The sequence below is a fragment of the Paenibacillus soyae genome (genome assembly GCF_024623455.1).
GTDB classification, from domain to species: Bacteria; Bacillota; Bacilli; order Paenibacillales; family Paenibacillaceae; genus Pristimantibacillus; species Pristimantibacillus soyae.
Genome location: NZ_JANIPJ010000009.1, coordinates 57,540 through 112,374 on the forward strand (window position 1 = coordinate 57,540; position 54,835 = coordinate 112,374).

62 protein-coding genes, 1 pseudogene and 1 riboswitch (2 of these 64 only partly in view) are annotated in these 54,835 nt (G+C 57.2%); of the genes and pseudogenes, 48 read left to right on the forward strand and 15 right to left on the reverse strand.

All coding sequences use genetic code 11. From position 1 onward, the window contains the following. The 5 genes from pknB to spoVM form a co-directional block, all read left to right on the forward strand. On the forward strand, window positions 1-232 hold the 3' portion of the coding sequence (pknB, locus tag NQZ67_RS13630) for a Stk1 family PASTA domain-containing Ser/Thr kinase (protein WP_257446519.1). Its footprint begins 1,916 nt before the window's first position; only the last 232 of its 2,148 coding nucleotides appear in the window; its start codon lies beyond the left edge, outside the window; it ends in the stop codon at window positions 230-232. Window positions 233-245: 13 nt separating this feature from the next. Continuing rightward, complete coding sequence (rsgA, locus tag NQZ67_RS13635; protein WP_257446965.1) at window positions 246-1,154, forward strand: ribosome small subunit-dependent GTPase A; 909 nt, start codon at window positions 246-248, stop codon at window positions 1,152-1,154. Between the two features lie 5 nt (window positions 1,155-1,159). Next, a complete protein-coding gene (gene rpe / locus NQZ67_RS13640) occupies window positions 1,160-1,804 on the forward strand; it encodes a ribulose-phosphate 3-epimerase (protein ID WP_257446521.1) in 645 nt (214 codons plus the stop codon). An 11-nt stretch (window positions 1,805-1,815) separates the two neighbouring features. Next, complete coding sequence (locus NQZ67_RS13645) at window positions 1,816-2,088, forward strand: hypothetical protein (protein WP_257446524.1); 273 nt, start codon at window positions 1,816-1,818, stop codon at window positions 2,086-2,088. Between the two features lie 132 nt (window positions 2,089-2,220). Beyond that, a complete protein-coding gene (gene spoVM / locus NQZ67_RS13650; protein WP_010345573.1) occupies window positions 2,221-2,301 on the forward strand; it encodes a stage V sporulation protein SpoVM in 81 nt (26 codons plus the stop codon). A 100-nt stretch (window positions 2,302-2,401) separates the two neighbouring features. On the opposite strand, the gene rpmB is transcribed toward spoVM, so the two are convergent. Continuing rightward, window positions 2,402-2,590, reverse strand: coding sequence for a 50S ribosomal protein L28 (gene rpmB, locus NQZ67_RS13655; protein WP_068683988.1), 189 nt, complete (start codon window positions 2,588-2,590; stop codon window positions 2,402-2,404). A gap of 224 nt (window positions 2,591-2,814) precedes the next feature. Between rpmB and NQZ67_RS13660 the strand changes: the two genes are divergently transcribed. The 5 genes from NQZ67_RS13660 to NQZ67_RS13680 all read left to right on the forward strand — a co-directional run bounded on the left by NQZ67_RS13660 (window position 2,815) and on the right by NQZ67_RS13680 (window position 8,280). After that, window positions 2,815-3,174: an Asp23/Gls24 family envelope stress response protein gene (locus NQZ67_RS13660; RefSeq protein ID WP_257446528.1), complete on the forward strand. Its 360-nt coding sequence runs from the start codon at window positions 2,815-2,817 to the stop codon at window positions 3,172-3,174. An 18-nt stretch (window positions 3,175-3,192) separates the two neighbouring features. Next, entirely contained in the window at window positions 3,193-4,971 is a 1,779-nt protein-coding gene (locus tag NQZ67_RS13665) for a DAK2 domain-containing protein (RefSeq protein ID WP_257446530.1), read from the forward strand. Between the two features lie 36 nt (window positions 4,972-5,007). Further along, complete coding sequence (locus tag NQZ67_RS13670; protein WP_257446533.1) at window positions 5,008-5,862, forward strand: DegV family protein; 855 nt, start codon at window positions 5,008-5,010, stop codon at window positions 5,860-5,862. A gap of 7 nt (window positions 5,863-5,869) precedes the next feature. Beyond that, window positions 5,870-7,924, forward strand: coding sequence for an ATP-dependent DNA helicase RecG (gene recG, locus NQZ67_RS13675; RefSeq protein WP_257446536.1), 2,055 nt, complete (start codon window positions 5,870-5,872; stop codon window positions 7,922-7,924). Window positions 7,925-7,992: 68 nt separating this feature from the next. Next, window positions 7,993-8,280, forward strand: a complete 288-nt coding sequence (locus NQZ67_RS13680) for a stage VI sporulation protein F (RefSeq protein WP_257446539.1) — start codon at window positions 7,993-7,995, stop codon at window positions 8,278-8,280. Window positions 8,281-8,320: 40 nt separating this feature from the next. Here NQZ67_RS13680 and NQZ67_RS13685 read toward each other — a convergent pair whose 3' ends face one another. Further along, a complete protein-coding gene (locus tag NQZ67_RS13685) occupies window positions 8,321-9,025 on the reverse strand; it encodes an SOS response-associated peptidase (protein WP_257446542.1) in 705 nt (234 codons plus the stop codon). Window positions 9,026-9,241: 216 nt separating this feature from the next. Here NQZ67_RS13685 and NQZ67_RS13690 point away from each other — a divergent pair, with 216 nt between their 5' ends. Continuing rightward, window positions 9,242-10,615 carry a DUF2515 domain-containing protein gene (locus tag NQZ67_RS13690; protein WP_257446545.1) on the forward strand — a complete coding sequence of 458 codons (1,374 nt, stop codon included), beginning with the start codon at window positions 9,242-9,244 and terminating at the stop codon, window positions 10,613-10,615. 107 nt (window positions 10,616-10,722) lie between these two features. Here NQZ67_RS13690 and NQZ67_RS13695 read toward each other — a convergent pair. Further along, window positions 10,723-10,845: pseudogene (locus NQZ67_RS13695) on the reverse strand (carbonic anhydrase); the annotation flags it as partial. A 203-nt stretch (window positions 10,846-11,048) separates the two neighbouring features. Here NQZ67_RS13695 and NQZ67_RS13700 point away from each other — a divergent pair. From NQZ67_RS13700 to NQZ67_RS13715, 4 genes are all read left to right on the forward strand, one after another. After that, a complete protein-coding gene (locus NQZ67_RS13700; protein ID WP_257446547.1) occupies window positions 11,049-12,644 on the forward strand; it encodes a plastocyanin/azurin family copper-binding protein in 1,596 nt (531 codons plus the stop codon). 13 nt (window positions 12,645-12,657) lie between these two features. Further along, on the forward strand, window positions 12,658-13,362 hold the full coding sequence (locus tag NQZ67_RS13705) for a cupredoxin domain-containing protein (RefSeq protein ID WP_257446550.1): 705 nt from the start codon (window positions 12,658-12,660) through the stop codon (window positions 13,360-13,362). A gap of 86 nt (window positions 13,363-13,448) precedes the next feature. Then, complete coding sequence (locus tag NQZ67_RS13710) at window positions 13,449-14,021, forward strand: RNA polymerase sigma factor (protein ID WP_257446552.1); 573 nt, start codon at window positions 13,449-13,451, stop codon at window positions 14,019-14,021. After that, a complete protein-coding gene (locus NQZ67_RS13715; protein WP_257446556.1) occupies window positions 14,018-14,764 on the forward strand; it encodes an anti-sigma factor in 747 nt (248 codons plus the stop codon). Before NQZ67_RS13710 ends, NQZ67_RS13715 begins: the two co-directional genes overlap by 4 nt. A 99-nt stretch (window positions 14,765-14,863) precedes the next feature. On the opposite strand, the gene NQZ67_RS13720 is transcribed toward NQZ67_RS13715, so the two are convergent. From NQZ67_RS13720 to NQZ67_RS13730, 3 genes are all read right to left on the reverse strand, one after another. Then, the gene (locus tag NQZ67_RS13720; protein ID WP_257446558.1) at window positions 14,864-15,196 is read right to left on the reverse strand and encodes a YolD-like family protein; all 333 of its coding nucleotides are present in this window, start codon (window positions 15,194-15,196) and stop codon (window positions 14,864-14,866) included. Continuing rightward, the gene (locus tag NQZ67_RS13725) at window positions 15,193-16,464 is read right to left on the reverse strand and encodes a DNA polymerase IV (protein ID WP_257446563.1); all 1,272 of its coding nucleotides are present in this window, start codon (window positions 16,462-16,464) and stop codon (window positions 15,193-15,195) included. The genes NQZ67_RS13720 and NQZ67_RS13725 overlap by 4 nt, the downstream gene beginning before the upstream one ends. Window positions 16,465-16,700: 236 nt before the next feature. Continuing rightward, window positions 16,701-17,768, reverse strand: coding sequence for a tetratricopeptide repeat-containing glycosyltransferase family 2 protein (locus NQZ67_RS13730; RefSeq protein WP_257446570.1), 1,068 nt, complete (start codon window positions 17,766-17,768; stop codon window positions 16,701-16,703). Window positions 17,769-17,901: 133 nt separating this feature from the next. Between NQZ67_RS13730 and NQZ67_RS13735 the strand changes: the two genes are divergently transcribed. The 16 genes from NQZ67_RS13735 (at window position 17,902) to NQZ67_RS13810 (ending at window position 30,733) form a co-directional block, all read left to right on the forward strand. Next, window positions 17,902-19,446 (forward strand): spore germination protein, encoded by a 1,545-nt coding sequence (locus NQZ67_RS13735; RefSeq protein ID WP_257446575.1) that lies wholly within the window; start codon window positions 17,902-17,904, stop codon window positions 19,444-19,446. Between the two features lie 17 nt (window positions 19,447-19,463). Then, window positions 19,464-20,675, forward strand: a complete 1,212-nt coding sequence (locus tag NQZ67_RS13740; RefSeq protein WP_257446578.1) for a Ger(x)C family spore germination protein — start codon at window positions 19,464-19,466, stop codon at window positions 20,673-20,675. Between the two features lie 31 nt (window positions 20,676-20,706). Continuing rightward, a complete protein-coding gene (locus NQZ67_RS13745; RefSeq protein ID WP_257446580.1) occupies window positions 20,707-21,822 on the forward strand; it encodes a GerAB/ArcD/ProY family transporter in 1,116 nt (371 codons plus the stop codon). A gap of 53 nt (window positions 21,823-21,875) precedes the next feature. Beyond that, a riboswitch (TPP riboswitch) is annotated at window positions 21,876-21,985 on the forward strand. Window positions 21,986-22,188: 203 nt separating this feature from the next. Continuing rightward, window positions 22,189-23,226, forward strand: a complete 1,038-nt coding sequence (locus tag NQZ67_RS13750) for an ABC transporter substrate-binding protein (RefSeq protein WP_257446581.1) — start codon at window positions 22,189-22,191, stop codon at window positions 23,224-23,226. Between the two features lie 21 nt (window positions 23,227-23,247). Continuing rightward, the gene (locus NQZ67_RS13755; protein WP_257446582.1) at window positions 23,248-23,550 is read left to right on the forward strand and encodes a thiamine-binding protein; all 303 of its coding nucleotides are present in this window, start codon (window positions 23,248-23,250) and stop codon (window positions 23,548-23,550) included. Next, on the forward strand, window positions 23,540-24,331 hold the full coding sequence (locus tag NQZ67_RS13760; protein WP_257446583.1) for an ABC transporter permease: 792 nt from the start codon (window positions 23,540-23,542) through the stop codon (window positions 24,329-24,331). Before NQZ67_RS13755 ends, NQZ67_RS13760 begins: the two co-directional genes overlap by 11 nt. Continuing rightward, window positions 24,324-25,097 carry an ABC transporter ATP-binding protein gene (locus tag NQZ67_RS13765; RefSeq protein WP_257446584.1) on the forward strand — a complete coding sequence of 258 codons (774 nt, stop codon included), beginning with the start codon at window positions 24,324-24,326 and terminating at the stop codon, window positions 25,095-25,097. Before NQZ67_RS13760 ends, NQZ67_RS13765 begins: the two co-directional genes overlap by 8 nt. After that, entirely contained in the window at window positions 25,090-25,902 is an 813-nt protein-coding gene (locus tag NQZ67_RS13770) for a TatD family hydrolase (protein ID WP_257446585.1), read from the forward strand. The genes NQZ67_RS13765 and NQZ67_RS13770 overlap by 8 nt, the downstream gene beginning before the upstream one ends. Before the next feature lie 123 nt (window positions 25,903-26,025). After that, entirely contained in the window at window positions 26,026-26,796 is a 771-nt protein-coding gene (locus NQZ67_RS13775; RefSeq protein WP_257446586.1) for a glucosaminidase domain-containing protein, read from the forward strand. 70 nt (window positions 26,797-26,866) lie between these two features. Further along, window positions 26,867-27,559: a peptidoglycan recognition protein family protein gene (locus NQZ67_RS13780; protein ID WP_257446587.1), complete on the forward strand. Its 693-nt coding sequence runs from the start codon at window positions 26,867-26,869 to the stop codon at window positions 27,557-27,559. Between the two features lie 165 nt (window positions 27,560-27,724). Then, window positions 27,725-28,168, forward strand: coding sequence for a DUF1259 domain-containing protein (locus tag NQZ67_RS13785; protein ID WP_257446589.1), 444 nt, complete (start codon window positions 27,725-27,727; stop codon window positions 28,166-28,168). A 14-nt stretch (window positions 28,169-28,182) separates the two neighbouring features. Then, complete coding sequence (locus NQZ67_RS13790; RefSeq protein ID WP_257446592.1) at window positions 28,183-28,602, forward strand: DUF1259 domain-containing protein; 420 nt, start codon at window positions 28,183-28,185, stop codon at window positions 28,600-28,602. 169 nt (window positions 28,603-28,771) lie between these two features. Continuing rightward, window positions 28,772-28,972, forward strand: coding sequence for a hypothetical protein (locus tag NQZ67_RS13795; RefSeq protein WP_257446594.1), 201 nt, complete (start codon window positions 28,772-28,774; stop codon window positions 28,970-28,972). A 174-nt stretch (window positions 28,973-29,146) separates the two neighbouring features. Further along, entirely contained in the window at window positions 29,147-29,560 is a 414-nt protein-coding gene (locus tag NQZ67_RS30365; protein WP_306812860.1) for a zinc ribbon domain-containing protein, read from the forward strand. Window positions 29,561-29,664: 104 nt separating this feature from the next. Beyond that, window positions 29,665-30,108: a GNAT family N-acetyltransferase gene (locus NQZ67_RS13805; RefSeq protein ID WP_257446595.1), complete on the forward strand. Its 444-nt coding sequence runs from the start codon at window positions 29,665-29,667 to the stop codon at window positions 30,106-30,108. A gap of 16 nt (window positions 30,109-30,124) precedes the next feature. After that, window positions 30,125-30,733 carry a hypothetical protein gene (locus NQZ67_RS13810; RefSeq protein WP_257446596.1) on the forward strand — a complete coding sequence of 203 codons (609 nt, stop codon included), beginning with the start codon at window positions 30,125-30,127 and terminating at the stop codon, window positions 30,731-30,733. Between the two features lie 536 nt (window positions 30,734-31,269). Here the strand turns inward: NQZ67_RS13810 and NQZ67_RS13815 are convergent. The 4 genes from NQZ67_RS13815 to NQZ67_RS13830 all read right to left on the reverse strand — a co-directional run bounded on the left by NQZ67_RS13815 (window position 31,270) and on the right by NQZ67_RS13830 (window position 33,469). Beyond that, on the reverse strand, window positions 31,270-31,839 hold the full coding sequence (locus NQZ67_RS13815) for a manganese catalase family protein (protein ID WP_257446597.1): 570 nt from the start codon (window positions 31,837-31,839) through the stop codon (window positions 31,270-31,272). A 77-nt stretch (window positions 31,840-31,916) separates the two neighbouring features. Then, window positions 31,917-32,180, reverse strand: coding sequence for a spore coat protein CotJB (locus NQZ67_RS13820; protein ID WP_257446599.1), 264 nt, complete (start codon window positions 32,178-32,180; stop codon window positions 31,917-31,919). 2 nt (window positions 32,181-32,182) lie between these two features. Continuing rightward, a complete protein-coding gene (locus NQZ67_RS13825; protein WP_257446600.1) occupies window positions 32,183-32,410 on the reverse strand; it encodes a spore coat associated protein CotJA in 228 nt (75 codons plus the stop codon). Window positions 32,411-32,515: 105 nt separating this feature from the next. Then, on the reverse strand, window positions 32,516-33,469 hold the full coding sequence (locus NQZ67_RS13830) for an ATP-dependent DNA ligase (RefSeq protein ID WP_257446984.1): 954 nt from the start codon (window positions 33,467-33,469) through the stop codon (window positions 32,516-32,518). Window positions 33,470-33,603: 134 nt separating this feature from the next. Between NQZ67_RS13830 and NQZ67_RS13835 the strand changes: the two genes are divergently transcribed. After that, a complete protein-coding gene (locus NQZ67_RS13835; RefSeq protein ID WP_257446601.1) occupies window positions 33,604-34,440 on the forward strand; it encodes a deoxyribonuclease IV in 837 nt (278 codons plus the stop codon). Window positions 34,441-34,466: 26 nt separating this feature from the next. Here the strand turns inward: NQZ67_RS13835 and mutM are convergent, their stop codons facing one another. Next, entirely contained in the window at window positions 34,467-35,279 is an 813-nt protein-coding gene (gene mutM, locus NQZ67_RS13840; RefSeq protein ID WP_257446602.1) for a bifunctional DNA-formamidopyrimidine glycosylase/DNA-(apurinic or apyrimidinic site) lyase, read from the reverse strand. Window positions 35,280-35,347: 68 nt separating this feature from the next. Beyond that, window positions 35,348-36,235, reverse strand: coding sequence for a non-homologous end joining protein Ku (gene ku / locus NQZ67_RS13845; protein WP_257446604.1), 888 nt, complete (start codon window positions 36,233-36,235; stop codon window positions 35,348-35,350). Between the two features lie 196 nt (window positions 36,236-36,431). Here ku and NQZ67_RS13850 point away from each other — a divergent pair, with 196 nt between their 5' ends. Beyond that, a complete protein-coding gene (locus NQZ67_RS13850) occupies window positions 36,432-37,037 on the forward strand; it encodes a pentapeptide repeat-containing protein (protein WP_257446605.1) in 606 nt (201 codons plus the stop codon). 43 nt (window positions 37,038-37,080) lie between these two features. Here NQZ67_RS13850 and NQZ67_RS13855 read toward each other — a convergent pair whose 3' ends face one another. Then, complete coding sequence (locus NQZ67_RS13855; RefSeq protein WP_257446608.1) at window positions 37,081-37,449, reverse strand: hypothetical protein; 369 nt, start codon at window positions 37,447-37,449, stop codon at window positions 37,081-37,083. Window positions 37,450-37,922: 473 nt separating this feature from the next. Here NQZ67_RS13855 and NQZ67_RS13860 point away from each other — a divergent pair, with 473 nt between their 5' ends. From NQZ67_RS13860 to coaD, 3 genes are read left to right on the forward strand one after another with little or no spacing between them, the layout of a single operon-like run. Further along, complete coding sequence (locus tag NQZ67_RS13860; RefSeq protein ID WP_257446610.1) at window positions 37,923-38,594, forward strand: aspartate/glutamate racemase family protein; 672 nt, start codon at window positions 37,923-37,925, stop codon at window positions 38,592-38,594. Window positions 38,595-38,643: 49 nt separating this feature from the next. Then, window positions 38,644-39,240, forward strand: coding sequence for a 16S rRNA (guanine(966)-N(2))-methyltransferase RsmD (gene rsmD, locus NQZ67_RS13865; protein ID WP_257446612.1), 597 nt, complete (start codon window positions 38,644-38,646; stop codon window positions 39,238-39,240). Beyond that, window positions 39,224-39,748: a pantetheine-phosphate adenylyltransferase gene (gene coaD, locus NQZ67_RS13870; protein ID WP_257446614.1), complete on the forward strand. Its 525-nt coding sequence runs from the start codon at window positions 39,224-39,226 to the stop codon at window positions 39,746-39,748. The genes rsmD and coaD overlap by 17 nt, the downstream gene beginning before the upstream one ends. 11 nt (window positions 39,749-39,759) lie before the next feature. Here coaD and NQZ67_RS13875 read toward each other — a convergent pair whose 3' ends face one another. After that, on the reverse strand, window positions 39,760-40,992 hold the full coding sequence (locus NQZ67_RS13875) for a nucleoside recognition domain-containing protein (protein ID WP_257446615.1): 1,233 nt from the start codon (window positions 40,990-40,992) through the stop codon (window positions 39,760-39,762). Window positions 40,993-41,094: 102 nt separating this feature from the next. Here NQZ67_RS13875 and NQZ67_RS13880 point away from each other — a divergent pair, with 102 nt between their 5' ends. Further along, entirely contained in the window at window positions 41,095-42,171 is a 1,077-nt protein-coding gene (locus NQZ67_RS13880; protein ID WP_257446617.1) for a S16 family serine protease, read from the forward strand. Here the strand turns inward: NQZ67_RS13880 and NQZ67_RS13885 are convergent. Beyond that, on the reverse strand, window positions 42,168-43,412 hold the full coding sequence (locus tag NQZ67_RS13885) for a nucleotidyltransferase (RefSeq protein ID WP_257446619.1): 1,245 nt from the start codon (window positions 43,410-43,412) through the stop codon (window positions 42,168-42,170). The genes NQZ67_RS13880 and NQZ67_RS13885 overlap by 4 nt on opposite strands. Window positions 43,413-43,577: 165 nt before the next feature. On the opposite strand from NQZ67_RS13885, the gene NQZ67_RS13890 reads away from it, so the two are divergent. From NQZ67_RS13890 to smc, 11 genes are all read left to right on the forward strand, one after another. Next, window positions 43,578-44,102 (forward strand): YceD family protein, encoded by a 525-nt coding sequence (locus tag NQZ67_RS13890; RefSeq protein ID WP_257446621.1) that lies wholly within the window; start codon window positions 43,578-43,580, stop codon window positions 44,100-44,102. Between the two features lie 36 nt (window positions 44,103-44,138). Then, window positions 44,139-44,312, forward strand: coding sequence for a 50S ribosomal protein L32 (rpmF, locus tag NQZ67_RS13895; protein WP_116043433.1), 174 nt, complete (start codon window positions 44,139-44,141; stop codon window positions 44,310-44,312). 218 nt (window positions 44,313-44,530) lie between these two features. Continuing rightward, window positions 44,531-45,109 (forward strand): transcription factor FapR, encoded by a 579-nt coding sequence (gene fapR, locus NQZ67_RS13900; RefSeq protein WP_257446987.1) that lies wholly within the window; start codon window positions 44,531-44,533, stop codon window positions 45,107-45,109. Between the two features lies 1 nt (window position 45,110). Further along, window positions 45,111-46,100, forward strand: a complete 990-nt coding sequence (gene plsX / locus NQZ67_RS13905; protein ID WP_257446623.1) for a phosphate acyltransferase PlsX — start codon at window positions 45,111-45,113, stop codon at window positions 46,098-46,100. A 9-nt stretch (window positions 46,101-46,109) separates the two neighbouring features. Continuing rightward, on the forward strand, window positions 46,110-47,096 hold the full coding sequence (locus tag NQZ67_RS13910; protein WP_257446625.1) for a beta-ketoacyl-ACP synthase III: 987 nt from the start codon (window positions 46,110-46,112) through the stop codon (window positions 47,094-47,096). Between the two features lie 69 nt (window positions 47,097-47,165). After that, window positions 47,166-48,095: an ACP S-malonyltransferase gene (fabD, locus tag NQZ67_RS13915; protein ID WP_257446629.1), complete on the forward strand. Its 930-nt coding sequence runs from the start codon at window positions 47,166-47,168 to the stop codon at window positions 48,093-48,095. 28 nt (window positions 48,096-48,123) lie between these two features. Then, window positions 48,124-48,873, forward strand: coding sequence for a 3-oxoacyl-[acyl-carrier-protein] reductase (fabG, locus tag NQZ67_RS13920; protein ID WP_257446632.1), 750 nt, complete (start codon window positions 48,124-48,126; stop codon window positions 48,871-48,873). An 89-nt stretch (window positions 48,874-48,962) separates the two neighbouring features. Beyond that, a complete protein-coding gene (gene acpP / locus NQZ67_RS13925) occupies window positions 48,963-49,196 on the forward strand; it encodes an acyl carrier protein (RefSeq protein ID WP_257446635.1) in 234 nt (77 codons plus the stop codon). 187 nt (window positions 49,197-49,383) lie between these two features. Then, window positions 49,384-50,625: a beta-ketoacyl-ACP synthase II gene (fabF, locus tag NQZ67_RS13930; protein WP_257446636.1), complete on the forward strand. Its 1,242-nt coding sequence runs from the start codon at window positions 49,384-49,386 to the stop codon at window positions 50,623-50,625. Further along, window positions 50,615-51,316, forward strand: a complete 702-nt coding sequence (rnc, locus tag NQZ67_RS13935; RefSeq protein WP_257446639.1) for a ribonuclease III — start codon at window positions 50,615-50,617, stop codon at window positions 51,314-51,316. The genes fabF and rnc overlap by 11 nt, the downstream gene beginning before the upstream one ends. Before the next feature lie 182 nt (window positions 51,317-51,498). Then, window positions 51,499-54,835: the 5' portion of a chromosome segregation protein SMC gene (gene smc, locus NQZ67_RS13940; protein ID WP_257446641.1), read on the forward strand. It continues 239 nt past the right edge of the window; 3,337 of the gene's 3,576 nt are visible here — the first part of the coding sequence; the start codon lies at window positions 51,499-51,501; its stop codon lies beyond the right edge, outside the window.

A 54,835-nucleotide genomic window follows, 5' to 3' on the forward strand; every position in this document is an offset into this window, starting at 1 on the left:
CGTAACGGTATACCGGGATAATCAGTTCATGGATACAAGGGAAATCAGGTACGAGGATCTGAACGGCTCCGGCGGACCGGGGCTGACGATTCCCGGAGAAGAAACGCAGCCTCCGGCAGACAGCAACGAAGGCAACGGCGAAGGACAAGAAGGACAAGAAACGGCGCAAGCGGGGGTAAACGACGGCAATGGCGAGACTGAAGGCGAAGGCGAAGGAAACGGCGGACAATAAAGACGTAAACCAAATGACCGGCATGATTGTCAAGGCGCTCAGCGGGTACTATTACGTGAGGGCGGAAGGAGAGGCGAGCGATTCGGAGCCCGTGCAGTGCAGGGCGCGCGGCGTGTTCAAGAAACGCGGGGAGTCGCCGCTGGTTGGCGACAAGGTGCATTTCAGCTTGACGGAGAACGGGGAGGGGACGGTCACGGAGCTGTTCCCCCGTTCCTCGGAGCTGATCCGTCCGCCGGTCGCGAACGTCGATCTGGCGATTCTGGTGTTCTCGGTAACCGAGCCCACGCTGAATCTGCAGCTGCTGGACAAGTTCCTTGTCCACATCGAGCATGCCGGCATTCCCGCCGTATTGGCCCTAAGCAAGCAGGATCTCGAGAGCGAAGGCGAATTTACGGAAGAGGCGGCTCTCGCGGCTTCTTCCGTCAACCGTATCTACCGCAAGCTCGGATATGAAGTGTATGGGACAAGCTCCCGCAAGAGCGCGGGCATCCGCGAGCTGAAGGAGCGGCTCGAAGGCCATCTTGCCGTATTCGCGGGACAGTCCGGCGTAGGGAAATCCTCGCTGCTCAACGCGCTCGTCCCGGGCCTGACGCTGGAGACGAACGAAATCAGCAACCGGCTGGGCCGCGGCAAGCATACGACGAGGCACGTGGAGCTCATCGATATCGGAGGCGGCTACGTCGCCGATACGCCGGGCTTCAGCCAGCTCGACTTCGGCGAGCTGGGCGTCGAGGACCTTAGCTACTGCTTCGTCGAGATGAGGAAGCTGTCGCCGGACTGCAAATTCCGCGGCTGTACCCATGTGCACGAGCCGGGCTGCGCGGTGCTCGCCGCCGTCGAGGCCGGCGAGATCGAACGAAGCCGCTACGACCATTACGTGTTGTTCCTGGAAGAAATGAAAGATTTGAAACGGAGGTATTGAACCCGATGACCATCATTGCGCCATCCATCCTCTCGGCGGATTTCTCAAGACTGGGAGAGGAAATTCAAGCGGCGGAGCGCGCGGGAGCGGATTGGATCCATGTCGATGTCATGGATGGGCATTTCGTGCCGAACCTGACATTCGGCCCTCCCGTCATCGCAGCGGTTAGACCCGCGACGAAGCTGCCGTTCGACGTCCATCTGATGATCGAGCGGCCGGAGCTGTCGCTGAACGATTACATATCGGCCGGCGCCGACCGCATAACGTTGCACGCCGAGGCATGCAAGCATCTTCACCGAACGGTTCACGCCATCAAGGAGAAGGGACTTCCGGCCGGCGTCGCGATTAATCCCGCAACGCCCGTATCGGTTCTCGAGCCGATCCTTCACGATCTCGATCTGGTGTTGATCATGACGGTCAACCCCGGCTTCGGGGGCCAATCGTTTATCCCGTATTCGCTGGTGAAGCTGCGCCAGGTTCGGGCGATGCTGGAGGAACGCGGGCTTTCGGACGTTCACGTGCAAGTGGACGGAGGCGTGAACCGCGACACCGTGAGAGCCATCGTGGAAGCGGGCGCGAACGTGCTCGTGGCGGGCAACGCGGTATTCGCGGAGAAGGACCGCGCGGCCGCCATCGCGGCGCTGCGATAAGGGGGGGCAGGATGAACGAGAAGGTTGCCAACGCTTTTTGGGTCATGCTCTACAGCTTTTTGGCCGGTCTCAGCCTGTCTTTATTTACGCAGATCACCGGATTCACGAAGTATATTTTTTCGCTTCTTGCCATTTATATCGCGATTCGTTTCTTTCGCCGTTTCGAGACGGTCGGCAAACGCGTATTGTTCGTCGTCCTCTCCCTGATTTTCTGTTTTATCGGCATATTGAGCATAACGGCTTATCTGTTCATGCGGAACCCGGAGCTGTTTAACGGAATGTAGACATACGCCCCATCTTGGACCTTGGAGCGCTTGCAATGGAATAGGACAATGATCCTTCGCATAGGATGGTTACATGAGCGCGGGATGTGGTGACGGAACTATTTCATGAGCGTGTCTGAGGAGGGATGGGGCATGAAATTTTATACAATCAAACTGCCGAAGTTTCTGGGCGGGTTTGTCAAAGCGATTTTGAACACGTTCCAAAAAAATTAATCCCGATTCTGCCTGCGCCTCCGCAGGCATGCAAGTGGGGCAGGAAAAAATAAAAGCACCTGAGCTTCAGGTGCTTTTGTCTATGGCGTGAAAGCCATTCTTATACGCGGGTCACTTTACCGGATTTCAGAGCGCGCGCGCTCACGTATACGCGTTTTGGTTTGCCGTCGACCAGGATGCGAACCTTCTGCACGTTAACGCCCCAAGAGCGACGTGTTTTGTTGTTGGCGTGGGAAACGTTGTTGCCTTGACGCGGCGACTTGCCAGTCAGATAACATTTGCGGGACATGACTACACCTCCTATAAAGAATTGGTGGTAAACGTACGCATCTACATACATTTAAAATACACATGTATCATTAAACACACTCGAATATCGTATCATAAACCGCGCTTCGGTTCAACCTTATTATACGGATTGTACCGTATTTTTCATGAACGCACTTCAATAACGTGTCGGTTTATAGTACAATGGTACATAGTCCATAATATACAGTAAGGGAGTGTATTGCCATGTCACTGCAGCTAAACACCGAACTAGGCGCTATTCACGTTACCGACCATTGCATCGCCGTACTGGCGGGCTCCGCAGCTATGGATTGTTATGGACTCGTCGGCATGGCTTCGCGCAAAGGCCTGAAGGACGGGATCGCGGAGCTGCTTGGAAGAGAGAATATGTCCCGCGGCGTAGAAGTTCGGCGGGAACACGACCAGCTGCATATCGACCTCCACATCATTGTAAGCTACGGCACGAAAATTTCCGAGGTTGCACACAACATTCAATCCAAAGTGAAATACGTGCTGAACAACGTCATCGGCTTACAGGTGGATGAAGTCCATATATTTGTACAAGACGTAAGGGTATCCAGGTAGCAGGAAGGGGAATTTTCATTGGGTAAGCGCTCAATTAACGGATCGGATTTTGCCGCAATGGCGCTGCTGGGAGCAGAGCTGTTGCAGCATAACGCGGAACGCGTGAATGCACTTAACGTGTTCCCGGTGCCGGACGGCGATACAGGCACGAACATGAACTTAACGATGAGCTCTGGCATAAGGGAGCTTCGCAGCAAGCCCTCGGAGCATATCGGCAAATCAGCCGAAGCGCTGTCGAAAGGTCTGCTCATGGGCGCCAGAGGCAATTCCGGCGTTATTCTGTCACAATTATTCCGCGGTTTCTCGAAATCGCTTTCCGCGCTGTCCGAGGCCTCGCCCGTCGACGTGGCGGCGGCGCTGCAGAACGGCGTCGATATGGCTTATAAGGCCGTTGTTAAACCTGTCGAAGGCACGATCTTGACCGTCGCAAGAGAAGCGGCCAAGCATGCCGTTCAGTACGCGCGCCGCGCGGCCGACGTAGCGGACTTGATGGCGGAGGTGCACCGCAAAGCGAACGAAGCGCTTCAGCGCACTCCCGACCAGCTGCCTGTTCTGAAGCAGGTCGGCGTCGTCGACTCCGGCGGACAAGGCTTGGTCTTCATTTATGAAGGCTTCGTTCGCAGCTTAACGGAGAGCGAGTCCGGCGGAGGCTACCAGGAGCTGTTCCAACAGCCGTCGGAAGCCGCATTGCCGGAAGAGGTCGCGGTGCCGTCCGCTCCGAGAGCGGAACGACGGAACGAACCAAACTCCGCGCAAGCCCGATTGAATACGGAAGATATCGAATTCCTGTACGATATGGAATTTTTTATTAATCGCAAGCTTGCAGGCGCAACTGCAGTGTATTTTGATGAATCCGCTTACAAACGTATCCTGGAGAAGGACGGGGACTCGATCCTGGTCATCGTCGACGATGACATCATCAAGGTCCATGTTCATTCCCGCAAGCCGGGCGACGTGCTGAATGCGTCCCTGCCTTACGGCGAGCTGACGGATATTCATATCTTGAACATGAGGGAGCAGCATCGCGATATCGTGGAGCATGACGATCAGGCAGTCCTCAGCCGGACGGATCTCGCCGCGGCCGAGCTGCTGGCGGGACAGGCGCTCAGCGGCGTAGCTCCTGGCCAAGTGTTCGAGCAAGCGCCGTATGGCATCATCGCGGTCGCGATGGGAGAAGGAATCGCGGACATGTTCCTCTCGAGCGACGTGGATACGGTGCTGTCGGGCGGGCAGACCATGAACCCGAGCACCGAGGATTTCCTGAAAGCGATCGACGCTCTGTCGGCGGATCATATCTTCCTGCTTCCGAACAACAGCAATATCATTCTCGCGGCGGAGCAAGCCGCGGAGCTCAGCGATCGGAATATTACCGTCATTCCGACCCGCACCATTCCTCAAGGTCTCGCGGCGGTGCTTGCGTTCAAGGAAGACGAGTCTCCGGAGCGAAACACGGAGTGGATGAAGAACGCGGCGGCGAGCGTGATCTCCGGCCAAGTGACCAAAGCGGTTCGCGACACGTCCATCGACGGCGTCAACATCTCGGAAGGCGATTATATCGGCATCAAAGAGAAGGCGATCGTCGTATCGCATGCGGGTCTCTTCGAAGCCTGCCAAGGGTTGATCTCCAGCATGATGGAGAACGGCGGAGACTTGCTGACGCTCTTGACGGGCGATGAATCGGACGCGGACTTGACCGCTACGATCTGCGACTGGGCCGCGGAGCAATACCCTGATCTGGAGATCGAGGTGCAGCCAGGCGGACAGCCTCTGTATCCTTATTTGTTCGCCGTGGAATAGATCGGCTATCTATTAAGCATTCCTGGAGGGGATGAAATGGGCAAGGTGCGCATTGTGGCGGACAGCACGTCGGATATACCGGCTGACGTCCGCGAGCGTCTGGGCATTACCATGGTACCGCTTAAGGTGCTTTTCGGCGAAGAGACGTATATGGATTCGGTCACGATATCGGCGGAGCAATTTTACGAACGGTTGAAGGCTTCGCCGGTTCTTCCGACGACTTCGCAGCCGTCGCCTCTCGAATTCTCAGACGTGTACGAGCGGCTGCTGGATGAGGATCCCGACGGTCCGATCATTTCGATTCATCTGGCTGCGGTTCTGAGCGGCACGCATCAGTCCGCGGTTATCGCGGAGTCGATGCTGGAGCGTCCGGCGGATATTACGATCGTGGACTCCAAATCCGCTTCTTACGGAATTGGCTTGCAGGTCGTTCGGGCTGCCGAGATGGCGCAGGCCGGCGAATCGAAGGAGCGGATTTTGGAAGAAATCCAGCGCCTTCAGAACGATTTGGAATTATATTTTCTCGTCGATACGCTGGAGTTTCTGCACAAGGGCGGAAGAATCGGCAGAGCGTCGGCGCTCATTGGCTCCATTCTAAACATCAAGCCTATTCTTTCCTTGGACAAGGACGGCGGCGTCTACTCCGTCGACAAGGTCCGCGGCACGAAGAAGGCGATGGCCCGCATCGCGGAGATGTTCAAAGCCACGTTCGGCGATGCTCCGGTCGGTCTCATCATCGCAGGCTCGGATAACAGGGAAGCAGCCGAAGAGCTCGGCAACCGGGTGAAGGGCGAGCTTAACGTCAAAGAAGTCGGCTACACGACAGTAGGTTCGGTCATTGGCGTGCATACGGGCCCGGGTGTTTCCGCCGTATTCATGTATAGGATGTGAGCAAGGCATGTTGAATTTGCATCAAATATCGGTAAGACAGCTCAAAGGCGTGAGCGCCCTCAAGGAGGGGGAGCTTCACGCCTTTGGCGTGCGCACAATCGCGGATTTGCTGGGCTACTTCCCGTTCCGTTACGAGGATTACCGCGTCCGCGAGCTGTCCGAAATCAAAAACGGGGAAAAGGGAACGGTGCTTGGCATCGTTCGGGGAGCCCCTCTGCTTCAGCGTTACGGCCGGAGCAAATCACGGTTAACCTGCAAAGTGGAGGTCGGCGGCATCCTCGTGACCGCCGTCTGGTTTAACCGGCATTATTTGCAAGAGCAGCTGAAGCTGTCGAGAGAAATTATGCTGACCGGCAAGTGGGAGCAGCATCGGCTGCAGATAACCGTCTCCGAATCCGAATTCCCTGACAGCGCGAAGAATAGCAAGTCGGGCTCGCTGCAGCCCGTCTACTCCGTGGGCGGCAACATTACGCAGCATTGGATTCGCAAAATCATCGAGACGGCGCTCGAGCAATACGGCCCGATGGTCGAAGAGGTGCTTCCGTTCGAGCTGGTGGAGGAGCATCGGCTGATGACGAGAGCGGAGGCGTTCCGCCTCCTGCATATGCCCGGCGACTTCCGCAAAGGGCAGGAAGCGCGAAGAAGAATGGTCTACGAGGAGCTTTTCCTGTTCCAGCTGAAGCTGCAAGCCTATCGTTCGCTTAACCGCGTACGGAATGACGGCATCGCGTTCCGAATCGAAAGCGAGACGATCCGCAGCTTTGCGGCGACGCTGCCGTTCGAGCTGACCGACGCTCAGAAGAAGGTCGTCAACGAGATATTGACGGATATGCGGCGCGGCTACAGCATGAACCGTCTGGTCCAAGGCGACGTCGGCTCCGGCAAAACGGTCGTGGCGGCCATTGCGCTATATGGAGCCGTCAAGGCGGGGCATCAAGGGGCGCTTATGGTGCCCACGGAAATATTGGCGGAGCAGCACGCGAAGTCTCTTCAGCGGCTGTACGAAGGCACGGGGTTGCAGGTCGGGCTGCTCACGGGCAGCTTGACGGAGCGGAAGCGGAGAGATGTGCTCGCCGGACTCCAGATGGGATTGATCGACGTTGTCGTCGGCACGCACGCACTTATACAAGATGATGTTTTTTTCAATAGTCTCGGACTTGTCGTCACGGATGAGCAGCATCGCTTCGGCGTGAATCAGCGCAGCGTGCTCAGACGCAAAGGACTGAATCCCGACGTGCTGACGATGACGGCGACTCCTATTCCCCGCACGCTTGCTATAACGGCTTTCGGCGACATGGACGTCTCTTCGATCAAGGAGATGCCGAAGGGCCGCAAGCCGATCAAGACGTATTGGGTGAAGCATGACGCGATGGACCGCGTGCTCGGCTTCATTCGCAAGGAGGTTGCCGCAGGCCGGCAAGCCTATGTCATCTGTCCGCTCATCGAAGAATCGGACAAGCTGGACGTACAGAACGCGATCGACCAGTATGTGCAGCTGCAGCAAGCTTTTCCGGATTTGAAGGTCGGTCTGCTGCACGGCCGGCTGACCGCTTCGGAGAAGGACGCGGTCATGTCCGAATTCGGCGCGAACGAATCCCAGGTGCTGGTGGCGACGACGGTCGTCGAGGTCGGGGTCGACGTGCCGAACGCCACGCTTATGATCATTATGGACGCGGAGCGGTTCGGGCTGTCGCAGCTCCACCAGCTGCGCGGGCGGGTCGGACGAGGCGAGCACCAATCCCACTGTATTCTGATGGCGGATCCGAAGTCGGAGAACGGGCGCGAGCGGATGAAGGTCATGACGGAGACGAACGACGGCTTCGAGGTGGCGCGCCGCGATCTCGAGCTTCGCGGTCCCGGCGACTTCTTCGGCACGAAGCAAAGCGGCCTGCCGGAATTCCGCGTCGCGGACATGGTTGCCGATTACGAGACGCTGGAGCTGGCGCGGGAAGACGCGGGACGGCTGGCGGACAGGGACGATTTCTGGACGAATCCGTCATACGCCAAGCTGTGGGCGATTCTTCGGGATGATCCGTTATTTCAGGGCGATCAACTGGATTAAGCAAGATTTGCCTCCCTTCGGCATATAGTTAGTGCATAGATGGATTGTCGAAGGAGGTGCATCATCCGATGAGCTACCAGAACTACGGCATTAAGCCGCAGCTGGTCGAACGCGTTAAGCTGAAGCTGAAAAATCCGACAGTCAAGGAGAAAATCCGCCAGCTGCTCGCGCATGTGACAAAATACGATTTGCAGGACCGCGTCAAAGTTCGCAAGCTGGTCAAGTCGGCCGCTGTCATATTGCAGGAGAAGCTAACGGACGTGCAGGAGGAACAAATCGTCAATTTCGTGCTTGCGCAAAAAATCGACCCTAACAATACGTTTCATCTGCTCAAGCTTTGGGGCATGTTTCGCTGACCATTCGTGGTCGGCGATTTTTTTTGGGTCTGGGGCTGGCCTACCACAGTCCAAGCTGTTCCTCCGCCGGCTGGCACGCGATCAGCGATTCATCGTCGTTGCGCACGTTGCCGACGGCCGCGCTTACCGGGTAAGCCTCCATCTCTTCGGCGGGAAGGGGCTCCAGCATGGACATGAGAGCCTGGATGCTTCGGTTCTCGCGGCTCAGCCACGCGGCCTCGTGCTCCGGTCTAAGAATGACGGGCATGCGGTCGTGCACAGGCGCGACGATTTCATTCGGCTTCGTCGTGAGCACGGTGCAGGTACTCAGCTTCTCTCCGCTTGGAGATACCCACGTCTCGTACAGCCCGGCCAGGCTGAACACGGATTTCGTTTTGAGCGTGAAGCGCATTGGCTGCTTGCCTTTGCCGCCCTGAAGCGCTTTCCACTCGTAGAAGCCGTCCGCGGGCAGGATGCATCTCTTGCGCTGGAGAGGGCCCTTGAAAGCCGGCTTCTCGGCGGCCGTCTCGGAGCGCGCGTTAATCATCATGTAGCCGACCTTCGGATCGTCGGCCCACGGCGGGACAAGCCCCCATTTCAGCTCGCCCAGACGGTTTTTGCCGCTGCCGTCGCTTATGACGGCCAGCACCTGCTGCCCGGGCGCCACATTGTATTTGGGCCGGTGAAACGGCACGTTCGTCTCCCCGATCATGTACCTCACCATCAGCTCCTCGAGCGTCACCGTTACGGTATAACGTCCGCACATGTATGCCGCAGCTCCTTTCTTCATCCGCTTCCGCTTGTCTGTTCATTATAACTTTCTCATTCGCGCGAAGCGAGAGGCAAGCGGTCTTCCCCCGGCATACCGTACGATATAGGGCCGGTATAGGGCATACGCGGATCCGCTCCGTATGATGGACCATTCATTTGCAGATAATGGTAATAAAGATGAAGGAGCGGTTTACGGAAGGAGGAGCCGGGGATGGCTGAGGACGATCGAACAAAAGGGGAGGAACGAACCGGGCTCGGAGGCTGGTTCGGCCATTTGCTTGCGCTTCCCGGGGAAGCTTTGGCTTATGCGACGGGCAAATGGAAGGCGATGAGCGCCTCCCATGACATGCTGGAGAAGGCGGCTCCGTTATCGCTGCCCGCATCATCCGTCGCGCGGCTGATGGACGCTTGGTCAAAGCTGGGGGCGGCCTCCGCGGGAGGGGAGGAGGCTTTAGGCGGACCGCACGCCGAGTGGCAGGATTCCGCCGCCTCCTGGTCGCCCGACGAGCTGATGCTGATCGAGCGGATTCGCAAGGATACGGCCGAAGCGAACCGCAACAACGTGACGCGGACGGAGGCGTACCGCAACGTTTATTTCCATACGCCGGAGCTGCATTGGGCCTTGCTTGCGCACTTGGTGTCCCGTAACGGCGGCTGGAATATGACGGACCTGCAGGGAGAGTGGCTGCCCAGATTGCTTACGGAATCCCAGCGGCGCGATGTGTTTCTGTTTCTGGAGCGGGCGAACGCCCTTATTTTCTCGGATGCGTATCCTCAGCTGCTGTTGTATCAATGGAGCCGCAGCCTAGGGCGCAGCTTGTTCCATTTGCTGCCGGCTTTCGGCGTGTCCCGGTTTATGATGCCCGTGTGGAAGCTGTTTTGGCGCGAGCGGGATTCCGCTCTGCTGACGACGGCTTTGATCGTGAACGAGCAGCATTTTATCGAGGGGCGGGTCGTGCGCAAGCCTTACTTCGAGCAGCGCGTTCTGCACACGTTATTTTTCGGGCTGCAGTCCTTGCTGCAATTAAACGGCGTGTTTTTCCCTTATGGAAGCGAGGATGAGGCGAAAGGGGGCTGCGGCGAGCTGCGGCTTGCCGGCCTCATTCTGGAAAATTTCCGCGATCCGGAAGAGCGGATCGAATTCGGCAAACGGCTGTACGCGATGCTGTTCGGCGTGCCTCCGGTGTTCGAAGGGGCAAGGGGCTTCGCCGCGGCGGTGAAGCATTCCGGCTCGCGCGGCGACTACGCGCCGCATCTGTTCGAGGACGTGCGCCACGGGCCGCCAAAGCGCGTATACGAGGAGAAGCTGCTGGGGGGACGGCTGAAGCCCGGCGCCGATCGTATTTACAGTCCTGCGCTGCAATCGGCGTGGAAGGATCATGCGATGGAGCCGGTCGAGCCCGGCGATTGGTTCGAGAACGCGGACCAGATCGCCGGCTATTTCCGGGAGCTGCCGCTTCCGCGAAATTTCGAGATTACGAACGAATACGGGCTGATGCTGAGCAAGCTGGAGCTTGCCGTCCTCGCCTCCCAGCGCGGCGAGAAGCCGGGGCAAAGCCTTGGCGCGGACGATGGGAAGGTGTGAGCGGTTGGTTCGGCCGTGCAGGCATAATATCAACGATTAGCGGCGAACGGCGCCGGTGCGTGAATGGCAAGCGAAACAATTGGTCCAAACCGAAGCTAAGCTAATGATTATTCGGTTACAAGTTCCCTGTCATTCAGCTCTTGCACAGGCCGATGATTGTCGGGGAATATAGCTCCGAAAGCATCCATCTGCTCCGCGGACATTTCGATCGGATGTTCGAACACCGTCCACTCAGCCTTGGCAGGACGTATTTGTGGTCGGCGCCGATCACCGGGCGATAGCAGGGAGGAATCCATGGTGTATCGTGCGTGCTTACGGTGAACGAGATCAATACGATAATAAAAAATCACGAATTTCTTTTCAGCCGCTCAAACCGATTCGCAGCTTCGTTCGTTACCTCTTATGGAAACCACATTTTAAGGAGGTCTTACGAATGATTGCCAAGAAGATATCACTCGCTTTCCTTGCTCTCGTCCTGTGCTTGAGCGTGTTTCTCACATTAGGCGCAGCGGCTGAAGAACAAAATGCAGGAAACGTGAAGACGGATGCCGAAACCGCTGCCGATTTGAAATTGCTGCTCGGCGACGGGAATGGCGTGAACGAAACGTATTTAGCCAAAAAATCAACAAGATTGCAAGCCGCAATCATATCTCTTCGTCTTCAAGGTCTGCTGGACGAGGCAATGGCCTACAAGGGCACGATCAACTTCTCTGATGCAAGCCTCGTCAGCAGCAGCAATCAAGCCGTGCTCGCCTATCTGAAGAATCATCCGGAATACGGATGGTCCGGCAAAGGCGGGGCCCAATTCGATCCGGCGGCCGGCATTACCTCCCAGCAGCTGTACAAAGTGCTGCTCGAGGTTGCGGGCTTCAAGCAGGACAAGGATTTCACCTATGCGGAGACGGAGAAGTTCGCCGCAACGAAAGGCTTCAAGCAGATCGCGGGCACGAACTCCCTGACGAATGCCCATATCGCAACCGCGCTCGTCGAATCGCTGCACGTACATACGACCGGCGGGTCTACTCTGTTTGAAGAGCTGCAGACAAAAGGCGTAATCGAGGCAGACGCGGCGCTGCCTGGCGATCGGATCCTGCTTGCAAGCAGCGATAAGCTGGGGACGTACTTCACCGATCAGAACGGTCGCACGCTTTATTTCTTTACGAAGGACGCCGAGGATTCAAATTCCTGCAAGGATAAATGCCTTGAGAATTGGCCGGTCTTTTACGCAGAGGATTTGCAAATACCGGGTCCATTGAATCCGGACGATTTCTCCGTATTGACCCGGACCGACGGAACGAAGCAAACGACGTACAAAGGCTGGCCTTTGTATTATTTTGTTAAGGATATGGCAGCGGGCGATACGCTTGGCGAAGCGGTCGGCGGCGTATGGTTTGTGGCGAAGTCCGACTATGCCGTCATGCTCGGAACCTCTTCGACGCTGGGTAATTACTTAACAGACGATTACGGGCGCACCTTGTATTACTTTGACAAAGATTCCCTGCGCTCGTCGATGCCGAGCGTCGTATGCGAAGGAGAATGCTTGGAGACCTGGCCTGCTTATATGGCCGAGGGAGCAAGCACAATTTCGACGCTGCTCGCATCCGATATCGGTTCGATCACCCTTTCCGACGGAACAAAGCAATCGACGTATAAAGGTTATCCGCTTTATTATTTCGTCAAAGACGCCAAGCATGGGGATGCGCTGGGTCAAAACGTGAATGAAGTGTGGTTTGTCGTCGATCCTGCAACATTCACCGGAAAAACGGCGCCTCAGGTCAAAACCTATAATATCGACATTAAACAATTTTCATTCGGCACGGAGCCGCTCACGGTAGAAGCCGGATCCCAAATCATTTTCACCAATTTCGATGACATGAAGCATAATGCGGTCGCGCTTGGCGGCGCCTTCGAAACCCCGCTGCTGGCCAAAGGGGAATCCTATACCATCACTCTGGATGAACCCGGAACTTATAATTATTTCTGCGAACCGCATAAACAATTTATGACCGGCCAAATCATCGTGAAATGACAGGAGGGAGCTCATGTTAAGACGTTCCCGAATGATGACGCTGCTTCCTCTCGTTTTGATTAGCCTCGTTCTCCTCTCTGCATGCGGATTGAATTCGAATGAACCGGCCGAGCTGCAAGCGAATTCGACGAGTGCCTCCGAAACCGCTTCGCCGGAGGCGACGCCGGACGCATCGGACGAAGCCGTACAGGAGCAGGACGGCATGACGGAAACGCCGAAGGAAACCGAAGCTCCGGCCGACACGCCGGAAACCGCTGCCGAGCCTACTCCGTCTCCTACGCCGAAAGCAACGGCTTCACCGAAAGCAGAGCCAGCCGTCGAAGCGCATGAAGGCGGCCATTCATCTGGCAAGGACGGCCATGTGGCAGAAGGCGGTCAAACGTCCCGGACAACCGCATCGCCGAAGCCGACCGCAAAGGCAACTTCACCGGCGGAGAATGCGGCGTCGGAAAAACCGGCGGGAGAGGTCCATCTCGTCGAAATCGTTAATTTTGCATTCTCGCCCGCTGAGCTGACCATAAAAGCAGGTGACAGCGTGAAATTTATCAATAAAGACGAAATCGGCCATAGCGCCACGGCTGACGATAAATCGTTCGATACCGGAATGCTCGAATTGGATGATGCTAAGGAAGTAGCCTTCGACAAGGAAGGCGAATTCTCCTATTATTGTCTGCCGCATCCGGGGATGAAGGGAAAGATCATCGTCGAAAAAGAATAAACGAGAGCGGAGGGCTGCCGTTTACGGTCGCCCTCTCTTTTTGATAACATGGGATAGAATTCAGTCCGTTCTGGAGGCCACTTGGAATGCCGGATCAATCCGATTATGAACTCATGCTGCTCATCAAGAGAAAACAGCATAAAGCGCTCGCCGTTTTGTACGACCGATACGCCACGCTCATCTACTCCTTTGCCATGAAGGTGCTTAAGGATGAGCAAGCCGCGCGGGATATCGTCCAATCGGTGTTTATGCGGCTGTGGACGACCGAATCGGATTTTAATCCAGATAAAGGCCGATTTTCCAGCTGGCTGCTCACCATTACCCGCAATTTGACGATTGATCTGCAGCGTAAGGAACGGCGGGAGAGCGCGGGGCTTGTCCCTCTCGAGCCGGAGCAGCTGGAGCAAATACCGGACGAATTCGCGCTATCCCCGGAAGACAGCGTCATGAGAGGTTCGCAGAAGGAGCAAATCCGCAGCGCATACCGGCATTTGTCCAAGCAGCAAATCATGCTCCTGGAGCATTTTTATTGGCAGGGCTTCAGCTTAAGCGAATTGGCAACGATCTACAATCAGCCGCTCGGTACGGTCAAGAACCGTCTGCACCAGGCATTAAAAATATTGCGAAGACATCTTCTGGCGGAAGGGGAGGGAACATGATGCGTGACAACGGGAAAACACACGTTTGCGATATGTGCTTGGAATATATATCCGGCGTATGTTCAGACGAAGATAAACGGACATTCGAGCGTCATCTTCCCGACTGTGCCGACTGCCGGGCCGAAATCGATGAGCTTCGTTTGGTATGGGAGGCGATCCCCGCCGGCATGGAACGGATCGAGCCGCCGAAGGATTTGAAGAAACAAGTCATGGACGCCGCATTGGCTGCAGACCGAAAGCGGCTGCCGGCAAGCGGAAGGCCTGCAGCGAAACGCTGGATTACCGGCGCTGCGATCGCTGCGGCAGTCCTCATTTTCGCGGCGGGCTCGGTCTGGAATTACGGGCTGTACCGCGAACGGACGGCGTCTCCTCTGCCCGTGGAGCAAGCGCTGGACATTCCGGCCGCTCAAATTGAAAGGCTGATTTCGCTGAAGCCGGCAAACCAAGAGTCAGACCGTGCTTATGGGGTTGCTTGCATCGTCAATAACGGCCAAAGCAAGCAGTTTATCGTCTATGTATTCGGAGCGGAGGCAACGGTCGAATCGCAAGCGTACCAAGTATGGCTGCTCGAGGGCGACACGCGAAGAAGCGCGGGAACCTTCCGCGTAAACGAACAGGGCATCGGCGTATTGGCCATGCCGATCGCTACAGGCAATCTGACCTTCGATTCGGTCGGCATCACGCTCGAACCGGATGACCGCGGCGACCAGCCGCGCGGCGACAAAAAGTTCGGATCCGTATGATGAAAATCAAAAAAGCGCCGAAGGCTGGGAAGTTTACAGCCCGGCGCTTTTTGTGATGAATATGTGAAAATATGGACGCGGCGGAGGGCGAGGGCCCTCCTACAACGACTCCTCCAGGGCGGCACCTTCGATGTCGGCGATGGGGAACCATTCGCCGTCGACCATGAACCGGCCCTTCAGCTCGTCGACGCGGTCGACGATGCCGATGACGGTGAGCAGCTCCATCGGATGGAAGAGGCGCACCGTGATCGGCTGGCGGCGCTGCAGCGACTCGGAGACGGCGCGGGAGACGTGCTCCCACTCCTGCTCGTCGAGCTGAACGCGCTCGCGGCGCTTCAGCGATTCCGTATGGCGAATGATGGCCGCCTTGTGCTCCGGAAGCATCATGCGGCTCGATTCCCAAAGTCCGTTGCCTTCTAGCTTCTTCCTCATTTGTAGTGTCCTCCTATCTTCTTCGAGCGATCGAGCGCTTGGCCGGCCTCCGTGGCCGAAACCGCGCGAAGGATGCTCGCGTCTCCGTATTTCTGCTTGATGGCATCCGTCGCCCGCTCGAGCGCCATCCATTTCTCCCGGTTCTGATCGAACAGCGACAGCTGGTATTCGTCGTCGGCGGCGAAGCCCGACAGGCTGACGCCGACCTTGCGCACGGGCAGGCCGTCCCAGTGCCGCTGCAGCAGCTGCACGGCGGCGCGGTACGCCTGATTCGTGACGTTGGTCGGATCATCCATCTTCATCTGGCGGCTGAAGCCGGTGGGGCGGTCGAAGTCGGCGCCCATGCAGGCGACCGAGACCACATGGCCCATGTAGCCTTTGCTGCGGCAGCGCTGGCAGACGAGCTCGGTCAGCTCGAGCAGCACCGTCTTAATCTCTTCCAAGGTCGCGTAGTCGCGCGGCAGCGTCATCATGTGGCCGATCGTCTGCGGCGCCGCCTCGTGCGTGCCGGGCGTGACGGGGCTGTCGTCGATGCCGTTCGCGATCCGCCAATACAGCTCGGCGTTAATGTCGGAGTTGCGCCCGAACTTGCGGCGCATAAGCGTCTTCAGCTTGTCGAGCGGCGTGGCGGCGAGCTGGCCGATCGTCTCGATGCCCATGGCGCCAAAATGCCGCGTCATGCGGCTGCCCGCCATGAACATCTTCGACACCGGCAAGGTCCACAGCGTATCCGCCAGCTTATCCGGCGTCAGGACGAAGAGACCGGTGTCGTTCTTCTTCGCGTAGTTGTCGCAGGCCGTCTTCGCGAGAATTTTGTTCGGGCCGATGCCGAAGCGGGTGTAGACGCCCGTCTCTGCCAGAATGCGCGCCTGAATGAGCGCGGCGAGCTCCTCGGGGGAGCCGTACAGGCGGAGCGAGCCGGTCACGTCCAGGAATTGTTCGTCGATGGAATAAGGCTCGACCAGATCGGTATAGCATTGATAAATGCGGGTAATGATGAGCGAGACGTCGATATACAGCGCCATGCGGGGCTGCACGATGATAAGCTCCGGGCACTTGGCCAGCGCGTCGCCCAGCCGCTCCGCCGTCGTGACGCCGTGCTCCTTGGCGATGGGGCAGGCGGCCAGAATGATGCCGGAGCGGCGCTTCGGGTCGCCTGCCACGGCGAGCGGCCGGTCCTTGTACTCCGGATGCTCCGCCTTCTCGACGGAGGCGTAGAACGATTGGCAGTCGGCCAGCATGACGACGCGTTCGCGTGCGTGCTTCATGCGGAATGCTCCCTCCCGGTTAATGCGAATGTGTGTTCCCTATATGATATGCTTATTATATACAGAACATACGATCGCGTGCCATATATTTTTAGGTGGGTATTATTGACAGCGAAAAGGCGGCGCCTCCTTTAAGGGAGACGCCGCCTTTCGTTCGAGAGCGATCGCGAAACATTCCGCCGATTCACGAAAACGGAGCGCCGCCAAAGGACGGCGGCAGCCGGTGACGTGAGGAATTAACTTTTCGCGCGGTTAAAAAATTTCTCGTTGTACAAAATGCTGGGATGGCTCGGATTGTAGCTCTTGGCTTTCTTATGGTGTTCGATGGCTTTGCTTCGGTTGCCCATCCGATCGTAGCAGACGGTCAGCTGCAGATGGGGCAGCCAGGTCCAGGCGGCATTGTCCGTCGCGCTCATCAGATTCGCCGGCTTCTCCAGCAGCGTCGCCTGCGTGAACCAGTAAGCGGCTTGCGCGTAGCGCTTCTGCTCCAGGAATACCGCTCCAAGCTGACAGCAAAATTCGGCCCGCGGGACATCGTAGGAGAGGGTCCGAAGCAACGAGGCGATCTGCCGGCCGGGCTGCCGCAGGCGGCCGAAGCAATCCGCTTGCTTCATGCAGGCGCCGATCTCGTCCTCGACCCAGCCGCGCCCCGACTCCAGGAACTTCTCGTACCACTCGGCGGCTTCCTCGAAGCGGGCGTGGTCGCGAAGCTCGTTGGCGAAATAATATTGGTCGCGGGGAGAGAACGTCTCGCCGGCGTCCAGGCGTTTCAAATAAATGCGCAGGTTGCGGTCGGTATGCGCCCGTTCTTTGCGGTGGGTAACGGCGACGTCGCTGTGGTGGATGCGTCCCGACACCGCTAGATACTCATGGACGGGACCGTGCCAGCGGAAGCCGCTGGCGCGGCGGACGAGCCGGTTCCTCCGCAGGCTATAGACGGGATTGCCCGCCGTATCGAAGCTCAGGTGGTAATTCATCGTTATGCTGTCATAAGGAAGCTCCTGCGCCTTAAGCGCGAGCAGGCGCCGCAGATCCTCTGCCTCGAGGACATCGTCCGCGTCGAGCCACAGAATGAACGTCTTCGTCGCTTGTTCGAAGGCGTAGTTGCGCGCGGCGGCGAAATCGTCGATCCATTCGAAGTCGTAGATGACGGCGCCGAAGGACGCCGCGATTTCTTTGGTTCGGTCCGTCGAGCCGGTATCGACGATGACGATTTCGTCGACGGCCTCCCGCACGGACGCGAGACAGCGCCCGAGACTGTCTTCTTCGTTGCGCACGATCATGCACAGGCTGATGCTGTTCAAGCGGCTGTTCCCTCCCGTTTCTCTTCGTCCGTACATAGTATTGGAGCCAGACGCGGTTGGTGAAGGATTCGCTATACATATTGAAAGCCAGAAAGAGCCAAAATAGAGGCAACATGGAAATAGAGGGTGCGTTATGAGCGAAATCAAACAAGCAGCCGGAACGCCGCTAAGCGCGTCGGTTCAGGCGAACGTGCACGCCGTGAACGCCAGGTTCGGCAGCAGCAGCGATCTGGTCGTCCGGCTATTCCGCAGCGACGCGGCCCCCGAGCGGGTCATCGCCCTGCTCTACATCTGCGGCCTGGTAGAGACCGATACGATCAACGAGAGCATCATCGCGCCCATGATGGCGATGGAGCTTCCCCCGTATGCGGAGGAGAAGGGCGACTTGCTGCTGGAGTCGATGCGCGCATGCGTCGTTCCGGTGAGCTCGGTCAAGGACGTTACGACGCTCGAGGAAGCGCTGCAATATATGACGGACGGCCGATGTCTCTTGATGGCGGACGGGAGCGCCATGGCCTTGCTGGCCGACGTGAGCGGCGGCAATCAGCGATCGGTGGGCATTCCCCAGACGCAAACGGTCATCCGCGGCCCTCAACGGGGCTTCGTGGAGGACGTACAGACGAACGTCAGCCTCGTCAGGCGGATTATCCGTTCGTCGGATCTTCACGTGCAGACGCACAAAATCGGAGAGCAGACCCATTCCAATGTCGCGGTGCTTTATTTGAACGGAGTCGTGGATCCGTCTATCGTGAAGGAGGTCTACCGCCGGCTGGCCGACATCGATATCGACGGCGTGCTCGAGAGCGGATATATCGAGGAATTCATTCAGGACGAGTCGTTTACGATGTTCCCGACGATGATGAACACGGAGCGGCCGGACACGGTAGCGGCTTCGCTGCTGGAAGGTCGGGTGGCCATTCTGGTCGACGGGTCGCCGATCGCGCTTATTGCGCCGACGACGTTCTTCAGCTTCTTCGACTCCCCGGAGGATTATTACCAGCGCTTCGATATCGCGACGTTCATCCGCATGATTCGGTATGTCGCGTATGTCATCTCGATGGTGTTCCCGGCATTCTACATCGCGATCACGACCTTCCATCAGGAAATGCTGCCCACGACGCTGCTCATCAGCCTTGCGGCGCAACGGGAAGGCGTGCCGTTCCCGGGATTGGTAGAGGCGCTGCTCATGGAGACGACCTTCGAGGTGCTCCGCGAGGCGGGGCTTCGAATGCCGCGCGCGATCGGCCCCGCCATCTCGATCGTCGGGGCTCTCGTGCTCGGACAATCGGCGGTGCAAGCCGGCATCGTGTCCGCGGGCATGGTTATCGTCGTTTCCTTCACGGCCATCTCGAACTTCGTCATGCCGGAATTCAACATGGCGGGGACGTCGCGCACTATAAGGTTCGGCATCATGATCATGGCAGGGCTGTTCGGCTTCTTGGGCATCTTCCTGTCGGTTCTGTTCATCATGGTTCACTTGGCGTCGCTGCGCTCGTTCGGCGTCCCCTACATGTCGCCGTTCGCGCCTAAGCCCAAAAAGGCGGGAATTTGGCGGGGCGTGTTCATCCGCAAGCCTTGGTGGTCCATCGTGCTGCGGCCGATGGATACGAATCTGCGCAATCCGAAGCGGCAGGGAAGCGGGAGACGGCCGCCCGCGCAGCGGCATTCCCGTCAATGAATAGGGGGATGAGAGGCATGAGAACGATGCGAGGGCTGCTTTGCTGCCTGCTCCTGCTGCTTCAGACCGGCTGCTGGAATCGGGTGGAGCTGAACGACGTCGCCATCATCTCCGCGACGGGCGTGGATTGGCAAAACGGCAAATGGGTGCTGTCCTATCAGGTCGTCATTCCGAAAGCGATATCGAGCCAGAGCGGAGAGAGCGGCTCGGCGGCCGTCAACGTCTTCTCGACGACAGGCGACAATTTCCGCATCGCCATCAGCAAGGCGAGCGAGGAGACGAGCCGCCGGTTATATTTTTCCCACAACCAGGTTGTCATCATCGGCGAAAGCGCGGCCAGAAAAGGAATGGGGCCGTTGCTGGAGTCTTACCTCCGCAATCACGATTCGAGAGAGACCGTCAGCATGTTCCTGTCCAAAGGCAGCGCCCGCAGGATGCTGGAGCAGCTCGTCCCGCTCGAACAAATCCCGGGAGCGGCCATTCAGCGGATGATCGCTAACGAGGAGCACGGCAGCTCCGCCTTCCGACAAATGACGGCCAACGATGTGTTGATGGAGCTGCTCGGCAGCGCGCAGGCAACCAGCATTCCGGGGCTGGTCATTGCGGGTGAAGGAGAAGGGACGGACAGCGTCGGGATGTTAGGCAAGACAACGACGCCGACGAAGGTCCGGTTAAGCGAGCTCGGGCTGATACAGGGGGACAAGCTGGTCGGCTGGATCGACGATGAGCAGAGCAGAGGGTTGATGTGGCTGACCAATCATATCAACAAAACGACGTTGTCCTTCTCTTGCGCAGGCGGAAGCAAGAGCAGGGCGAGCTCCTCCGCGAAAATATTGACCGCTTCCACGAAGCTGACGCCCGAGCACGTCGACGGAAAGTGGCTTATAAAGGCGAAGGTCGAAGCGACGGGGCTGCTGATGGAATACAACTGCCCCGGCGATTTGAGCAAACCGGCGGAGGTGGAGAAGCTGGAGAGGCGGATCGAAGAGGAGATCAAGGCCGTCATAGCCGAAGGATGGGAAGCGGTGCGAAAGCAGGGGGTCGACGTGACCGGCTTCGGCACGCTCATACACAAACGTTATCCGAAGCTGTGGAAACAGGCGAGCGCCGATTGGAAAGAGCTGTTCCCGAAGACGGAGCTCGAGGTGGAAGCGAGGATGAAGCTGAATTCGACGGGGATGAGCGGACGCAATTTCAAAGACGCACAGAAGAAAGCGGGCGGAGGCTAAGTCAGCCGCGCGGCGGAGGGAGGAACGGGTCATGCAGCAAATCGGCAAAAGTCAGTTAGCGCTTCTGATTATCTTGTTCCTGGTCGGCAGCACGCCGCTCTTCGAGCTCGGAATCAAGGCGAAGCAGGATGCCTGGCTGGCGATGTCAGTCGCGGCCGTTGCCGGGATGCTGCTGTTGGCCGTGTACGTGAAGCTGCAAAAGCGGGCTCCGCATGTGGGGATAGCGGATTTATACAAATTCCATTTCGGCCGTTATATCGGCGGGGCCTTTACGGTCCTCACCTCGATCTGGCTAGCCTACGAATCGATGAGGAACGTAAGGGATTTCGGAGAGCTCACGACGATGGCGCTGCTCGGTTTTACGCCGAAATGGATCATTATGCTGCTCATCTTGCTCGTGAGCGCTTATACGGCAAGCAAAGGAATAGAGGTATTCGTCCGCGTCGTTCAGCTGTTGTTCCCGATCGTCGTTATCAGCTATGCGGCTCTCATTATGCTTGTCTTCTTCAGCGGTCTCGTCAAGGCAAGCAGGCTGCTGCCGGTCATGGAGAACGGGCCGATGCCGATAGTGAGGGCGGTATTCCCGGATTTGATCTCATTCCCGTTCGGCCAGACGATCGTCTTGCTCGTCTTCTTAAGCCTGGTGAAGGAGAAGGACGCGGTCGGGCGCGTCTCTTACAAATCATTGGCTATCGTATCCTTGTTTCTCGTTGCCATGAATGCGCTGGTGATGTGCGTGCTCGGGCCGGAGCTCTCCGAGCTGACGTCTCTGCCGCTGCTGCAGGTCGTTCAGCTCGTGCGTCTTGCGAATTTCCTGGAGCGGCTCGATATCATCGTCACGCTGCTTCTGTATATCGGGCTGTTCGTCAAAATCACGACGCTGTACATCGCCTCGCTCTTCACGGCGTCGGCCGTGACGGGGATCTCGCATCGGAATCTCGTATTTCCGATCGGCGTCCTCATCTATGCAATGAGCTTCTTGGAGCCGAACAATACCTATCATATCTGGATTGGGCTCGATATTACGCTGAAGGTCGTCCCGTTGTTCATCGTCGTGCTGCCGCTCGCGATGCTTGCGGTCGGCATTCGGAAGAAGTACCGCGCGGAGGCGGCGGGCGGGAACGGAAGGCAGCAAGCGGAAAATTAAGGCTGGCATTCTAGGCGGAGTCTGCTATAATGAAGACGTTATTGACGAGAACCGAATAGGCCTTGGGGAGCTGGGTTAGCCGGCTGAGAGGGAATGCCAAGCATTCCGACCCGTATAACCTGATCCGGATAATGCCGGCGTAGGAAATGAAGCTAAGCTTCGCGCGCGATCGCACGCGCTTAAGCGGGGACCCCCGAGGTCTTCCCATTAAGCGGCGTTGCAGGCCGTGAAGCCCGAAACAGCCGACAACTCGACGTCTTCCGAATCCGGAAGGCGTCTTTCTTATTTCCATCCGACAGAAGCGGAAATCGGATTCGTCAATGCGCGAGCAAGAGCAGAAGAAGAGACAGGGAGAGGGGAAACAGCATGTTTGGCAATGGAAAAAGACGCTGGGGACTAACGCTGACGGCGCTTGCGCTGACGGCGGCGATCGCCGGCTGCGGCGGAAACAACGGCGGCAGCGGCGGGACGCAGGGCAGCGAGGACGGAGAGGCGGCGGACAAGCAGCTTCAGAAGGTGAAGGTCGTGCTCGACTGGACGCCGAATACGAATCATACGGGCTTGTACGTCGCCCGCGACAAAGGCTTCTTCGAGGAGCAGGGGCTCGACGTCGAGATCATACAGCCAGGGCAAGAAGGCGCCGACACGATGGTAGCCGCGGGCAACGCGGAATTCGGCGTCAGCTATCAGGAATCGGTGACGATGGCGCGCGTCGCGGACGTGCCGCTGGTGTCGATCGCGGCGGTCATCCAGCATAACACGTCGGGCTTCGCGTCTCTGAAGGAGAAGGGCATCGATTCGCCCAAGAAGTTCGAAGGCATGCGTTACGGCGGCTGGGGCGCCCCGGTCGAGGAAGCGGTTATCGACGCGCTAATGCGCGAGGACGGCGGGGATGTCGGCAAGGTCGATATCATGAGCATAGGCGACAGCGACTTCTTCGCGGCCGTGAAGCGGGATATCGACTTCGCGTGGATCTACTACGCTTGGACGGGCGTGGAGGCTGAGCTGCGCGGCGAGGAGCTGAACATGGTTTACCTGACCGATTACAGCGAGAAATTGGATTACTACACGCCGGTGCTCGTGACGAGCGAGAAGCTGATCGGCGACGATCCGGAGCTGGTCAAAGCCTTCACGGCCGGCGCGGCGGCAGGCTACCAGTTCGCGATCGACAACCCGGAGGAAGCGGCGGACGTGCTGATCGCGGCGGAGCCGGATCTGAATCCGGAGCTGGTCAAAGCGAGCCAGAAGTGGCTGAGCCCGCGTTACCAGGACGACGCGCCGCGTTGGGGCGAGCAGAAGCTGAGCGTATGGGACAATTACGCGGGCTGGATGTTCGAACGCAAGCTTCTGGAGAAGGAGTTGGACGCCGAGAAGGCGTTCACGAACGAGTTTCTGCCGGAATAACAGAGGAAGAAGGGATCGGATATGGCTAACGCGCTTGTCAGCATTCAAATATTGCCCAGCACGCCGGGCGGAGAGAGCGTCCTCCCCTATGTGGATCGGGCGATCGACATCATCAAGGATTCGGGCGTGCCTTACCGCGTAGCGCCGCTCGAGACGACGATGGAAGGGGAGCTCGGCGACCTGCTCGCGGTCGTGCAGCGGATGAACGAAGCGATGACGGAGATGGGCTGCGCTTCCGTCATCTCGCAGATTAAAATTTATTATAATCCGGAGAGCGGCGCTTCGATGGGCCGCCTGCTCGAGAAATACCCCGATGGACAATAACGCCAACCGGTGGTCGCGCATATGGCCTCCGGTCGTCGTGCTCGCCGCCTTGCTCGGCATCTGGCAGGCGGCGGTAGCCTTCTCCCTCGTGGAGGAGTGGATCGTGCCGTCGCCGGCCGGCGTCGTTCAGGAGGCGATGAAGCCGAATGTCTGGCCGAGGCTCATGGAGCATGCCGGGGCGACGATCCGGCTTGCGGTAATCGGATTTGCGGGAGGATCGGCGGCGGGCTTCGTGCTTGCCGCTTTGCTGCATTTGCTGCCGGGCGTACGCAGAGGCGTCTATCCGCTGCTTATCCTATCGCAAAGCGTGCCGATCGTGATCCTGGCTCCTCTCATGACGATGCTGTTCGGCTACGGCTTGCTGCCGAAGCTGCTGCTCGTCGTGCTAGTCTGCTTCTTCCCGGTCTGCGTCGCCATGCTGGGCGGGCTCGCGGGCACGGACGAAGGCTTGCGCCGCTATATGCGAATGATCGGAAGCGGGAAGTGGACGTTGTTCTGGAAGCTGGAGCTGCCGGGTGCGGCGCAAAGCATGTTCTCGGGACTGAAGATCGCCGCCTCCTACAGCGTGCTGAGCGCCTCGATCGCGGAGATGCTGGCGCCGAAGCTGGGCCTTGGCGGTTATATGGTGCTGTCGACGAAAGGCTTTATGCCGGAGCGTTCGTTCGCCGCGGCCATCCTGATCATCATCGTCAGCTTGGCGTTGTTCGGGCTCGTTGCGCTGGCGGAGAAGCTTGTCATCCGCTGGCGTCCGGCCAAGGAAGAGGTGAAGAGAGATGCTTGAGGTTCGGCGCGTAAGCAAGACGTTCGAGGGGAAGCGCGGCGTCAAGGAAGTGCTGAAGGATGTGTCGCTGCGGGTGGCGGAAGGCGAGTTCGTCTCGCTTGTCGGGCCGTCGGGCAGCGGGAAGACGACGCTCTTCAGCGTCATCGGGGGGTTGGAGAAGCCGACCTCCGGCGAGGTGCATGTAGGCGGCAGGGAGACGACGGGGGAGACCGGCCATGTCGCGTATATGCCGCAGCAGGCCTCGCTGCTGCCTTGGCGGACGGTGGCGGGCAACATCGAATTGTCTCTCACGATCGCGGGCGTGGCGAAGAAGAAGGCAAGGGAAGACGCGCTCGAATGGCTGCGCCGCATCGGGCTTGATGCCTACGCGGACGCTTATCCGCATGTGCTCTCCGGAGGGATGCAGCAGCGCGTCTCCTTCCTGAGGGCGCTGCTGTCCCCGCAGCGGCTTATGCTCCTCGACGAACCGTTCGGAGCGCTCGACGCGCTCACGCGGGGACGCATGCAGAAGTGGCTGCTGTCGCTATGGGAGCAGAACAGAAGGTCGGTGCTGCTAGTCACGCACAGCATCGAAGAAGCGCTGTATTTGTCCGATCGCATTCTTGTGCTCTCTTCTTCTCCCGCGGTGCTGGTGGAGGAGATTGTCGTTCCGTTCGAACGGCCGCGCCGGGAAGAGCTGTGGGAGGATGCCCGGTTCATGGAGCTGAGAGGACGAATCTACCGCCAATTGGAGAAGGATGGCGGGGAGGAGGCGGACCATGGCTGATGCTCCGAAGTATATCGACGCGCATATTCACGCGGAGCTGTATGAGGAAGCAGAGCAAGAGCTGCTGCTCGAAGGGGCCTTCCGGGAGGGCGTCCGGGCGGTCGTCGCCGTCTCGATGGATTTGGCGTCCAGCAGGCGGACCGCGGCGCTCGCGGCCCGTTATCCGGGCAAGGTGCATCCGGCATACGGCTTCCATCCCGAGCAAGAGCCCCCTTCGGATGAGGGGCGCGAGGAGCTGATCACTTGGATTCGCCGGCGCCATGCGGCAGGGGAAGCTTTTGCGATTGGGGAGGTCGGGCTGCCTTATTACACGCGGACGGAACGGGAAGCGAAGGGGGAAGCTTTCGACGAAACGCGCCATCTGGCGCTGCTGGAGGCATTCGTGAAGCTGGCGGCGGAGCTGGACCGCCCCATCGTACTGCATGCCGTCTACGAGGATGCGGACAAGGCATGCGACCTGCTGCGGCGGTACGGGGTCCGGCGCGCCCATTTCCATTGGTTCAAAGGCAGCGACGAGACGGTTCGGCGCATGATCGCTGCTGGCTACTATATCTCCGTAACGCCGGACATCGCCTACGAGGACGAGATTGCCGCGCTCGTCCAGCGTTATCAGCTCGACTTGATGATGGCCGAGACGGACGGTCCTTGGCCGTTCGGCGGTCCTTATGAAGGGCAAACGACGAAGCCCCAGATGGTAAGGGACGTCGCGAGGCGAATCGCGGAAATTAAGGGGCTGCCGCTTGCGGAGACGGAAGACAGTCTGCTTCGGAACACCGTGAAATTTTATGGTATGGAGGAATCATAGATCATGACGCTTAACGGCCTTTCGTCCGCGTGGACGAAAGGCCGTTTCCTTATGAGGGGCCGTCGCATATAACGGAAGTATGGAGAAGTATGTACAACCAAATCCAAGAGAGGAGCGAGACTTATGGCGAAGCTGTCAAGAGAGCAATTCATTGCGGCGATAGCGCCGGCGGTCCTATTGGTTAGACAAGAAGGCTCTCCGATCTTCCCGTCCGTGCGCATCGCCCAAAGCATTCTGGAGACGGGCGGCGTGATTCACGCGTGGAACAATCTCGGCGGCATCAAGGTCGGGACTGGCTCGAGAAACGCGTATTGGCAAGGCGAAGCGGTCGTCAAAGGCACATGGGAGTACGTCGACAACCGGTCCATCGAGACTCAAGCGGCGTTTCGGGCATACAGAAGCATCTATCATTACTATAAAGATCAAGACTTGTTCCTCAGCGCGCCCCGGTATGACCGCGTCCGATCGGCCGGCACGCCGGAGCGGCAGGCGCAAATGTTCCAAGCGAGCGGCTACGCGACGGATCCCGCCTACGCGTCCAAGCTGATGACCCTCATCAGGCAGCATAATTTGACCCGTTATGACGAGCTCGGCAAGCCGCAGCCGAAGCCGCCGGCTTTCCAGTCGGATTCTATCGTGCCGATCATCTATCAGGGGCAAGTGCTGGCAGGCGGTTATTTGAAGGATGGCGTGACATGGATTCCGGCGAGGCGGATCGGGGAAGGGCTGGGAGCCATAATCGGCTGGACGGGAAGCAAGGTGACGGCGAACGGCCAAGAGCTGGACACCATTTTGTCGCAGTCTACGGGATACGTGAAAATTAGGGATTTGGCGGGCATTCTGTCGCTTGGCGTAAGCTGGGACGATCAGGCGAAAGCCGTTATCCTAGAGTAGCTGTGCCCTATTTGCCCTTTGCGGAATAGGATGTAACCATAAGGCGTGAGAAGAGAGGGGAGCAATTGGGATGTACACGTATGTAGTGGACCATATTCCACGGTCAACGAAAAACAATCGCCGTCCCGGACTGGCGATGAACGCGACGACCATCACCATTCACAATACGGCCAACCCATCGAGCACCGCGCGCAACGAACGCAATTGGTTAACGAACACATCCAATAACGCCACCGCATCCTTCCACATCGTCATCGATCAGAGGGAAGCGATCGAATGCATTCCGCTGAACGAAGTGGCTTGGCATGCGGGAGACGGAAGCGGAGCGGGCAGCGGCAATCGGACATCGATCGGCATCGAAATTACGGAAAGCGGCAATTATCCCGCCACGCTCGACAATGCCTCGACGCTCGTCGCGTCCATGCTGAGGGAACGGGGCTGGGGCACGGAAAGGCTGCGCAGGCACTACGATTGGAGCGGCAAAAACTGTCCTCGTCTTATGAACACCGACGGCGAATGGGGCGGCTGGGAGTCGTTCGTAACCGCGGTCCGCACGAAATTGAACGCCAATGCCGGAGGAGGAGACGGCGATGGCGGCGGAGAGGAGGAAGAGCCTATGCTGACGCCGCAAGACGCGAACAAAATCATCCGATTCCTTAGCGCCGCCTACATGACGGTCGAATCGGAGGAGGCGCGCAAGGAATTTAACCGACTGGCTAACGAGCTGCGCCGCGTAAGCGGGCAGGATCCGCAGCCGGGTTAACGGGAAGTACCTCGCAAGTTGGTTTTTAACACGCGAAGATAGTCCGCGAGCCTTTGGAGGCTTGCGGACTTTTTTTGCGGGGCGGTTAAAATGTACGAATCTCTTAAGTCTTTCATCCAAGGCAAATCTACGAGCGGCTCATATATTATCCTTGAGGTGATGATCATGGCGATGCATAACAATCAGCCTTCCGAGTTATGTAGAAGATTTGCGAGAATTTTGAACGCGACGCCGTCTGTCATTAACGGCGTATGCACCGCGACGGCGTCGCGGACGAACATCAGGCCGAGAGTATTAGGCCGAAGAGCGGAGTCCTTCATGTTCGTCCCGCAAGCGTATTCTTTCGAGAATATGGATAGGCGGGGAAGAGCGTTATGCTTGGGAGAGACGGTCATCCTGCAGTCCGAGCTGAACCCGTATATTTCGCGCCTTCGGAAGCAAGGAATCAAGGTTACGGCAACGCATAACCATTGGCTGTTCGACTCTCCGCGGCTGATGTATATCCACTATGAGGCAATAGACAAACCTCTTGATTTCGCGAGGAAGGTTCGTTTTGCCAATCGGGTGTTAACATCGCGCATCGTACGCGGAGGAACTAATCGAGCATAAGGAGGGATCTATTCATGGCGGCTTCATTCGAAAGAACCTGTCGGCAATTCGGTCGCATTCTCGGGGGTATGCATACCTCCGCCAATGGCGTGTGCATGGTGATGAAATCCAGAACCAACATTAAGCCTGTTGTCCTAGGAAGGCGTGGAAGATCATTCCTGCTCGTTCCTCAAATGTTTGCCTTCGAGTCGATGACGAGAGACGGACGGGCGCTCTGCAGCGGGGAGACGGTTATTCTATCCTCGGAGATCAACCGGTTTACAAGCCGTCTTCGCAGACATGGCATCAAAGTGACGGCCATTCATAACCACTGGCTGTTCGACAATCCCCGCCTGATGTTTATGCACTGGGAGTCGATCGATGAGCCTGTCGCGTTCGCGAGGAAAACAAAAGACGCGCTCAGCGTCCTGACGACAAGAGTCGTTCGAGGATAAACGGAAGGGCAGCCGCGACGGCTGCTTTTTTCTTGCTAAATAGAATTTATTCATTTATGAGCGGGATTGTCTTCTGCCTCGGATAAGTTTTTGATATGTTAGGTATATGGAGTCCCATTTTCTAGGGCAGACATTTCCTAGTGCACGTAGAAACCTTAGGAGGTCTGATATGGCTGCAAAGGTATGTAACCAATGTGGAGAAGATAACAGCGAATCCGCTGCGATTTGTATAAGCTGCAGCAGTTCTCTTAAAGATGCAAAGCTAATTGGAACATTGAATTCAGCAAAAACCGAAGAACTCGAACGAAAATCAAAGTCGTCCAGAATCTGTTCTCACTGCAACGAGAAATTAAATGCACATGAAAGATAAGCAAACCATAGGAAAAGGCTTGTTAATTTTCGGATTGGCCATGATCGTATTAGGCACCATCGGATATGCAATGATCTTGTAGACGCGAGCCAAGCAGCTCGCCTATTCTGCAACCTGGGCATGCTTGGCGGTGTACTATAGGATGTAAAGAATCCGAAAAGGGGGGCGAGTCTGATGCAAGTATGTTGTCCATGGTGCGGCGAGGAAGTGGTGCTTAGCGGATCAATCTGCCCGTCGTGCAGGCACGAGGTGCTGGCGGAGCATTTGGAGGGCGGGAACCGGGAGGAAGCGAGCCTGGAGAATGGCGGGGAGTGGGAGCATGACGCGCCTGATGAGAGAGATCGCGGCCTAGATGTCGCGGAGGAATGGTTAGAGAAGTACAATTGCCCGAGATGCGGGCATCACGCTTGCAGAGTGAACGAGGTGGCGATGACGGGCGCGGGACTGAGCAAGTTGCTCGATATTCAACACCACCACTACTTGTTCGTCTCCTGCCTGCAATGCGGCGGGGTCGAGATTTTTGATCCGAACGTGCTGGAGGCGCGCAAGAGAGGGATGCTCGGCACGGGGTTGGACTTTTTGTTTTAATTTGTCGGAGCGGTTAGAGATCGAAGCAGGATTATGCGCTGGTATTCTCGAAAATGGAGTTACATAAGCAGCGGCATTCATCATACAGAAAGCAGGGATGAAAAGTGGCAGTCGGCAGGTTGGCAAGAGAAGATGAGTTGGAGGAGCTTTTGTCGCTGTACGCCTATTTGCAGCCCGCGGATCCGGTATTGGAACGAGATCAAAAGCTGCTAGAGCATTGGAAGGAAATATTGGACGACAAGAGCATGCACATGATCGTCGTTGAACATGAAGGGGTTATGGTTGCTTCATGCGTACTCGTCGTGATTAAAAATTTAACTAGAGCGGCAAGGCCGTACGGATTGATCGAGAACGTCATTACTCATCCGGAATATCGAAGGCACGGTTTCGGCCGCATGGCGCTCGATAAAGCCAAGGAAATCGCAAAAGAAAAACATTGCTACAAGCTTATGCTTCTGACCGGCTCCCAAAGAGACGAGGTTCATCGGTTCTACGAAGCGGCCGGGTTTGTCAAAGGCAAAAAAACGGGGTTTATTATCAACATGTAACGGATGGGGAGAAGGCATGGGGACGAAGTTCGGAAACGTTCACGTAAAGACGAATGAACGGGAGGCTGTTTTGACGGCGATTCGAAGCATGATGGACGAGAGGACGGTATCTTTGCCACATGTTGAGGGCTTCGAATCGTTGATGATCCAAGCAAATCTGAGCAAAAAGGTTTTTTACATAGCCGAATACAAGCCGGGCTGGATCAGTATTCTAAACGATTGGTTCGGTTGGGGCGAATCCGAAGCATTCGGCGAAGAATTATCCAGTCATGTCAAGTGGCCGGTGTTCACGGTATCTTATTTCGACGATGATTTGTTCGAGCTGAATATTTATGAGAACGGAAGCCATGTAACGGGCCAGCTCTGGTGCTCCGGAGAAACGCGCGCCGTCTATGAGCTGGACGATAAAGAGGCGGATATCAGCGTCTTGTCCAGTATTTTAGGACATGAACATATTCAAGAGTTGGATGAAATAATCGAGACGGAGAACTGCGAAGAAGCGATCGATAAGCTGCAGGAGCTGATTCAGGTTCCATTATGGATCCACTCCGATTGGTTTCAAGACATGGACGAGCAGGAATTAATCGATCAGTATACGCGCTACGATTTTAACAAAGTAGGATGATATCAAAGTGTTGAAGTAGTCGGGGAGAGTTCATGAAAAAGTAAGAGTTTATAGAGTGAGAACAGAAGAGTTTAATTCGTTGGATCGCCCAAGCATTAGTTACTTAGTGGAGTTTGGTATAGAACCGCGAAACCATAGGTCTATTTCGATCTCAAAAAGAAGACACCCGCTCCCAAAATGCGGAGTGAATGTCCTCTTTTTTTTTGCTAGAAACAAAATTGAAGCTAACGGAAATGAGAGGCGTTATTCATCGGAGAAAGAAGCTTTTTGGGGACCTAGCGGAACTGAGCGCCCTTATTACATTCGATGTAGCTAAAATCATCATCGAAACAGGCAAATAGCGTCGCTCAGTTCCCTTAACCTCGAAAAAACACTCGATTTTTCCGAAATAGGGTCCCTGAGTTCCGCATCATCCGCCGTATCTACAAATCAAGGTACAGCCTCCCGTTATTACTTGAGGACTGTGCCTTTGCTTTGTTCAAGCTGAGTTTATCAGTGGCTTCCCGCAAGCGATAATCCCTTTCCTGCACACCCTCCTAAAAAAATATCCGTCTATCCCGCTCTTCCTTCAAAATCTCCACCGCTTCCCGGAACCTCAAGGAGTGAACGATTTCCCGTTCGCGAAGGAATTTCAAGCTGTCCTGCAAATCCACGTCATCCGTCATGTCGATCAGCCACTGGTAGGTGGCCCTCGCTTTCTCTTCGGCTGCAATATCCTCGTACAAATCGGCGATCGGATCGCCCTTCGCCTGGATATAGCTGGCCGTCCAAGGGACGCCGGCGGCGTTCTGGTAGAAGAGCGCATGGTCGTGATTGGCGAAGTGATCGCCTAGCCCTACGGCCCGCATCTGCTCCGGCGTCGCGTCCTTCGTCAGCTTATAGACCATGGTGGCAATCATCTCGAGATGGGCGAATTCCTCGGTTCCGATATCCGTCAGCAGTCCGATGACTTTGTCCGGAATCGTGTACCGCTGGTTCAGGTAGCGCAGCGCGGCCGCCAGCTCGCCGTCGGCGCCGCCGTACTGCTCCAGCAGAAACTTGGCCATCAGCGGATCGCATTTGCTCACCTTGACGGGGTATTGCAGCTTCTTCTCGTACGTCCACATGGGCTCGCATTCCTCGCTTTCTCCATTTAATTGCCCGAACGCCCGGCGTCCGGCGAGTCACCTCTTTGCACGGATGCCTATACCTGCCAGGGCCAAGGCGCTTCCTTCCATTGGAATGGAGCTTTGGAGAGACTGTGGCCGAAGTTCATAAGCGGACCGTACTGGGATTCATACTGCGCGGCAATGCGCTTCCGCAGCTCGGAGAATTGATTGTACTGCGCGATCGCCGCGGTATCATCCGGATGGGTATCCAAATACAAATTCAGCTCCACCAGCACAAAGTCGACGGATTGCAAATCATGAAGCAGCTTGTAAAAAGCCTCATCGAGCTGTTGCGCCATCGCTATTCACCTGCTTTCGCGCGTGTTGGATCCGGATAAGGAGCATATAATGCCGGCCAGAGGGTGCCGTACTTCAACGCTTCATAAGGCGAAAACTGCTGCCAGTTCGGAGGTTGGAAGGTAATGAACAGCTGCGGCGGAACGTTGTAGCTCTTCTCCGTAATAGGCGGACAAGGATCGAACGGGCCGATGAAAGGCCGATACGTCCGAAATTGGTCACTTGCATTCATGGGGTCGCGCTCCTTTCCATATCAAGCCTCGACCCACTATATGAGAGACGGGTTGGACGATATGACTTCCACCGGAGCGGCTAGCAGACGAGGGAATTCCTCGGATTAGGAGGAGGGGAGCTGAGCGACCGTACATTCCTTTGCGTCCGCGTCCACGATGGCTTGAATGGAGGGGTGACGCATCGTTCCGCCGGGAGTCAGCTCGAGAAACTCGACTTTGACGGTGAGCGCCGGACGGACCCAGACCGCCTCTTTGGACCGTTCCGGTTCATTGGCGAAAGGCTTTTCCGCTTGCTGCAGCTCCTTTGTATTATCGGTGAGAGCGGCCCAATCCTTCTGAGTCAGCCTGCCTGTGCCCGCATGCCCGATATAGATCAAACTCCCGTCTTCCGCATAAATGCCGAGGAGCAGGACGTTGACGATCCGATCCCGGAACGTAACTCCCCCGACGACGGCGACGAGATCTTGGAACACCTTTCGCTTTCTCCAGCGACCGTCTTTCCCGTTGATCATATACGTGCTGCTAAGATCCTTGTAGACAATACCCTCCATCTTGTATTGCTTCATCAGCTCGAACAAGGCGGAGCCGTCGGGAAAATTTTGCGCGAGCTGAAGATTGGGCCGAGGCACGATAATGTCCTCAAGCAAGGCTTGCCGTTCGGAGAGCGGCTTGCCGGTTACCCATTCCCCGTTGTAAAACAAAATATCGAAGACCATGTAGGTAACCGGATTTCGAACGGAAGCCACCTTGATCTTTTGAGGCACTTTCATGCGGTCACGTTTCATTACTTCGTAGAAGGATGGTTTATTCTGATCGAACGCGATAATTTCGCCATCCAAAATAACGGAATCCGCCTTGCAGAAGGAACTCGAATCGAGAAGCTCGGGATATTGAGTCGTTCTTTCGTTTAATCTCCGATTAACCAGCTTCGTTTCGTTGCCGTCGGCATATAACAGCACCCGCACGCCATCCCATTTGATCTGGGCGATCCACTGCTGTCCGGCCGGCGTCGTTGTCGTGCTTATGGGCTCGAATGGATAAACGGGTTTCAGCACCATCATATTCCTCCCTTGATCTTCTAAAACAAGTTTGCCCCTACGCCGGCCACGGCATGTCAAGAATCATTTCTTTGGGGCAGAGGAAAGATAGAAGGTAACGCCAGATCTGTGCAAAATCGGCAGGAGGGATAACAATGCGGCTAGGAAGCCATGTATCGATTAGAAACGGATATTTGGCCGCTGCCAAGGAGGCATACCGAATAGGGGGGCGTTCGTTTCAATATTTTCCCAAAAATCCGCGCAGCCTGTCCGTAAAAGCTTTTGACAGGAGCGATGCGGAACGTTGCGCCCGTTATTGCCGGGAGCAGGGCCTCGCCTCCATCGCCCATACCCCCTATACGACCAATTTATCGGTCGATGAGCCGGAGCTGCGGCAAGCGACAGTCCGTTCGCTCATCAACGATCTCGACATCGCATCCGTGTGCGGATCGGTTGGTTTGGTCGTTCATTTCGGCAAATATAAAGGACGAGACCCGCTCAAAGGCTATCAGCTGATGATCGAGATGTTAAATGAAGTGCTTGAGCATAGCGAAGGATCGGCCCTGCTGCTTATCGAGAATCACTCCGGGCAGGGAGGGAGAATGGGGATGACGTTCGAGGAGCTCGTGCAAGTACGAAGTCTATCCGGTTATTCCGACAAAATAGGCTTCTGCTTCGATACTTGCCATGCGTTCGCCAGCGGATTATGGACGGGGGACAACTGGTCCGCCGTCATGGAGAAGGGCATCGAGCTCGGCTACTTCGAGCATCTGAAGGCCGTGCATCTGAACGATTCCGTGTATCCCAGCCAAGCATTCAAAGACAGGCATGCCAATGTCGGAAGGGGATGCATCGGGGAAAGCCGCATGAAGCAGTTTTTGCTCAGTCCGGTCATTCGCCAGCTGCCCATCGTGCTGGAGACGCCCAATTCCTCGGCATACCCTCATGAGGAGGAACTGAAGTTCGTCCATTCGATGATTCAAAAGGGATGAGAACGCTCCAATCGGAAGGGGGCGAATCAGCGTTGGCAGCGCTCGCAGAAAAACACTTTGCGTCCGTTGCTCTCGGTTTTCGTGATGGGCGTACCGCAACGGAAACAAGGCTCGCCGCCCCGGTCGTACACCTTGCACCGGTCATTATAACCGCCGGTTAGAGCATCGCCCGCGTAGAGCGGCGTTTCCATATAACCACCGTACCGAATCGCTTCAGCCAACGTGGAATGCATCGCCGTGAACAGGGTTTGCAGTTCGCCGTCCGCGACATCCGTAAGCTTTCGCAGCGGGTGGATGCCGGCGAAGAAGCACATCTCGTCGGCATAGCAATTGCCTATCCCTGAGATGACGTTCTGATCCGTCAGAGCAAATTTGAGCGCGCGCCTCGTTTTTCGGAGCCTGGCGATGAAGTCGTCCGGCCCGAACCGGGGATCAAGCGGGTCCGGACCAAACTTGCTGAGCTTCTCCTCAAGCTCGGCAGGATTATAAATATGCAAGTAGCCGAGACGCAAGCCGTGAAAATAAAGGCTGGGGCCGTTCTCGAACGCGAGCTCGACCTGTGCCGTCCGGTCCGGCGCTTCCTCCTTCGTTCCGTAAAACATCGAGCCGCCTAGCATGAGATGCAAAACGAGCGTATCTCCGCTGTCCAGCCGGAAGAGGAGCATCTTCGCGCGCCTGTCGACGCGCGCGAGCCTATGCTCTTCTGTTCGCGCTTTGAACATAGCGACCGGCACGTTGATCGTTTTCTCGCGCGTCACCTCGGCTGCTCGGATCCTTCTCCCCGCAATCCTCTCGTTTAGAAGCGTTCTATAGGTTTCCATTTCAGGCAGTTCAGGCACGGGTTAGCCCTCCTCGCTTGATCATAATAATGCCCTTCCGCTTCCAAGGGAACGAAAGGGCGATGGTTTTACGATGCGGTTTCTTTTGCTTTTTTGGACTTTTTCTCTTTGGGAGCGGCTGCTTTGCGTTTTTCTCCGGTTGCCTTGGTCTTAGGTGTGCCGGGATCGGTCGGTATTTTCCCAACCGCATCGAGGCTTGCCTGCAGGGCGGCCATCAGATCGATCACGTTGCCGCCGGTTTCGCCGGACGACGGCGCGGCAACGATGTCCACGCCTTCGCCCGCGATTTTCGCTTCGATGGCGTTCTGCAGAGAGAGACGGTAATCATCCGTATATTTGTCCGGCGTGAACGGCGCCGATAGCTGTTCGACGAGCAGCTTGGCGATTTCGAGCTCTTTCTCGTTCACCGTCACCTGCTCGGGCAGGTTCGGAACAAGCGAGATGGACCGAATCTCGTCGGGGAAGTGCATCGTCTCGAGGCAAAGGCAATTGGCGACGACGCGGATGGCGGCCAGTCTGCTTTTGCTGCGAATCGAAATTTTGGCGATGCCGATCTTCCCGGTTTGCCTGATCGCTTCGATCAGCAAGCCGTAAGCGCCGGAGCCGGCCATATCGGGCGAGAGGTAATAAGCCTTCTCGAAATAAATCGGATCGATATCGGTCAGATCGACGAAATCAAGAATCGAAATCGTGCGGGCGGATTCCGGACGCAGCTCGTCGAGCTCCTCCTCGCTGAATAAGACGAACTTATCCTTCTCGTATTCGAAGCCTTTGGCGAGCTCGTCGCTTGCGACCTCCTTGCCGCAATGCGAGCAGACGCGCTGCTGCGAGATGGGCATGCCGCATTCCTTGTGAATGGTGCGGAAACGGATGTCCTTGTCCTCTGTCGCGGTGAACATTTTGACGGGAACGTGCACGAGGCCGAAGCTGATCGCGCCTTTCCATACGGTATGCATGAGAACAACCTCCTTCGTTAGTTAAAGGTTGCCCCGATCCGCGGCAAAACATTTGATGAACAGGCGTAAACGAGCAGGGCGCTTCATTCAAGTTTATTCAAGAAAAATAGAGCTTGACATATCCGCCGAGATGGACAGGGCTTGACAGCCGTATGCTATAGTTAGGCTAAATCCAGATGCCGCATAGGAGGCCATTATGTTTCAGCATACTCATCAACAATACGAAGGCGTCGATTTCGGCGCGCGGGATTTACGATACGGAGAGCTTGTCAGCTGCACTTTTATTCGCTGTTCATTCGCCAACGGTTCATTGGAGGAAATCACCTCAAGCGGCTGCCGGTTTACGGAATGCGATTTCCGCGGCGCGGCTTTCAACGGCTCCATACATAAGGAATCCGCTTTCGAGAATTGCCGTTTCGCCGGCGCGAACCTATTCGTGGCGAAATTCGATCAATGCAAAATGACGGGCTCGGATTTCTCCGGGGCCAATATGGACGGCATTACGATCGTTCAAGGCGACTGGTCTTACACCAATCTGCGTCATGCCAGGCTTGTCCGGCAGGATTTGCGCGGAATCAAATTTTACGAAGCGGATTTGTCGGGGGCCGACTTGGAGAAAGCCGATCTTAGAGATTCGGATCTGACGAGAGCGGTGCTGGCCAAAGCGAAGCTGCAAGGGGCCGACATCAGAGGAGCCGACGTGGACGGAGTGGACTTCCAAACGTTCGCCGTGACGGGGCTTCGGATGGACAAGGAGCAGGCGGTTACGTTCGCACGGAGCTACGGGGCGAAGCTGGGATGAGAAAAAGGGCACATCGCTGTGCCCTTCTTCGCATTCGAACGCGTTACTGTCTGATAACCAATACGTCGCGAGGAGGCGTACCCGTACGACGAATCTCCCGAATTTCGGCATCGGTCAAGTTGCGTCCTACCAAAACCGCGGAAGACGTCGCATCATTGAATGCGCCGAGATTCGACACGCTTTGCTCGCCGCGGAATACGCGGACGGCTCCTTGGAAGTTCACTCTAGAGAATAAGACCAGAGTTACCGAATCCGTGAGGGATCTGTTTCTCAAGCGGAAGCTGGAGAGCTCGTTGTTGAAACGGAATGCCCCCATATCGCGAATCGCTACACCTCCCCGTCTGAGAACGATCCGCCGGCCCGTAAAGTTACGGCCGGAGAACATTTGAAGCGCTACGTCTCTGTTTGCCAAATCTATCATCCTTTCCAAGTGGGATGATATATCCTATGAAAAGTTGATAGATATGGAATGGACAGATTAGGGAAGACGGAAGCACAAAATTAAGGGGTGCGAAGCGTCTTTCGTGCATCACATTTAATTTTGGTGGTCAACCGGTGGTCAACAAACCTGAATTATAGAGTTCGATATCAAATAAATCTTTATAGATCAACGTAAATCGGGCGCCCCTTTCGGGGCGCCCTTTTCATGGGAGAGGAGAAACCGGACGAAGAACTTATGGGGAAACGTAAGTCTTCTCCGCGGTTGTCTACGGCATCTCGCGACGCCGATGATCTTATCTTGTCCGGTTTCGGAAGGTTTATACATGTCCGCCGCAAAATATTGCAAAAGTCATTTCGCAGGCCTCATGATGGTGGGCATTACTTGGGTGTGGTAAGATGGGTGCACATTATTGATTATATCGTTTGCAAACAGGGTGATCCGGAATGAACAAAAAAATAGGCTGCCTTCATGCCCATTATTCGAATATCGCGTATATCGAGCAAGGCGTATTGCCAGGCACGTCGGCTGTAGAGTGGATTCATTTTGTGGATCCGGGGTTAATGAAACGGGTAATGGACAATCCGTGTTTTGACGAAGCCGAAGCCAAATCCAGAGTAGCGCAGCAAGTGGATTGGATCGCGAAATCGGGTGTCGACGCGATTCTGATCACGTGCACTAACTATATCGCCCTCATGGGCGAGAATGCTTTAACAGCCGCCGTTCCCGTTATTAAAATCGACGAGCCGTTGTTCGACGATCTGATGAGGGACGGCGCACCGCAAGTGTTATTGTTTACGAATCCCGCGACCGTAGAAGGAACGATGCGAAGATTCGGGGAACACGCCGCGGGGAAAGGCATGTCTACACATACGGCAGAAGCGCGGGTGATCGATGGGGCTTTCGAGCTTATTATGATGGGACGCAAGGCGGAATACGAGCAAGTCGTGTCCAACTATATCGCGAAGATTTTCGCCTTAGAAGGAGAAGATAGGCGGCTGGCCGTTGCCCAATTGTCGATGGCGGACGCGGCGATGAAGGCTGAGCGAGAGCTGAAGGCGAGGATCGATCATCCGCTTCGTTCGCTGGCATTGCGCATGGAAGCCTTATTATTCTAGACGAGATATGGTACGATAGGCGGGAATGATCGCGAAAGGGGCAATTGCAGTGAGAGTCATTGCGGGCGTAGCGAAAGGGCGCGCGCTGAAGGCTGTGCCGGGCTCGAATACGAGGCCGACTACGGACAAAGTGAAGGAAGCCATATTCAGCATGATAGGACCTTATTTCGAGGGGGGCACCGCGCTTGATTTGTTCGCGGGCACGGGCGGGCTCGGCATCGAGGCTTGGAGCAGAGGCGTCGAGCGAGTGATCTTCGTCGATAAGGAGAAGATAAGCCTCGACATTATTCGCCAAAACGTCAAAACGGCGGGAGCGGAGAGCGCGGCGGAAATATACAGGAACGATGCGGACCGCGCGGTGAAAGCGTTGGCAAAACGGGACATCGCGTTTTCCCTAGTCTTCCTCGACCCGCCGTACCGGATGACGGCGATGGACGAGGTGATGGCCGAGCTCGCGGAGAAGGGAATGCTGGAGAGCGGCGCGACGATCGTCGTGGAGCATGATGCAGCCCACCGGTATCCGGAGCAGCTTGAGGGCTTCGAGCAGTTAAAGCAGGCGAAATACGGCGATACGGCCGTTACGATATATCGGTACATAGGAATTGACGACAGCGATAGGAGCGAGACGGATGACAACGAACAATGACACCCAGCAATCATGCAAAAAAGAGCGGATCGCGGTTTACCCGGGCAGCTTCGATCCGGTGACCAACGGCCATCTGGACATTATCCAGCGATCGGCGAAGCAGTTCGACCGGCTGATCGTCGCCGTGCTGAACAACACAAGCAAAACGCCGCTGTTCACCATCGAAGAGCGGAAGCAGCTTCTTGCCGAGGTCACCCAAGACATCCCGAACGTGGAAATCGACAGCTTCCGGGATTTGCTCGTCCGTTTCGTTCGCGGGAAGGACGCGGACGTCATCATAAGAGGTATTCGTTCGGTAACCGATTTCGAATACGAGCTCCAAATGGCCTCGACGAACCATCAGCTCGACGGGGAGATCGATACGATGTTCATGATGACGAATCCGAAATATTCGTATTTGAGCTCCAGCATCGTGAAGGAAATCGCCAAATTCAACGGCGAGGTACGCGAGCTGGTGCCGCCTGCCGTTGAAGCCCGCTTGAAAGCAAAATATTCGGCGGGTTCTTAAGGGAAGCCCCGTCACCGAAATTTGCCACCTGGGAGTCTTCCCGTCCCGAGCGCGAACCGAACAAGGAGCGCAAGCAGCAGCAGAACGCCTGCCGCGGATAACGACATTGGCCATAGCGCCGGAAGATCGCTGACGGCAATGCCGCCGCCTGCTCCGTAGTCGGCGGGATTGCCCTGAAGCATGGCCGGGAACGCGCCGTTCGTCACAAGCTTGGCCGCGAGCCAGCTCAGCGGCTTCCACAGCAGCAGCGTTAACAGGAAAGCGTGCAGCGAATGATTGAGACGATGCGCGATAAACGGAAGCAGCTTCAGATCCGTGCCCGTTATGGCGTAGCCGGTCTGGAGAATGCCCGCAAAACCGCTCCAGGCAAGCACCGCCGCGATGATCGCGCAGGCGAAGGCCGCGCTGCCGCCCGGCGCTTGCCAGATCGCGGCGGCATAGGCGCCGAGATGGCTTTCGAACAGGGCAGGGCCAAGAAACGCGAAGCCTTGCTCCGTGATCGGCGAGAGCAGCGGCTCCGACAATCTGGCGAGCATCGAGGCGAAGATCATGAAGCCGCCTACGACCATCAGCTTCTGAACGCTGCCGGCAACGGCGTCGCCAAGCACTTTGCCGAAGCTGCGGCCGTCTTGCTCCCTGCCGGCTTGAAGGCTTTGGGCGAATGCCGACAATAAGCCGGCCGATGCAACGCTGCGGTCTCCGTCTTCGCTCGGGGCGTCTGCGGACGTTTCATTCTGTTTCCTTCTTCGGAATAGCAGCGCGATGAGCAGCAGCCATAGGGCGGAAGCCCAGACGGCTGCTGTTATCATCATGCCCGCAATCGGCTTGTGAAGGAAGCCGGCGCCGATAACGACGAGCATGAATAGCGGATTGGGCATATGCGCGAAGGCTAGCAGCCGCTGCCCCTGCGCTCGGCTTAGCAGCTCGCGCTTGCGCAGCGAGGCGACGGCCTCCGAGCCGGCCGGGAAGCCTCCGAGCCATCCGATGACCAGCGCCAAAGCGGCTTCGCCGGGAAGGCCCGTCACTCGGCGCATGGCCGGCTGCAGCAGGGCGCCGATCGCGTGCGCGAGCCCGAACGCCAGCATGATTTCATACAAAACCAGGAACGGAAGCATCCCGGGGAACACGATATTCCACCAAACGGTAAGGCCTTGCAGCGACGCTTGGAAGGAAGCGTCCGGCTGAATAATGATGGAGCCGACCAGCAGGATCGACAAGATAGCGAGCAGAATCGTTTTGGGCAAGACCGTTCAACTCCTCTTGGACATACCTCTTCCATTTCATTAGTACGCCGGACAACCCGGAGATAGACCAGATGAGAAGCATAGATTGGAGGGGAACAGCCTATGCATAAAGGAATATCGGCCGCGCGGCGCATCGTGTTGTCGGCATCGGCGACCGCTCTCGTCATGTGGGGGCTGTTATACGCGCCGACGCCTTATCTCGTATACGAGCCGGGCATCGCGGTGCCGGTGGAGCCGATGATCGAATCCGTTTCGGACGAAACGGATGAACGCGGAGAGCTGCTGCTCACGGCCGTCAAGCTGACGGCGCCGAACATGTGGAGCGTCCTCAAGGCGATGGTCGACAGCGATCGGGATATTTATATGAAAAGCGACGTATTCGGCCAGTATTCGAAGGAACAATATTCGGAGCGGTTGACGGTTATTATGGAGGGCTCGCAGAATGATGCCGTCGAAGCGGCTTACCGGTATGCGGACGTGCCTTACGAGGTGCGGACGGAAGCGATTATCGTCACGGACGTCATCTTGATCGCGGACCGGCCGGCTGGGAAGCTAAGGGCCGGGGACAAACTGATCGGCTTGCGGGGCGGCGCGAAATTCGAGAGCGTGGAGGATGCGGCAAGCCAAGTAGCGGAGGCGATGCGGGGGCTGCAGAGCGGCGCCGTGAAGAGCTTAGTCGTAGAAGCGGAGCGAAACGGATCGCGGATCGATGTCGAGCTAACGTCAGGCCGGGCAATGGACGGCGCGGGCGGCCAGAAAGCGAGGCAGCTTGCCGAGCTTCTCGGCGTCAAAGGCTTTACGGAGCTGCGAAGCGTCCAGGCGGTGGATGAACGGCAGGCGCTCCGCATTTCCGCTGGCGAAATCGGCGGTCCTTCCGCGGGACTCGTGTTCGCGCTTGGCGCTATCGACCTGCTTACGGACGGCGACTTGACGGGCGGGGCCCGCATTGCCGCCACGGGCACGATCGATCCCGACGGCAAGGTAGGAGCCATCGGAGGCATTAAGCAGAAGGTCGTGGCGACGGATGGCGAAGGAGCCGAGCTGTTCCTCGTGCCGAAAGCGAACGAGGGAGATGCGAAAGCGAAATCGAAGCGAATGGGATCGAAGATGAAGATCGTGGGGGTCCAAACCCTTCGGGAGGCAACGGACGCCATTGCCTCCTTCCTGAGGGAACGTTAGAGCATGATCGGGGCGTCGCGGTAATCGCGGAACAGAGCCTTTCCAAGATCGACGCCAGGCACCCCGAGCATGTACGCGTTGCTTGCCCGGACGTCTAGATCCAAATAGCGGAACGCGCCGGGAGGCCTCGCGGCGCTCATAAGCACGGGCAGGGAAGCTTCCTTGCGCATGCGCTTCAGCAGTTCTCTTCCTTTGCCGGTGAAGCCCAGAACCCGGATGTACTCGACTCCTGCGGAAAGCCTCTCCCGGGTGAAATCTTCCTTGCGGTGGCCGAGCAGCAAGGAGAGGAGGGCGCGCTGCAGCTTCGTGCGGGTGTATCTTTTTGTTTTGAGCGAGCTAAGCAAGCCCTCGACGCTCCAATCCGCAAGCTCCGGCAGCGCGTTCAACATCCGGTGCTCCAAGCCTTCCGTTATTTCGCGATGCTCGGCCAAGCGGGCGGCGTCGCTCGTGAGCAAGGTGCGGAAGAGCGAATCGGCATATCGCTCCCAATCCATCGGGGGAATGCCTGATGCCACCCGTTCCGTTAAAATCCCGTATGTCGATGGAGGCACGTAGTTTTGCGCTTCGGCTAAGGAACCGCTTTCTAAAAGCAGCTTGCGGATGGCGGTCGCGCTTGCGATCGAGCCGTCCGTCACGTCCGTCTGGTGATATTGCGCCTTCTCTCGCGCGATCGTGTGCGGAGTCATGGACCCGTTCATTCGTTTCAGCGCGATCAAATAATGCAGGCCAAGCGTATGGTTCGGCTTGTCGAACGGGAAGCGGGCATCCTCTTCGAAGCCCTGCTCTTGAAGGTAGGATTGAACGGCGGCGCTGTAAGCGGCAGGGTAGCTTTCTCCGTCATCGAGCTGCCCTTTGAGCAGCTCGCGGAATCTGGCCGGCTCTTCGGCCGCGATTTCCGCGGCGCGCGATAGCGGCCCAAACTCACCGCTTTCGGTCCCGAAGCAGAAGGCGTCTACGACGCCGGTCGCCTCCAGCAGCGCAACGGCGCCGTAAGCGAACCATTCCGCGGCTTGCGTCGCGTATGCGGACGGCAGCTCGATGACGAGATCGCAGCCTCCCGCAAGCGCCATGCGGGTCCGCGTCCACTTGTCCCACATCGCGGGTTCGCCGCGCTGGAGGAAATGTCCGCTCATGACGGCGACGACCGCTTCGGCTCCTGTTATTTTCGCCGATTGGCGCAAATGATATAGATGTCCGTTATGAAAAGGGTTATATTCCACGATTAATCCGACCGCCCGCATCGCTAATCAGCCTTTCGTCGCTTGATTGACAATCGATTTCAATATAGCATAGAGAGGATGCTTCGTCACGGCGCGCGCAAGGACTAATCAATTCGACGGCGTGAAATTGTTGACAAAAGATCGGATAAATCGCTATAATAATCTTTGTTTGTTTGGAGTGATGTTATGCAGTTTCATATGCAAGAATTGATGTCCAAGGGCCTTAAGGCCACGGTGCGGGAGAAGCTGGACGTCAGCGAGCTGTTCAAGGATCGTGCGGATGTCATTGCGGCTGGACCGCTGCACGTATCGCTTGACGTAGTCGGCAACGAAGGCTTCGTTACGGTATCCGGCGAGCTGACCATCGATCTGGAGCTTGCGTGCTCGCGCTGCTTGGACAAGGTCGAAGAGCATACGGTCATTCCGTACTTCGAGCAGTTCAAGCCGGCGGCGTCCGAGGAGGCAGACGACGATCTGACCGACGCGGACGAGGACGACGATTTCGTGGAAGTGACGACGGAGAGGCTGGATTTAAAACCGTTCCTCGAAGAAGCGCTTCTGGTGTTCATGCCGTTCGCCCCGCTGTGCGGCAAGGATTGCAAGGGACTCTGTCAGTCCTGCGGAGAAAACTTAAATGAGCGAACATGCGAATGCAAACACGAGCGGATCGACCCTCGGTTTGAAGCGCTGAAGGATTTATTTAAGGATTAAGAGCGATGATTTGATTTTGTGAAGGAGGTGGGAAATATGGCAGTACCACAACGTAGAACATCCAAAACTCGCCGCGACAAGCGTCGTACGCACTTTAAGCTTGCGATACCGGGTATGGTGAAATGCGAGCAATGCGGCGAGCTGAAATTGGCTCACCACGTGTGCAAAGTATGCGGATATTACAAAACAAAAGAGATCATTTCCCAATAATAATGATTTCGGGCGGATAGCACTTCACTTAACGGTGAGGTGCTATTTTTTGTTTGGACCTGCTGCATATTGTGATCGATCTGGAGTTGACCTCGGCAGAGGTTTTCCCATATACTGTTTTAGTACCTGGTGATAAAAAGCTGCTTTATACATATAACGATAAGGGAAAATCCAAATACGATAAAAGAAGCGGGCGAAGGGGGCCGAGCATGGAACGAATGCCCAAGCGTCAGCGCCATCAGTTGCTGGCCCAGCATATAGACGACAATCCGTTCATAACGGACCGGGAGCTTACGAGACTGCTGAAGGTTAGCATACAGACCGTCAGACTCGACCGGATGGAGCTTGGTATTCCGGAGCTCCGGGAAAGAATGAAGCTTATGGCCGAGCGGTCGTACGATTCCGTGCGGTCGTTGCCTCTGCACGAGGTGATCGGCGATATCGTCGATCTGGAGCTGGACAAGAGCGGAATATCCATCTTCGAGATCCGCGAGGAGCATGTTTTCTCCCGTACGGGCATCGCCCGGGGCCATCATGTGTTCGCCCAAGCGAATTCGCTGGCCGTTGCGGTTATTAACGACGCGATCGCTCTGACGGTTACGGCGGATATCCGGTTCATCCGGCCCGTCAAGCTCGGAGAGAAGTGCATCGCGAAAGCGTATGTCCGCTCGATCTCGGGCGAGAGAAGCAAATCGAAGGTCGAATTGTTCACGTACGTGGGCGACGAGATGGTGTTCCAGGGCAACTTCGTCATTTACAGGTCCGCTGGCGACAGAGACAACGGAGGGGGAGAATAACATGCGGATCGCCATTGATGCGATGGGGGGAGACCACGCCCCGGGATTAATCGTGCAAGGAGCGCTGGAGGCCGCCAAAGAGTGGCCGGACACGGAGCTGCTGCTGGTCGGCAACCAAGCGGTCATCGAACCGCTCGTGAAGGACAAGCTTCCGGCGAACGTAAAGATCCATCATGCGGACGACGTCATCGGTCCCGACGATGAGCCGGTGAAGGCCGTCAGAAGGAAGAAGACGTCCTCTATGGTCATCGCGGGTCAGCTCGTGAAGGACAAGGAAGCGGACGCGATGATGTCGGCAGGCAATACCGGGGCGCTCATGACGACCGGCTTGCTCGTCGTCGGACGAATGGAAGGAATCGAGCGTCCCGCTCTCGCGCCGATGATTCCGACGATGGACGATGTCGGCGTGCTGTCGCTCGATCTGGGAGCCAACATGGACGCGAAGCCGGAGCATCTTCTTCAGTACGCGATCATGGGGAGCATCTACCGGGCCAAGGTTCACGGCATTCAGAAGCCGCGTGTAGGCCTGCTGAACGTCGGCACGGAAGCGAAAAAAGGCAACGAGCTCACGAAAGCGGCCTACGAGCTGCTTGAGCAGGCGCCGGTCCATTTCGTCGGCAATGTGGAGTCGAGGGATATTCTTAACGGCAGCTGCGACGTGCTGGTGTGCGACGGCTTCGCGGGCAATATTATGCTGAAGTCGCTCGAAGGCACGGCCGGTGCGATATTCTCCGTGCTGAAGGATGCCTTCGGCAGCTCGCTGCTGACGAAGGTTGCGGCGGCGATCATGCTTCCGAAGCTGAAGCAGGTGAAGAAGAAGCTCGATTACAAGGAGCATGGCGGAGCTCCTCTGCTGGGCTTGAACGGACTCGTCGTCAAGTGCCACGGTTCATCGGACGCCACCGCGGTGAAGAACGCGGTCCGTCAAACCCGGATCGCGCTCCAAGGTAAATTGATTGAATCGATCTCCGCAGAAATCAACCGGAAGTGAGTGAGTTGCATGAGTCTGCATCCTGTCGGCATTATTGGAACGGGCAAATATGTGCCCGAACGTATTCTTACAAATCAACAGCTCGAGGAAATGGTCGAAACGAACGACGAATGGATCGTTACGCGCACCGGCATTAAGGAGCGACGCCTGGCGGCGGAAGCCGAAGCCACTTCCGATCTCGCTCTGGAAGCGTCGAAACGGGCAATCGAGGCCGCCGGTCTGACGGCGGAGGATATCGACCTCATCATTGTGGCGACGATCACGCCGGACATGTTCTTCCCGTCGACCGCTTGTCTGCTCCAGGACAAGCTGGGCGCGTCGAAAGCGGCGGCGTTCGACTTGTCGGCGGCGTGCTCGGGCTTCATCTATGGACTTGCCACCGCCTCGAACATGATCGCGACGGGCATGTACAAGCATGTTCTGGTCGTCGGCGCGGAGACGTTGTCCCGCATTACGGACTATACGGACCGCAATACGTGCATCCTGTTCGGAGACGGCGCGGGCGCCGTCGTGCTTGGGCAAGTGGAGGAAGGAAGAGGCTTCCGATCTTTCGAGCTTGGAGCGGACGGCAGCGGCGGCGAGCTGCTGAAGGTGAGCGGCGGCGGATCGCGCCTGCCGGCTTCCGAAGCGAGCTTGTCCGGCAAACATCATTATATTCATATGGCGGGCAACGACGTTTTTAAATTCGCGGTGCGGATTATGGGCAGCGCAGCAGAGGATGCGTTGGCGAAGGCCGGCATGACCAAAGAAGACGTGGATCTTCTCGTGCCGCACCAAGCCAATATCCGGATTATCCAGTCGGCCCTGAACCGTCTGAACCTGGCGGAAGAGAAGGCTATGATTAATCTGGACAAATACGGCAACATGTCCGCGGCTTCCATACCGGTAGCACTTGCGGAGGCCGTTGAGCAGAATCGCGTGAAAGAGGGAGACTGCCTCGTATTCGTCGGCTTCGGCGGCGGATTGACGTGGGGCGCGTCCGTATTGATCTGGTAATCGGCATGTGCCGCATGTCCGGCGCGTCCGGCATGTCGGCCCGCCATCGAAAGCGGGAGGGGAAGTTTGTTGGCAAAAACGGCATTTGTATTTCCCGGTCAGGGAGCCCAGGCCGTCGGCATGGGGAAGGACGCTTACGAGGCGTTCGCTAATGTGAAGGAGCTATTCGGCCAAGCGGACCAAGCGCTCGGCTTCGATCTGACGTCGCTGATCTTCGAGGGGCCGGAGGAGTCGCTGAAGCAAACCGCGAATACGCAGCCGGCGCTGCTTACGGTTTCCGTCGCGTATTTGAAGCTGCTGGAAGGAAGCGGTCTGAAGGCGGATTACGTCGCGGGCCACAGCCTCGGCGAATACAGCGCGCTTGTCGCTGCTGGCGTTCTCTCCTTCGAGGATGCGGTTCGAATCGTGCGCGCGCGCGGGCAGTACATGGAGCAGGCTGTTCCCAGCGGACAGGGCGCCATGGCCGCGGTGCTTGGAGCGGAGCGCGAAGCCCTAGCACAGTTGTGCGAGTCGATTACCGCGGAAGGCGCGGCTGTCGAGCTTGCGAACGTCAACTGTCCCGGTCAGATCGTCGTATCCGGAACGGCTGCTGGCGTGCAGGCCGTCGTGGAGAAGGGCAAGGAAATCGGCGCGAAGCGGGTAATCCCCCTTGAAGTGAGCGGACCGTTCCATTCCTCCTTGATGAAGCCGGCCGCCGAGAGACTGGCGGAGACGCTAGAGGCGCCCCAGTGGAAGGACGCCGAGGTTCCGGTAGTCGCGAACGTAACGGCGAAGGAAGTGACGGAAGCTTCCGCGATCCGCGGACTTCTCGTGGAGCAGGTCTATTCTCCGGTATTATGGGAGGACAGCGTTCGTTACCTGATCGAACAAGGCGTGGACACATTCGTGGAGATCGGATCGGGAACGGTTCTTGCCGGCCTGATCAAAAAAATCGACCGCAATGTACGCGTCATCTCGGTGAACAGCATCTCCGCGCTCGACGCGCTGCAAGTGCAGTAAGATCCTTATTTTTGGGAGGGAATCCTATATGTTTGCGAGTCTGGAAGGCAAGAAAGCGCTTGTTACGGGCGCTTCCCGCGGCATCGGACGTGCCATCGCCATATCGCTCGCGGAAGCGGGAGCGGACGTGGCCATCAACTATTCCGGCAGCGAAGCGGCAGCCGCCGAGACGGCTTCGGCCGTGGAAGCGCTGGGCCGCCGCGCGATCCTCGTGAAGGCGAACGTCGGCAAGGCCGAAGAGTTCGAAGCCATGGTGAAGGACGTCATCGAGCAGCTTGGCTCCATCGATATCCTGGTGAATAACGCGGGCATTACAAGAGATAATTTAATCATGCGCATGAAGGAAGAGGAGTTCGACCAGGTCATCGAGACGAATCTGAAGGGCGTGTTCAACGGCATCAAGGCCGTCACTCGTCCGATGATGAAGCAGCGCTCGGGCCGGATCATCAACATTTCCTCCGTCGTCGGCGTGCTCGGCAATCCGGGACAGGCTAATTACGTGGCCGCCAAAGCGGGAGTCATCGGCCTCACGAAGGCAAGCGCGCGAGAGCTCGCTTCCCGCGGGATCACGGTGAATTGCGTGGCGCCGGGCTTCATCCAGACGGACATGACGGACAAGCTGCCGGAAGACATGAAGGCGACGCTGTCCGGGCAAATTCCGCTGGCAAAACTTGGCGATCCCGCCGATATCGCGAACGCGGTGCGGTTCCTGGCATCCGACGCGGCGTCGTATATGACGGGTCAGACCGTTCATATCGACGGCGGCATGTATATGTAACATACGCGCGGGATATCACGGTATGCCGCAAGGTAAAGATGGCATTTTAGAATTAATTCTCGTATAATACGGTGGAGGAGGTGAACCGGATGTCCGAAGTAGTAGATCGCGTAAAACGTATTGTCATCGACCGCCTTGGCGTAGACGAAGCAGAAGTAACGCTTGAAGCTTCCTTCAAAGATGACCTCGGAGCTGACTCTCTTGACGTCGTAGAATTGGTCATGGAGCTGGAAGACGAGTTTGATATGGAAATCTCTGATGAAGACGCAGAGAAAATCACGACGGTGGGAGAAGTTGTAGCCTACATACAATCTCATACCTAAAGGATGGACAAGTCCCGTTGCGAATAACGGGACTTCTCTCCATGTTAAGCGTATTTGCGGTGATCAAAAGCGGATTTTTGAACTACCTCTTTATACATGATTACAGGGCTTAAAAGCTATTACATAGAGAATGAAGGAAGATCGCTTCGCGGTTTTTCCTAATCGCTGGTTGCTGAGGTGAAGAATAATGAAACAAAGAGTTGTCGTTACGGGCATGGGGGTTATGACCTCGCTGGGCTCGGATCTGGAGCAGTTCTGGAACAATTTGCTGGAAGGAAAGTCCGGCGTCTCCGTCATCGAAGCGTTCGATTTCTCAGAGTATCCGACAAGGATCGCGGCCGAAATCAAAAACTTCAATCCGGAAGACTACGGCTTGGATAAAAAAGAAGCGCGCCGAATGGACCGCTTCGTTCAATTCGCGGCGGTGGCCAGCAAGCTTGCCGTCGAAGACGCGGGCCTCGCGATCGGCGAGAACGCGGACGCCGAGCGCGTCGGCGTTATGATCGGCAGCGGCATCGGCGGTCTTGGCACTTGGGAAGACCAGCACAACGTGCTGCTGGAGAAAGGGCCTAAGCGCGTCAGTCCGTTCTTCATCCCGATGATGATCGCGAACATGGCATCCGGACAAGTGTCGATGCTGACCGGCGCCAAAGGCCCGAACAGCACGGCGGTAACGGCTTGCGCGACGGGCACGCACTCCATCGGCGATTCCTTCAAGATGATCCAACGCGGCGACGCGGACGTGATGATCGCAGGAGGCGCGGAAGCTACCATTCGCCCTACGGGCATGGCGGGCTTCTGCTCCATGCGGGCGATGTCGACGCGCAACGAAGAGCCGGAGAAGGCGAGCCGCCCGTTCGACGTGGACCGTGACGGATTCGTCATGGGAGAAGGCGCCGGCGTTCTCGTACTGGAGTCGCTTGAGCACGCGAAAGCGCGGGGCGCGCGTATCTACGCCGAAGTGATTGGTTACGGCATGAGCGGCGACGCCCATCACATGACGGAGCCGGATCCGGACGGAGCGGCCCGCTGCATGGCGAAGGCGATTCGCGACGCGGGAATCGAACCGTCCGAAATTGACTACATTAACGCGCATGGCACTTCGACCCCTGTCGGGGACAAGTCGGAGACGACCGCCATTAAGAAGACGTTCGGCGACCACGCGTATAAGCTGGCCGTCAGCTCGACGAAATCCATGACGGGCCATCTGCTTGGCGCGGCGGGCGGCGTGGAAGCCGTCATTCTGGGCTTGACGCTGAAGAACGGCGTGATCGCTCCAACGATCAATCTCGATAACCAAGATCCCGAGCTTGATCTGGATTACGTGCCGAACACCCCTCGCGAGGCAGACGTGAAGGTGGCGCTGTCCAATTCCTTCGGATTCGGGGGCCATAACGCGACGATCGTGATGAAGGCATATGAAGCATGAACACTTTGACGAGCTGCAGCAGAAGCTGCAGCTCGCTTTCAAACGTACGAAGCTATTGAGGCAGGCGTTTACGCACACGTCTTACGTCAACGAACATAAGCGGGGCTCCGTGCAGGACAATGAACGGCTCGAGTTTCTGGGGGACGCGGTCCTACAGCTTCTGGTATCCGAATACTTGTTCGCGACTTATCCGAAACGTCCGGAGGGCGAGCTGACTCGCATGCGGGCGTCGGTCGTCTGCGAGCCGTCGCTGGCTTATTTCGCGGAACGGCTGGAGCTAGGCAAGCATGTGCTGCTTGGCCGCGGCGAGGAACAGCTCGGCGGAAGGCATCGTCAGGCATTGCTCGCCGATTTGTTCGAATCCTTTATCGGCGCGATTTTCCTGGATGCAGGCATCGAACGGACCCGGAGCTTCCTGGAGGAGCACATGTTTCCGTTCATCGAATCGAACGATTTCGGCCTCCTGATGAAGGACGCGAAGTCGAAGCTGCAGGAGAAAGCGCAGCATCACGGCCTCGGACCCGTGGAATATCGCGTGCTCGAAGAACGCGGTCCTGCCCATGACCGGGAATTCATCGTGGAGGTCTTCCTCGGAACGGAGCGCTACGGAAGAGGCGCGGGCCGCACGAAGAAAGAAGCGGAGCAGCGCGCCGCAGCCGAAGCGTGGAACTTGCTGTCCAAGGACAAATAAACGATGGCAGCAGAGAAAGGCCGTTGTCGGCGCAAGCCATGAAAATCCCTTTAACCGTCTCGAGGCGGAGCAGAGGGATTTTTTTGTTGGCGCGGCGATTTGACTGGATTTGGAGAGGCCCGAAATGATTAACGCAAATAAGGATTCTGTGGTACAATGTTGGGTGAGGTGAAGGCCAAACTATGTTTTTGAAGAGGATCGAATTAGCGGGTTTCAAGTCCTTCGCCGATAAGACCGAGTTGGAATTTGTAAACGGTATTACGGCGGTGGTCGGGCCGAACGGCTCGGGGAAAAGCAACATCTCCGACGGCATCCGGTGGGTGCTCGGCGAGCAAAGCGCCAAGAGCCTTCGGGGCGGCAAGATGGAGGATATTATTTTCGCGGGCAGCGACGCGCGCAAAGCGGTGAACTACGGAGAAGTGTCGCTTACGCTCGACAATTCGGACAACGCGCTGCCGCTCGAATATAACGAAGTAACGGTAACGAGAAGGGTGCATCGCAGCGGCGACAGCGAATACATGATCAATAAGCAGCCATGCCGCTTGAAGGATATTACGGAGCTGTTCATGGATACGGGCATCGGCAAAGAAGCCTATTCCATCATCGGACAGGGGCGAATCGAGGAGATCTTGAGCACGCGATCCGAGGATCGCCGGGGCATCTTCGAAGAAGCTTCCGGCATCGTGAAGTACAAATCGCGCAAACGCGAAGCGCAGAAGAAGCTCGACGAGACCGAGCAGAATCTGCTGCGGATCCACGACCTCGTGTCGGAGCTGGAGGATCAGGTCGGCCCTCTGAAGAAGCAGTCGGAGAAGGCGATCCATTTCAAAGCGCTCAAGGAAACGCTGAAAACAAAAGAAATCTCGATGTACGTACATAATATCGAGACGGTGCACCAGACATGGTCCGAGGCCAAGGGCAAGCTGGACAAGCTGACGGCCGAGCAGCTGCAGCTGTCCACGATCGTCAGCAAGCACGACGCGCATCTGGAGCAGGATAGACTGCAGCTTAGGGACATCGAGCAGGCGCTCGATCAGCTTCACGAATCCATGCTGCAAATTAGCGAAGACGTAGAGAAATGCGAAGGCTTTGGCGAAGTGTTGAAGGAGCGCAAGCGGAATCTGGAGCAGAACAAGAAGCAGCTTGAGGAGTCTATTGCGGCCCAGGACGCGAGGATTGCCGCGCTAACCAAGGATGAAGCCGAGTTCCGGAGCCGCGCGGCCGCGCTGGAGCTGGAGCTCGCGGAGCTTCGAACGAAGCTGGCCGCGGAGGAAGCGAACCTGATCGGCGTCGCGGGAGGAGCCGTCGTCGACGCGGAGGAGCGTCTGAAGGGCGAATTGCTCGACGTACTCAGCGCCATGGCGCAGCACCGGAACGAGATTCGTTACGCCGCGCAGCAGAAAGAGACGCTTCAGCGCCGCATGGAACGTCTCAGCGAAGACGAGTCCAAATGGGCCGAGCAGCAGGCGAAGCTCGAGGAGCGCCGGAAGTCGCTCGAGCTTTCCTTGGCAGAGACGCTTGGGGCGCTCGAGAAGACAAGGAACAAGATGCTCGAGGAATCCGAGTCGGTGAAGACGCTTGCCTCGCAAATGGACGAAGTCATGTCGTCGATCCGCAAGTGGGAGCAGCGACTCGACAGCCATATCTCGAGACGCGACACGATGAAGGAAATGCAGGACGCGCTTGACGGCTTTATGCAAGGGGTCAAAGAAGTGCTGAAAGCAGCCCGCCGAACTTCGGGCGGGATTGAAGGCGTTCACGGGGCGGTCGCGGAGCTGGTGCGCGTGCCGCAGCGAATCGAGATCGCGGTCGAGACGGCGCTCGGAGGGGCGCTGCAGCATATCGTCATGGAGGACGAGCGTACGGCAAGGAACGCGATCGCGTTCCTGAAGCAGCGTCAGCTGGGCCGCGCGACGTTCCTGCCGCTGGACGTTATACGCGGCCGGATGGTGCCGGAGAACGATAAGCGCACGATTGCCTCTGTCGAAGGCTTTGTAGGCGTCGCGTCGGAGCTCGTGCAATGCGATGAGCGCTATCAGGCAATCGTTAATAACTTGCTCGGCAACGTGCTGCTGGCCGAGACGCTGGAGCAAGCGAACCGTATTGCCTCGCGCTGTCAGTACCGTTACCGCGTGGTCACTCTGGAAGGCGACGTCGTCAACGCGGGCGGCTCCATGACGGGCGGCAGCCTGCAGAAGAAAGGCGCGAGCCTTCTTGGCAGGGGCCGGCAGATCGAGGCGCTGGATCAGGAGATCAAGGAAGCTCAAGGCACGGTCGCTCAGCTGAGAAGCCGCTTAAGCGATCTGCGCAAGGAGCATTCCATCCGCTCGCAAAATATGGAGGAGCTCCGCGAGCAGGCGGAGCAATGCCGCATTCGCGAGCAAGGCATCCGCTCCGAGCAGCAGCAGCTGCAATCGGAAGCGAAGATGCTGTCGGAGCAGAACGAGCTGTCCACCTCGGAACGCAGCAGCCAGACGATGGAGCAGGAGCAGATCGATCAGCTTGCCGCGGCCGCCGAGCAGCGGCTGGAGCAGCTGACGCAGGACGAAGCGAGGCTGCAGGAAGCGATCCGCATGGCCGAGGAGCGCCGCAAGGCGAGCGAGTCGGCGAAGGAAGAGCTGCAGGGGCAATTGACGGACCTCAAGATCGCGGTCGCGAAGACCGATCAGGAGAAGCTGAGCTTCGAGGATCAGGCCACGCGCGTCCGCTCGGATATTCAGCGCGCGAAGGGCGAGCTGGCGAATTTGCGCTCGCTATACGCGCAGCAAGAGGAAGAGATCGCCCGTCACGGCGAAGAAACCGTCACGCAGATCGAGCAGCTGAACCATCTCCGGATCAAGAAAGCGAACTGCGCCGAGCAGACGGATTTGAAACGGTCGGCCAGGGCGCAGCGGATCGCGGAGCTGGAGCAAGGCGAAAGCGAGACGAAGGAGCAGCGCGCGCAGCTTCGCGCGATCGAAGACCAGATTCGAAGCACGGAGATCGCCGTGAACAGACAGGATGTCGAGCTCGATAATTTATTGCGCAAGCTAAGCGAGGAGTACGAGCTCAGCTTCGAGCTGGCGAAGGAGCAGTATCCGGTGCCGGAGGACGTTCTCGGCGCGCAGAACGAGGTTCGCGACCTGAAGCGCCAAATCTCCGCGCTGGGCGAGGTGAACCTCGGGGCGATCGAGGAATACGAGCGCGTCAAGGAACGCTACGACTTCCTGTCGGAGCAGAAGGACGACCTAATTGAAGCGAAGACCGCTTTGTATCAAGTCATCAAAGAAATGGACGACGAGATGTCGAAGAGGTTCCGCAGCACGTTCGAAGCGATTCGAGGCCACTTTGTCGTCGTCTTCGCGAAGCTGTTCGGCGGCGGCCGCGCGGATCTCATCATGGTCGAGCCGGATCGCGTGCTCGATACGGGCATCGATATCGTAGCCCAGCCACCGGGCAAGAAGCTGCAAAACCTGCAGCTGCTGTCCGGCGGCGAACGCGCGTTGACGGCCATCGCGCTGCTTTTTGCGATTCTGCAGG

Excerpts from the sequence above, each read along its gene's own strand:
- rsgA (WP_257446965.1), top strand. The coding sequence starts at position 246 with ATGACCGGCATGATTGTCAAGGCGCTCAGCGGGTACTATTACGTGAGG.
- rpe (WP_257446521.1), top strand. The coding sequence starts at position 1,160 with ATGACCATCATTGCGCCATCCATCCTCTCGGCGGATTTCTCAAGACTG.
- NQZ67_RS13645 (WP_257446524.1), top strand. The coding sequence starts at position 1,816 with ATGAACGAGAAGGTTGCCAACGCTTTTTGGGTCATGCTCTACAGCTTT.
- spoVM (WP_010345573.1), top strand. The coding sequence starts at position 2,221 with ATGAAATTTTATACAATCAAACTGCCGAAGTTTCTGGGCGGGTTTGTC.
- rpmB (WP_068683988.1), bottom strand. The coding sequence starts at position 2,590 with ATGTCCCGCAAATGTTATCTGACTGGCAAGTCGCCGCGTCAAGGCAAC.
- NQZ67_RS13660 (WP_257446528.1), top strand. The coding sequence starts at position 2,815 with ATGTCACTGCAGCTAAACACCGAACTAGGCGCTATTCACGTTACCGAC.
- NQZ67_RS13670 (WP_257446533.1), top strand. The coding sequence starts at position 5,008 with ATGGGCAAGGTGCGCATTGTGGCGGACAGCACGTCGGATATACCGGCT.
- recG (WP_257446536.1), top strand. The coding sequence starts at position 5,870 with ATGTTGAATTTGCATCAAATATCGGTAAGACAGCTCAAAGGCGTGAGC.
- NQZ67_RS13680 (WP_257446539.1), top strand. The coding sequence starts at position 7,993 with ATGAGCTACCAGAACTACGGCATTAAGCCGCAGCTGGTCGAACGCGTT.
- NQZ67_RS13685 (WP_257446542.1), bottom strand. The coding sequence starts at position 9,025 with ATGTGCGGACGTTATACCGTAACGGTGACGCTCGAGGAGCTGATGGTG.
- NQZ67_RS13690 (WP_257446545.1), top strand. The coding sequence starts at position 9,242 with ATGGCTGAGGACGATCGAACAAAAGGGGAGGAACGAACCGGGCTCGGA.
- NQZ67_RS13700 (WP_257446547.1), top strand. The coding sequence starts at position 11,049 with ATGATTGCCAAGAAGATATCACTCGCTTTCCTTGCTCTCGTCCTGTGC.
- NQZ67_RS13705 (WP_257446550.1), top strand. The coding sequence starts at position 12,658 with ATGTTAAGACGTTCCCGAATGATGACGCTGCTTCCTCTCGTTTTGATT.
- NQZ67_RS13710 (WP_257446552.1), top strand. The coding sequence starts at position 13,449 with ATGCCGGATCAATCCGATTATGAACTCATGCTGCTCATCAAGAGAAAA.
- NQZ67_RS13715 (WP_257446556.1), top strand. The coding sequence starts at position 14,018 with ATGATGCGTGACAACGGGAAAACACACGTTTGCGATATGTGCTTGGAA.
- NQZ67_RS13720 (WP_257446558.1), bottom strand. The coding sequence starts at position 15,196 with ATGAGGAAGAAGCTAGAAGGCAACGGACTTTGGGAATCGAGCCGCATG.
- NQZ67_RS13725 (WP_257446563.1), bottom strand. The coding sequence starts at position 16,464 with ATGAAGCACGCACGCGAACGCGTCGTCATGCTGGCCGACTGCCAATCG.
- NQZ67_RS13735 (WP_257446575.1), top strand. The coding sequence starts at position 17,902 with ATGAGCGAAATCAAACAAGCAGCCGGAACGCCGCTAAGCGCGTCGGTT.
- NQZ67_RS13740 (WP_257446578.1), top strand. The coding sequence starts at position 19,464 with ATGAGAACGATGCGAGGGCTGCTTTGCTGCCTGCTCCTGCTGCTTCAG.
- NQZ67_RS13745 (WP_257446580.1), top strand. The coding sequence starts at position 20,707 with ATGCAGCAAATCGGCAAAAGTCAGTTAGCGCTTCTGATTATCTTGTTC.
- NQZ67_RS13750 (WP_257446581.1), top strand. The coding sequence starts at position 22,189 with ATGTTTGGCAATGGAAAAAGACGCTGGGGACTAACGCTGACGGCGCTT.
- NQZ67_RS13755 (WP_257446582.1), top strand. The coding sequence starts at position 23,248 with ATGGCTAACGCGCTTGTCAGCATTCAAATATTGCCCAGCACGCCGGGC.
- NQZ67_RS13760 (WP_257446583.1), top strand. The coding sequence starts at position 23,540 with ATGGACAATAACGCCAACCGGTGGTCGCGCATATGGCCTCCGGTCGTC.
- NQZ67_RS13765 (WP_257446584.1), top strand. The coding sequence starts at position 24,324 with ATGCTTGAGGTTCGGCGCGTAAGCAAGACGTTCGAGGGGAAGCGCGGC.
- NQZ67_RS13770 (WP_257446585.1), top strand. The coding sequence starts at position 25,090 with ATGGCTGATGCTCCGAAGTATATCGACGCGCATATTCACGCGGAGCTG.
- NQZ67_RS13775 (WP_257446586.1), top strand. The coding sequence starts at position 26,026 with ATGGCGAAGCTGTCAAGAGAGCAATTCATTGCGGCGATAGCGCCGGCG.
- NQZ67_RS13780 (WP_257446587.1), top strand. The coding sequence starts at position 26,867 with ATGTACACGTATGTAGTGGACCATATTCCACGGTCAACGAAAAACAAT.
- NQZ67_RS13785 (WP_257446589.1), top strand. The coding sequence starts at position 27,725 with ATGGCGATGCATAACAATCAGCCTTCCGAGTTATGTAGAAGATTTGCG.
- NQZ67_RS13790 (WP_257446592.1), top strand. The coding sequence starts at position 28,183 with ATGGCGGCTTCATTCGAAAGAACCTGTCGGCAATTCGGTCGCATTCTC.
- NQZ67_RS13795 (WP_257446594.1), top strand. The coding sequence starts at position 28,772 with ATGGCTGCAAAGGTATGTAACCAATGTGGAGAAGATAACAGCGAATCC.
- NQZ67_RS30365 (WP_306812860.1), top strand. The coding sequence starts at position 29,147 with ATGCAAGTATGTTGTCCATGGTGCGGCGAGGAAGTGGTGCTTAGCGGA.
- NQZ67_RS13810 (WP_257446596.1), top strand. The coding sequence starts at position 30,125 with ATGGGGACGAAGTTCGGAAACGTTCACGTAAAGACGAATGAACGGGAG.
- NQZ67_RS13815 (WP_257446597.1), bottom strand. The coding sequence starts at position 31,839 with ATGTGGACGTACGAGAAGAAGCTGCAATACCCCGTCAAGGTGAGCAAA.
- NQZ67_RS13820 (WP_257446599.1), bottom strand. The coding sequence starts at position 32,180 with ATGGCGCAACAGCTCGATGAGGCTTTTTACAAGCTGCTTCATGATTTG.
- NQZ67_RS13825 (WP_257446600.1), bottom strand. The coding sequence starts at position 32,410 with ATGAATGCAAGTGACCAATTTCGGACGTATCGGCCTTTCATCGGCCCG.
- NQZ67_RS13830 (WP_257446984.1), bottom strand. The coding sequence starts at position 33,469 with ATGGTGCTGAAACCCGTTTATCCATTCGAGCCCATAAGCACGACAACG.
- NQZ67_RS13835 (WP_257446601.1), top strand. The coding sequence starts at position 33,604 with ATGCGGCTAGGAAGCCATGTATCGATTAGAAACGGATATTTGGCCGCT.
- ku (WP_257446604.1), bottom strand. The coding sequence starts at position 36,235 with ATGCATACCGTATGGAAAGGCGCGATCAGCTTCGGCCTCGTGCACGTT.
- NQZ67_RS13850 (WP_257446605.1), top strand. The coding sequence starts at position 36,432 with ATGTTTCAGCATACTCATCAACAATACGAAGGCGTCGATTTCGGCGCG.
- NQZ67_RS13860 (WP_257446610.1), top strand. The coding sequence starts at position 37,923 with ATGAACAAAAAAATAGGCTGCCTTCATGCCCATTATTCGAATATCGCG.
- coaD (WP_257446614.1), top strand. The coding sequence starts at position 39,224 with ATGACAACGAACAATGACACCCAGCAATCATGCAAAAAAGAGCGGATC.
- NQZ67_RS13880 (WP_257446617.1), top strand. The coding sequence starts at position 41,095 with ATGCATAAAGGAATATCGGCCGCGCGGCGCATCGTGTTGTCGGCATCG.
- NQZ67_RS13885 (WP_257446619.1), bottom strand. The coding sequence starts at position 43,412 with ATGCGGGCGGTCGGATTAATCGTGGAATATAACCCTTTTCATAACGGA.
- NQZ67_RS13890 (WP_257446621.1), top strand. The coding sequence starts at position 43,578 with ATGCAGTTTCATATGCAAGAATTGATGTCCAAGGGCCTTAAGGCCACG.
- rpmF (WP_116043433.1), top strand. The coding sequence starts at position 44,139 with ATGGCAGTACCACAACGTAGAACATCCAAAACTCGCCGCGACAAGCGT.
- fapR (WP_257446987.1), top strand. The coding sequence starts at position 44,531 with ATGCCCAAGCGTCAGCGCCATCAGTTGCTGGCCCAGCATATAGACGAC.
- plsX (WP_257446623.1), top strand. The coding sequence starts at position 45,111 with ATGCGGATCGCCATTGATGCGATGGGGGGAGACCACGCCCCGGGATTA.
- NQZ67_RS13910 (WP_257446625.1), top strand. The coding sequence starts at position 46,110 with ATGAGTCTGCATCCTGTCGGCATTATTGGAACGGGCAAATATGTGCCC.
- fabG (WP_257446632.1), top strand. The coding sequence starts at position 48,124 with ATGTTTGCGAGTCTGGAAGGCAAGAAAGCGCTTGTTACGGGCGCTTCC.
- acpP (WP_257446635.1), top strand. The coding sequence starts at position 48,963 with ATGTCCGAAGTAGTAGATCGCGTAAAACGTATTGTCATCGACCGCCTT.
- fabF (WP_257446636.1), top strand. The coding sequence starts at position 49,384 with ATGAAACAAAGAGTTGTCGTTACGGGCATGGGGGTTATGACCTCGCTG.
- rnc (WP_257446639.1), top strand. The coding sequence starts at position 50,615 with ATGAAGCATGAACACTTTGACGAGCTGCAGCAGAAGCTGCAGCTCGCT.